This window comes from Sutterella sp. KLE1602 (genome assembly GCF_001578585.1).
Lineage (GTDB): Bacteria > Pseudomonadota > Gammaproteobacteria > Burkholderiales > Burkholderiaceae_F > Sutterella > Sutterella wadsworthensis_A.
In genome coordinates, this window is sequence record NZ_KQ968489.1 from 1 (window position 1) to 55,666 (window position 55,666).

55 protein-coding genes and 1 tRNA gene (1 of these 56 cut by a window edge) are annotated in these 55,666 nt (G+C 61.0%); 17 read left to right on the top strand and 39 right to left on the bottom strand.

From position 1 onward, the window contains the following. Window positions 1-83 precede the first annotated feature (83 nt). From HMPREF3036_RS01140 to HMPREF3036_RS01155, 4 genes are all read left to right on the top strand, one after another. Window positions 84-668 (top strand): hypothetical protein, encoded by a 585-nt coding sequence (locus tag HMPREF3036_RS01140; RefSeq protein WP_062330913.1) that lies wholly within the window; start codon window positions 84-86, stop codon window positions 666-668. Further along, entirely contained in the window at window positions 649-1,305 is a 657-nt protein-coding gene (locus tag HMPREF3036_RS01145; protein WP_062330916.1) for a response regulator, read from the top strand. The genes HMPREF3036_RS01140 and HMPREF3036_RS01145 overlap by 20 nt, the downstream gene beginning before the upstream one ends. Before the next feature lie 3 nt (window positions 1,306-1,308). Next, the gene (locus tag HMPREF3036_RS01150; protein WP_062330919.1) at window positions 1,309-2,655 is read left to right on the top strand and encodes an ATP-binding protein; all 1,347 of its coding nucleotides are present in this window, start codon (window positions 1,309-1,311) and stop codon (window positions 2,653-2,655) included. Between the two features lie 158 nt (window positions 2,656-2,813). Further along, complete coding sequence (locus HMPREF3036_RS01155) at window positions 2,814-4,238, top strand: DegQ family serine endoprotease (RefSeq protein WP_062330922.1); 1,425 nt, start codon at window positions 2,814-2,816, stop codon at window positions 4,236-4,238. 99 nt (window positions 4,239-4,337) lie between these two features. Here the strand turns inward: HMPREF3036_RS01155 and HMPREF3036_RS01160 are convergent, their stop codons facing one another. Further along, window positions 4,338-5,642 carry a dicarboxylate/amino acid:cation symporter gene (locus HMPREF3036_RS01160; protein ID WP_062330925.1) on the bottom strand — a complete coding sequence of 435 codons (1,305 nt, stop codon included), beginning with the start codon at window positions 5,640-5,642 and terminating at the stop codon, window positions 4,338-4,340. A 350-nt stretch (window positions 5,643-5,992) separates the two neighbouring features. Between HMPREF3036_RS01160 and HMPREF3036_RS01165 the strand changes: the two genes are divergently transcribed. Then, window positions 5,993-6,640, top strand: coding sequence for a MarC family NAAT transporter (locus tag HMPREF3036_RS01165; protein WP_005434183.1), 648 nt, complete (start codon window positions 5,993-5,995; stop codon window positions 6,638-6,640). 85 nt (window positions 6,641-6,725) lie between these two features. On the opposite strand, the gene glmS is transcribed toward HMPREF3036_RS01165, so the two are convergent. The 9 genes from glmS to hemE all read right to left on the bottom strand — a co-directional run bounded on the left by glmS (window position 6,726) and on the right by hemE (window position 17,689). Further along, window positions 6,726-8,558: a glutamine--fructose-6-phosphate transaminase (isomerizing) gene (glmS, locus tag HMPREF3036_RS01170; RefSeq protein ID WP_005434179.1), complete on the bottom strand. Its 1,833-nt coding sequence runs from the start codon at window positions 8,556-8,558 to the stop codon at window positions 6,726-6,728. A 57-nt stretch (window positions 8,559-8,615) separates the two neighbouring features. Next, entirely contained in the window at window positions 8,616-9,977 is a 1,362-nt protein-coding gene (gene glmU / locus HMPREF3036_RS01175) for a bifunctional UDP-N-acetylglucosamine diphosphorylase/glucosamine-1-phosphate N-acetyltransferase GlmU (protein ID WP_005434177.1), read from the bottom strand. A gap of 91 nt (window positions 9,978-10,068) precedes the next feature. Next, on the bottom strand, window positions 10,069-11,574 hold the full coding sequence (locus HMPREF3036_RS01180; protein ID WP_005434175.1) for a high affinity choline transporter 1: 1,506 nt from the start codon (window positions 11,572-11,574) through the stop codon (window positions 10,069-10,071). Between the two features lie 229 nt (window positions 11,575-11,803). Beyond that, a complete protein-coding gene (locus tag HMPREF3036_RS01185) occupies window positions 11,804-12,757 on the bottom strand; it encodes a Tim44 domain-containing protein (protein ID WP_005434173.1) in 954 nt (317 codons plus the stop codon). 29 nt (window positions 12,758-12,786) lie between these two features. Then, window positions 12,787-13,563, bottom strand: a complete 777-nt coding sequence (gene ubiE, locus HMPREF3036_RS01190; RefSeq protein ID WP_005434172.1) for a bifunctional demethylmenaquinone methyltransferase/2-methoxy-6-polyprenyl-1,4-benzoquinol methylase UbiE — start codon at window positions 13,561-13,563, stop codon at window positions 12,787-12,789. Window positions 13,564-13,578: 15 nt separating this feature from the next. Then, entirely contained in the window at window positions 13,579-14,001 is a 423-nt protein-coding gene (locus HMPREF3036_RS01195; RefSeq protein ID WP_005434169.1) for a gamma-butyrobetaine hydroxylase family protein, read from the bottom strand. A gap of 240 nt (window positions 14,002-14,241) precedes the next feature. Next, a tRNA-Arg gene (locus HMPREF3036_RS01200) sits at window positions 14,242-14,316 on the bottom strand. A gap of 57 nt (window positions 14,317-14,373) precedes the next feature. Continuing rightward, a complete protein-coding gene (gene priA / locus HMPREF3036_RS01205) occupies window positions 14,374-16,389 on the bottom strand; it encodes a replication restart helicase PriA (protein WP_005434168.1) in 2,016 nt (671 codons plus the stop codon). Window positions 16,390-16,624: 235 nt separating this feature from the next. Further along, window positions 16,625-17,689 carry a uroporphyrinogen decarboxylase gene (gene hemE / locus HMPREF3036_RS01210; RefSeq protein WP_005434166.1) on the bottom strand — a complete coding sequence of 355 codons (1,065 nt, stop codon included), beginning with the start codon at window positions 17,687-17,689 and terminating at the stop codon, window positions 16,625-16,627. 41 nt (window positions 17,690-17,730) lie between these two features. Here hemE and HMPREF3036_RS01215 point away from each other — a divergent pair, with 41 nt between their 5' ends. Then, window positions 17,731-18,069 (top strand): DUF167 domain-containing protein, encoded by a 339-nt coding sequence (locus HMPREF3036_RS01215; RefSeq protein ID WP_005434164.1) that lies wholly within the window; start codon window positions 17,731-17,733, stop codon window positions 18,067-18,069. Here the strand turns inward: HMPREF3036_RS01215 and HMPREF3036_RS01220 are convergent. From HMPREF3036_RS01220 to mnmE, 16 genes are all read right to left on the bottom strand, one after another. Continuing rightward, the gene (locus HMPREF3036_RS01220) at window positions 18,066-18,470 is read right to left on the bottom strand and encodes a universal stress protein (RefSeq protein ID WP_005434162.1); all 405 of its coding nucleotides are present in this window, start codon (window positions 18,468-18,470) and stop codon (window positions 18,066-18,068) included. The genes HMPREF3036_RS01215 and HMPREF3036_RS01220 overlap by 4 nt on opposite strands. A 176-nt stretch (window positions 18,471-18,646) precedes the next feature. After that, window positions 18,647-19,066, bottom strand: a complete 420-nt coding sequence (locus tag HMPREF3036_RS01225) for a F0F1 ATP synthase subunit epsilon (RefSeq protein WP_005434160.1) — start codon at window positions 19,064-19,066, stop codon at window positions 18,647-18,649. A 62-nt stretch (window positions 19,067-19,128) separates the two neighbouring features. After that, window positions 19,129-20,532: a F0F1 ATP synthase subunit beta gene (atpD, locus tag HMPREF3036_RS01230; protein ID WP_005434158.1), complete on the bottom strand. Its 1,404-nt coding sequence runs from the start codon at window positions 20,530-20,532 to the stop codon at window positions 19,129-19,131. Between the two features lie 23 nt (window positions 20,533-20,555). Beyond that, window positions 20,556-21,431, bottom strand: a complete 876-nt coding sequence (gene atpG, locus HMPREF3036_RS01235) for a F0F1 ATP synthase subunit gamma (protein ID WP_005434157.1) — start codon at window positions 21,429-21,431, stop codon at window positions 20,556-20,558. A gap of 31 nt (window positions 21,432-21,462) precedes the next feature. Beyond that, window positions 21,463-23,004 (bottom strand): F0F1 ATP synthase subunit alpha, encoded by a 1,542-nt coding sequence (atpA, locus tag HMPREF3036_RS01240; RefSeq protein WP_005434156.1) that lies wholly within the window; start codon window positions 23,002-23,004, stop codon window positions 21,463-21,465. 19 nt (window positions 23,005-23,023) lie between these two features. Further along, entirely contained in the window at window positions 23,024-23,575 is a 552-nt protein-coding gene (locus HMPREF3036_RS01245) for a F0F1 ATP synthase subunit delta (RefSeq protein ID WP_062330927.1), read from the bottom strand. A 2-nt stretch (window positions 23,576-23,577) separates the two neighbouring features. Then, entirely contained in the window at window positions 23,578-24,048 is a 471-nt protein-coding gene (locus tag HMPREF3036_RS01250) for a F0F1 ATP synthase subunit B (RefSeq protein ID WP_005434154.1), read from the bottom strand. A gap of 105 nt (window positions 24,049-24,153) precedes the next feature. Beyond that, window positions 24,154-24,396: a F0F1 ATP synthase subunit C gene (gene atpE / locus HMPREF3036_RS01255; RefSeq protein WP_005434153.1), complete on the bottom strand. Its 243-nt coding sequence runs from the start codon at window positions 24,394-24,396 to the stop codon at window positions 24,154-24,156. 48 nt (window positions 24,397-24,444) lie between these two features. Continuing rightward, a complete protein-coding gene (gene atpB, locus HMPREF3036_RS01260) occupies window positions 24,445-25,275 on the bottom strand; it encodes a F0F1 ATP synthase subunit A (RefSeq protein WP_005434152.1) in 831 nt (276 codons plus the stop codon). Between the two features lie 12 nt (window positions 25,276-25,287). Beyond that, window positions 25,288-25,650: an ATP synthase subunit I gene (locus tag HMPREF3036_RS01265; protein WP_005434151.1), complete on the bottom strand. Its 363-nt coding sequence runs from the start codon at window positions 25,648-25,650 to the stop codon at window positions 25,288-25,290. Between the two features lie 153 nt (window positions 25,651-25,803). Next, the gene (locus tag HMPREF3036_RS01270; protein ID WP_005434150.1) at window positions 25,804-26,682 is read right to left on the bottom strand and encodes a ParB/RepB/Spo0J family partition protein; all 879 of its coding nucleotides are present in this window, start codon (window positions 26,680-26,682) and stop codon (window positions 25,804-25,806) included. Window positions 26,683-26,698: 16 nt separating this feature from the next. Further along, window positions 26,699-27,475, bottom strand: coding sequence for a ParA family protein (locus tag HMPREF3036_RS01275; RefSeq protein WP_005434148.1), 777 nt, complete (start codon window positions 27,473-27,475; stop codon window positions 26,699-26,701). A gap of 90 nt (window positions 27,476-27,565) precedes the next feature. After that, the gene (locus tag HMPREF3036_RS01280) at window positions 27,566-28,240 is read right to left on the bottom strand and encodes a MarC family protein (protein WP_005434146.1); all 675 of its coding nucleotides are present in this window, start codon (window positions 28,238-28,240) and stop codon (window positions 27,566-27,568) included. A 17-nt stretch (window positions 28,241-28,257) separates the two neighbouring features. Then, on the bottom strand, window positions 28,258-28,896 hold the full coding sequence (rsmG, locus tag HMPREF3036_RS01285) for a 16S rRNA (guanine(527)-N(7))-methyltransferase RsmG (protein WP_005434145.1): 639 nt from the start codon (window positions 28,894-28,896) through the stop codon (window positions 28,258-28,260). After that, complete coding sequence (mnmG, locus tag HMPREF3036_RS01290) at window positions 28,889-30,829, bottom strand: tRNA uridine-5-carboxymethylaminomethyl(34) synthesis enzyme MnmG (RefSeq protein ID WP_005434142.1); 1,941 nt, start codon at window positions 30,827-30,829, stop codon at window positions 28,889-28,891. The genes rsmG and mnmG overlap by 8 nt, the downstream gene beginning before the upstream one ends. Further along, on the bottom strand, window positions 30,830-32,200 hold the full coding sequence (gene mnmE, locus HMPREF3036_RS01295) for a tRNA uridine-5-carboxymethylaminomethyl(34) synthesis GTPase MnmE (RefSeq protein WP_005434140.1): 1,371 nt from the start codon (window positions 32,198-32,200) through the stop codon (window positions 30,830-30,832). 118 nt (window positions 32,201-32,318) lie between these two features. On the opposite strand from mnmE, the gene HMPREF3036_RS01300 reads away from it, so the two are divergent. Then, on the top strand, window positions 32,319-32,630 hold the full coding sequence (locus tag HMPREF3036_RS01300; RefSeq protein ID WP_038006346.1) for a hypothetical protein: 312 nt from the start codon (window positions 32,319-32,321) through the stop codon (window positions 32,628-32,630). Between the two features lie 75 nt (window positions 32,631-32,705). Here HMPREF3036_RS01300 and yidC read toward each other — a convergent pair whose 3' ends face one another. The 4 genes from yidC to rpmH are packed head-to-tail and all read right to left on the bottom strand — an operon-like array spanning window position 32,706 to window position 35,344. Beyond that, a complete protein-coding gene (gene yidC / locus HMPREF3036_RS01305; RefSeq protein WP_062330930.1) occupies window positions 32,706-34,391 on the bottom strand; it encodes a membrane protein insertase YidC in 1,686 nt (561 codons plus the stop codon). A gap of 9 nt (window positions 34,392-34,400) precedes the next feature. Next, a complete protein-coding gene (gene yidD, locus HMPREF3036_RS11440) occupies window positions 34,401-34,685 on the bottom strand; it encodes a membrane protein insertion efficiency factor YidD (RefSeq protein WP_051008992.1) in 285 nt (94 codons plus the stop codon). Window positions 34,686-34,708: 23 nt separating this feature from the next. Further along, window positions 34,709-35,173: a ribonuclease P protein component gene (locus HMPREF3036_RS01310; RefSeq protein WP_062330933.1), complete on the bottom strand. Its 465-nt coding sequence runs from the start codon at window positions 35,171-35,173 to the stop codon at window positions 34,709-34,711. A 30-nt stretch (window positions 35,174-35,203) separates the two neighbouring features. Next, window positions 35,204-35,344, bottom strand: coding sequence for a 50S ribosomal protein L34 (gene rpmH / locus HMPREF3036_RS11445; RefSeq protein WP_081579413.1), 141 nt, complete (start codon window positions 35,342-35,344; stop codon window positions 35,204-35,206). A gap of 567 nt (window positions 35,345-35,911) precedes the next feature. Between rpmH and dnaA the strand changes: the two genes are divergently transcribed. The 7 genes from dnaA (at window position 35,912) to HMPREF3036_RS01345 (ending at window position 46,050) form a co-directional block, all read left to right on the top strand. Further along, window positions 35,912-37,273, top strand: coding sequence for a chromosomal replication initiator protein DnaA (dnaA, locus tag HMPREF3036_RS01315; protein ID WP_062330935.1), 1,362 nt, complete (start codon window positions 35,912-35,914; stop codon window positions 37,271-37,273). Window positions 37,274-37,325: 52 nt separating this feature from the next. Next, window positions 37,326-38,438, top strand: coding sequence for a DNA polymerase III subunit beta (gene dnaN, locus HMPREF3036_RS01320; protein ID WP_005434132.1), 1,113 nt, complete (start codon window positions 37,326-37,328; stop codon window positions 38,436-38,438). Between the two features lie 113 nt (window positions 38,439-38,551). Next, entirely contained in the window at window positions 38,552-41,083 is a 2,532-nt protein-coding gene (locus HMPREF3036_RS01325; protein ID WP_005434131.1) for a DNA gyrase subunit B, read from the top strand. 74 nt (window positions 41,084-41,157) lie between these two features. Continuing rightward, on the top strand, window positions 41,158-42,099 hold the full coding sequence (locus HMPREF3036_RS01330) for a 5'-nucleotidase (RefSeq protein ID WP_005434130.1): 942 nt from the start codon (window positions 41,158-41,160) through the stop codon (window positions 42,097-42,099). Between the two features lie 4 nt (window positions 42,100-42,103). Continuing rightward, on the top strand, window positions 42,104-44,134 hold the full coding sequence (locus HMPREF3036_RS01335) for an oxidoreductase (RefSeq protein ID WP_062330938.1): 2,031 nt from the start codon (window positions 42,104-42,106) through the stop codon (window positions 44,132-44,134). A 574-nt stretch (window positions 44,135-44,708) separates the two neighbouring features. Continuing rightward, the gene (locus HMPREF3036_RS01340) at window positions 44,709-45,419 is read left to right on the top strand and encodes a cyclic nucleotide-binding domain-containing protein (protein ID WP_156469707.1); all 711 of its coding nucleotides are present in this window, start codon (window positions 44,709-44,711) and stop codon (window positions 45,417-45,419) included. Then, on the top strand, window positions 45,406-46,050 hold the full coding sequence (locus tag HMPREF3036_RS01345) for a BON domain-containing protein (protein WP_005434127.1): 645 nt from the start codon (window positions 45,406-45,408) through the stop codon (window positions 46,048-46,050). Before HMPREF3036_RS01340 ends, HMPREF3036_RS01345 begins: the two co-directional genes overlap by 14 nt. A gap of 76 nt (window positions 46,051-46,126) precedes the next feature. Here HMPREF3036_RS01345 and menA read toward each other — a convergent pair whose 3' ends face one another. Genes menA through HMPREF3036_RS01360 form a run of 3 tightly spaced genes read right to left on the bottom strand, consistent with a single transcriptional unit; the run spans window position 46,127 to window position 48,179 of the window. Beyond that, the gene (gene menA / locus HMPREF3036_RS01350; protein WP_005434126.1) at window positions 46,127-47,038 is read right to left on the bottom strand and encodes a 1,4-dihydroxy-2-naphthoate octaprenyltransferase; all 912 of its coding nucleotides are present in this window, start codon (window positions 47,036-47,038) and stop codon (window positions 46,127-46,129) included. Further along, window positions 47,038-47,331, bottom strand: coding sequence for a YbeD family protein (locus HMPREF3036_RS01355; RefSeq protein WP_005434125.1), 294 nt, complete (start codon window positions 47,329-47,331; stop codon window positions 47,038-47,040). Before HMPREF3036_RS01355 ends, menA begins: the two co-directional genes overlap by 1 nt. Continuing rightward, window positions 47,328-48,179, bottom strand: coding sequence for a hypothetical protein (locus tag HMPREF3036_RS01360; RefSeq protein ID WP_062330944.1), 852 nt, complete (start codon window positions 48,177-48,179; stop codon window positions 47,328-47,330). Before HMPREF3036_RS01360 ends, HMPREF3036_RS01355 begins: the two co-directional genes overlap by 4 nt. A gap of 117 nt (window positions 48,180-48,296) precedes the next feature. Here HMPREF3036_RS01360 and HMPREF3036_RS01365 point away from each other — a divergent pair, with 117 nt between their 5' ends. Genes HMPREF3036_RS01365 through HMPREF3036_RS01375 form a run of 3 tightly spaced genes read left to right on the top strand, consistent with a single transcriptional unit; the run spans window position 48,297 to window position 50,567 of the window. Beyond that, window positions 48,297-49,058, top strand: a complete 762-nt coding sequence (locus HMPREF3036_RS01365; RefSeq protein ID WP_005434123.1) for a biotin--[acetyl-CoA-carboxylase] ligase — start codon at window positions 48,297-48,299, stop codon at window positions 49,056-49,058. After that, window positions 49,039-49,833, top strand: a complete 795-nt coding sequence (locus tag HMPREF3036_RS01370) for a type III pantothenate kinase (RefSeq protein WP_005434122.1) — start codon at window positions 49,039-49,041, stop codon at window positions 49,831-49,833. Before HMPREF3036_RS01365 ends, HMPREF3036_RS01370 begins: the two co-directional genes overlap by 20 nt. Next, window positions 49,830-50,567, top strand: a complete 738-nt coding sequence (locus HMPREF3036_RS01375) for a hypothetical protein (protein WP_005434121.1) — start codon at window positions 49,830-49,832, stop codon at window positions 50,565-50,567. Before HMPREF3036_RS01370 ends, HMPREF3036_RS01375 begins: the two co-directional genes overlap by 4 nt. Here HMPREF3036_RS01375 and HMPREF3036_RS01380 read toward each other — a convergent pair whose 3' ends face one another. The 6 genes in view from HMPREF3036_RS01380 to mrdA are tightly spaced (at most 36 nt apart) and all read right to left on the bottom strand, a layout consistent with a single transcriptional unit that may run on beyond the window. After that, window positions 50,568-50,999 carry an HIT family protein gene (locus HMPREF3036_RS01380; protein WP_005434120.1) on the bottom strand — a complete coding sequence of 144 codons (432 nt, stop codon included), beginning with the start codon at window positions 50,997-50,999 and terminating at the stop codon, window positions 50,568-50,570. It abuts the gene before it with no gap. An 11-nt stretch (window positions 51,000-51,010) separates the two neighbouring features. Further along, window positions 51,011-51,226 (bottom strand): hypothetical protein, encoded by a 216-nt coding sequence (locus HMPREF3036_RS01385; protein ID WP_005434119.1) that lies wholly within the window; start codon window positions 51,224-51,226, stop codon window positions 51,011-51,013. Between the two features lie 2 nt (window positions 51,227-51,228). After that, the gene (locus tag HMPREF3036_RS01390) at window positions 51,229-52,641 is read right to left on the bottom strand and encodes a M20/M25/M40 family metallo-hydrolase (protein WP_062330946.1); all 1,413 of its coding nucleotides are present in this window, start codon (window positions 52,639-52,641) and stop codon (window positions 51,229-51,231) included. A gap of 36 nt (window positions 52,642-52,677) precedes the next feature. Next, complete coding sequence (locus tag HMPREF3036_RS01395) at window positions 52,678-53,556, bottom strand: septal ring lytic transglycosylase RlpA family protein (RefSeq protein ID WP_005434117.1); 879 nt, start codon at window positions 53,554-53,556, stop codon at window positions 52,678-52,680. A gap of 29 nt (window positions 53,557-53,585) precedes the next feature. Further along, window positions 53,586-54,698, bottom strand: a complete 1,113-nt coding sequence (gene rodA / locus HMPREF3036_RS01400) for a rod shape-determining protein RodA (RefSeq protein WP_062330949.1) — start codon at window positions 54,696-54,698, stop codon at window positions 53,586-53,588. A gap of 14 nt (window positions 54,699-54,712) precedes the next feature. After that, window positions 54,713-55,666 carry the 3' portion of a penicillin-binding protein 2 gene (mrdA, locus tag HMPREF3036_RS01405; protein WP_062330952.1) on the bottom strand. The gene runs 942 nt beyond the window's last position, so the window shows 954 of its 1,896 coding nt (coding positions 943-1,896); its start codon lies off the right edge, out of view — the gene reads right to left on this strand; it ends in the stop codon at window positions 54,713-54,715.

Below are 55,666 nucleotides of genomic sequence, written 5' to 3' on the forward strand. Positions count from 1 at the left end.
GAAGCCTCCGCCTTTAGGCGGGGGTTATTGACGGTTCTTCCTCTAAAATGTTCATGCCTTGACCTTTCCGCCAACGCATCGCCATGAATTTTATCAGCGACTGGGCGCTCCCCATCCTTTTTCTTCTCGCATTTGCGGACCGAACCGCCGCCATCCTGATGGCGGTACTGTTTGCGACCGCCCGCATCACGGGACCCGCCGAAGCGGCCGGCGCCGTCGCGCTCGGCTCGGCGTGCCTCACGCTCCTGCTGTGGCGGATCGGCCTGCGGCACAAAAAGAGAGAGGAGGTTCCGCCGCCTTCTGCCTGCGACTATACAATAGGGCAGTGGCTCCGGAAACACGGTCCGGCAGGCGCGGCCGCAAGAGTCGTGCCCGTAGCCGGATGGCGCTTCAGCGGCACCGTCGCGCTTGCCTCGCAAAGCGGCGGCAGGCCCGCCGTCTGCCTCTATGCCGTCCTCTTCACCGTGCTCTGGGTCCTCTTCTGGATTCTTGTCCTCATGCCTGCGGCCGAGCGGCTCATGGCTGCGACGACCACGCTCACGCACGTAAGGATGACGCTGCCCGGCCTGATGCTGCTCGCCTTCACGGCGGCCGTCGTGCTGAGGACCGCGCTCTGCCGCCTGCATCAACGATATCAAGAGAAAAAACATGAGAATTCTTGTCGCTGAAGACGATGACATGATCGGTGAAAGCCTCGTTGCCTTCCTTGAAAGCGAGGACTACGCAGTCGACTGGGTCCGTGACGGACAGTCCGCGCTGCTCGCCATGAAGACCACGCCGTTTTCCCTCGTCATCCTCGATCTTGGCCTGCCCGGCAAGGACGGCCTTCAGGTTCTCAAGGAGGTCCGCGCCCGACGCGACCCGACGCCCGTTCTCGTGACGACCGCCCGCGACACCGTCGACGACCGAGTCAAGGGCCTCGACAGCGGTGCCGACGACTATCTGGTCAAGCCCTATGAACTCGACGAGCTCTCCGCCCGCGTGCGCGCCCTGCTGCGCCGCTCCGCAGGCCGTGCGGACCCGATCATCGAGCGCGGCGCCCTGAGGATCTCCCCCGCCACGCGCGAAGTCACCTTCAATGGCGAGCCCGTCATCCTCTCCTCCAAGGAGTACGCTCTGCTCGCAGCCCTCGCCGAACGCCAGGGCGTCGTCTGGAGCCGCTCCCAGCTCGAGGAGAAGCTCTACAACTGGGACAATACCGTGGGCTCGAACGCCATCGAGGTTCACATCCACCATCTGAGAAAGAAGCTCTCCGACAGCGCCATCAAGACCGTGCGCGGCGTCGGCTACCTTCTCGAAACCTAGTCCATGCACTCCATCCGCAGGAAGCTCCTGATCACGCTGATCGGCGCGCTGCTCGCGGCCGGCTTCACGACGGCCGCGGCAACGTTCTTCTCCGCCCAGACGGAGTTCAACAAGTTTCTCGACACGCATCTGAAGGAAACGGCGGAATCGCTTGCGCAGTCCGTCACGCACTCCTTCCCGCTTGCCGATCCCGATCACCTGACCATCATCGGCGACGCGCAGTCCTACCACATCGTGGTCCAGGTCTACGACTCCGCGAACAACACCGTCTGGCAGCGCGAGGATCAGCCGTACCTGCCGCTTCCCGACGCGCCGGGCTTTGCCAGCGCCAAGCTCAACGGCGTCAACTGGCGCACCTACTCGACGCCGGCGGGCCCGCTCATCATCACGGTGGGCCAGGACACGGCCGTGCGAACCGAACTCGCCGCCTCGTCCGCCTTCCGCGTCCTGCAGCCTCTCTGCCTGCTTCTGCCCTTCATCGCGATCGCCGTCTGGATCGTGGTGGGCAGCGGCCTCGCACCGCTCGAAAAGACGGCGCGCTCCGTCGCACGCCGATCTCCCACGTCTCTCGAGCCCATCTCGACGAAGGGACTTCCGCTTGAGCTCGCAGGCCTCGTCAGCGCCATCAACCACCTGTTGGACCGACTGCGCGAAAGCCTCTCAGCACAGCAGCGCTTCGCCTCCGACGCCGCCCACGAACTCCGCACGCCGCTGACGGCCCTCAAGCTTCAGGTTCAGCTCGCACAGCGCGCCAAGACCGACGAGGCGCGCGAGAAGAGCCTCATGCGCCTCAACGAGGGCATCAACAGAGCCACCCGCCTCGTGCAGCAGCTCCTCACGCTTGCGCGTCTCGATCCCGATTCGACGAAGCATCCCGCAAGCACGATCAAGCTCGACAGCCTCGCCCACAGCGTGTGCGAGGACATGACGCCCATTGCCTCCCAGAAGAGCATCACGGTCACGGCCGTCACGGAGCCCGCCTCAACGGAAGGGCTCGAGGACGCCGTGCGGCTGATGATGACGAACCTCACGGACAACGCCGTGCGCTACACGCCTGAGGGCGGGCGCATCGAAATCCGCACCCGAACCGATGCGGACACCGACGGCGCGGTCATCGAGATCTGCGACAACGGTCCGGGCATCGCCCCCGAGGAGCGCGAACGCGTCTTCGACCGCTTCTACCGCGCGCTCGGCACCAAGACCTCGGGTACGGGCCTCGGACTCGCCATCGTCAAGCGCATCGTCGACATCCATCATGGCACGATCGCAATCGACGACGGCCTTGACGGGCGCGGCACGACCTTCCGCATCCGCCTTCCGAAGCTCGGAGCAGCCGCTGCGGCTGTCTGACAGGGACTTCCCCTCTGTTACAAATTTAACCCCTGTTGCACAACCATTACCTGTAGCTGATACCCCGGTCATCCGTTTTGCGATAAAGTTGTTGGATCAATTGGGAAACAATGCGGCCCGGCCGCATCGTTTCCGGGACTCACACTCAGGAAAAAAGCATGTTTGCATCGAAATTCGCCCGCTCCGCGACGCTCTCTCTGGCGGTCGCGGCCGTCATCAGCTCCATCGCCGTTCCGGCCACTGCCGGCGTCACCATCTTCGGCGGCTCTGAAGACAAGCAGCAGGTGCAGCTCCCCGACTTCGTGAAGCTCGTCGAGGACAACGGCCCCGGCGTCGTGAACATCCAGATGATCCGCAACGCCCGCACGGTTGAAAACGCCGGCATTCCGGGCCTTGACCCGCGCGGCGCCGAGATCTTCCGCCGCTTCGGCATTCCCTTCGACTTCGGTCCGCAGGAAATTCCCGAGCAGCGCGGCACGGGCTCCGGCTTCATCGTCTCCTCCGACGGCATCATCATGACGAACGCCCACGTGGTCGAGGGGGCCGATGAACTCATCGTCCGCCTCACCGACAAGCGTGAATTCAAGGGCAAGGTGCTCGGCTCCGACAAGCAGACCGACATCGCCGTCATCAAGATCGAAGCGAAGGACCTGCCCGTGCTCAAGATGGGCGACTCCAGCAAGCTCAAGGTCGGTGAATGGGTGGCCGCCATCGGCAGCCCGTTCGGCCTCGACAACACCGTGACGGCCGGCATCGTCTCCGCGCTCTCGCGCAACCTCCCGAGCGACCAGTATGTGCCGTTCATCCAGACCGACGTGGCCGTCAACCCCGGCAACTCCGGCGGTCCGCTCTTCAACATGCAGGGTGAAGTGGTCGGCATCAACTCCCAGATCTTCTCGACGTCGGGCGGCTTCATGGGCCTCTCCTTCGCCATCCCGATCGATCTGGCCATGCAGATCAAGGACCAGCTCGTCAAGGACGGCAGGGTCACCCGCGGCTATGTCGGCGTCTTCATCCAGGAAATCAATCAGGAGCTCGCCGACAGCCTCGGCCTCAAGACGCCTGAGGGCGCCCTCGTGACGAAGACAGAAAAGGACAGCCCCGCCGAAAAGGCAGGCCTGCGTGAGCGCGACGTCATTCTTGCGCTCAACGGCAAGAAGGTCACCTCCTCCGTCACCCTGCCCTCTCTCGTGAGCACCATCCGTCCGGGCACCGAAGTCACGATGACGGTCTTCCGCGACGGCAAGGAGCAGGAGATCAAGGTGACGGTTGGCTCCAACAAGGCGGCCGAGGAAAAGCAGGCCACGGCAGCCAATGAAACCCGCCTCGGCGTGACGGCCCGCCCGCTTACGAAGGAGGAGGAGAAGAAGGCTGAAACCACCGGTCTTCTCGTCACCCAGACTTCCGGTCCCGCCGCCAAGGCAGGCATCCGTGCGGGCGACATCCTCGTGAGCGCCGACGGCAAGCTCCTCAAGAGCCGAGACGACCTGCTCGAGCAGTGCAAGGACAACAAGGTTCTCCTTCTCGTGCAGCGCAACGGCGGACGCATCTTCATCCCCGTCAAGCTTCAGGCCAAGAAGTAAGATCCGTCACAAACAGGGGTTCCCTCAGGGAGCCCCGAAGCAAAAAGGCTGCCCCTTCGGGCAGCCTTTTTTCATTACCGGTGTTCAGGAACCGTCCCTTCAGGACGCGTCCTCGTTCTCGTGATACTTCTTCTTGCTGTGCATCACAACCTTGAGCTTGTCGTTGTCGACCTCCCTGCACCAGTGGCCGACCACGACGCAGGCGATGCCGTTGCCGATCATGTTGGTGAGGGCGCGGGCCTCGGACATGAAGCGGTCGATGCCGAGAATGAGTGCAAGACCGGCGACAGGCACATGGCCGACGGCGGAGAGCGTGGCGGCAAGCACGATGAAGCCCGAACCCGTCACGCCGGCGGCGCCCTTCGAGGTGAGGAGCAGCACGGCAAGCAGCGTGAGCTGCTGGGTGAGCGTCATGGAGACGTCGCAGGCCTGGGCGATGAAGACCGCGGCCATCGTCAGGTAGATGGCGGTGCCGTCAAGATTGAAGGAGTAGCCCGTCGGAATGACGAGACCCACGACGGAGCGGGACACGCCGGCGAGCTCCATCTTCGTCATCATGCGCGGCAGCACGGACTCGGACGAGGACGTGCCGAGCACGATCAGGAGTTCCTCCTTGATGTAGGAGATGTAGCGCATGATCGAGAAGCCGTGGATGCGGCAGATGGTGCCGAGCACGCCGAAGATGAAGAGAAGGCAGGTCAGGTAGAACGTGCCCATCAGCTTCGCCAGCGGCAGCAGCGAGGCGATGCCGTACTTGCCGATCGTGAAGGCCATGGCGCCGAAGGCGCCGACGGGAGCCACGCGCATGATCATGCCGACGATCTGGAAGAGAACGTGTGCGGACTTCTCGATCACGTCGAAGATCAGCGTGCCGCGGCCGCCGAACTTGTGCAGCGCGAAGCCGAAGAGGATGGAGAAGAAGAGCACCTGCAGGATGTCGCCGTTGGCAAAGGCGCCCACGACGGTGTTCGGGATGACGTTCATCAGGAATTCCGTCGTCGTCTGCATCTTGCCGGGACCCGTATAGGCGGAAACCGCAGCCTGATCGAGCGTGTTCGGATCGACATGCATGCCGACGCCGGGCTGGACCGTGTTGACGATGATGAGACCGATGATGAGTGCGATGGTCGAGACGACCTCAAAGTAGAGAAGCGCAAGACCGCCGGTCTTGCCGACCTTCTTCATGTCCTCCATGCCCGCAATGCCTGTCACGACCGTGCAGAAGATCACGGGCGCGATGATCATTTTGATGAGGCGGATGAAGCCGTCGCCGAAGGGCTTCATCTGAGCACCGATCTCGGGTGCAAGAAAGCCCAGGAGAATGCCGATGACAATGGCGCAGATGACCTGAAAGTACAGCACCTTGTAAATCGGAGTTTTATGGTTTGCAGAAGCCGCGGACATTTATGAGGTCTCCGGGTTGACCGACGGACGAAACCGCCTGCCGTGTAATTTTTTTCTGGATGGAGCCTCTGGGAAGGAGGCAGCGATCGTCATCAGAAACGCCCCCCGAAAAGGGCGTTTTGAAGGACTCCCAATAATAAGGCACTTCTTGCATCCATAGCGGATTTTCTTAATGGTTATTCCTTATTTACCGCGAAGTCCCTAGGGCGTCCACCTAATCCGACGTACAAAAACGCTCGTCTGCATACGACAAACCGCCCATGTCTTGCAAAACACCGCGCAATGTCTTAATGTGACGCATCCCTTTTTCGGCACCCCTTTCCGACTAGGTGCCGGTCGTCAGCTCAATCATGTTGGAAGCCATCCATTTTCAGTATTTTCTCGGCGGTCTGGTGTCGCTGCTCGTGATCACCAATCCGCTCTCGAAGCTCCCGCTCTTCGTCAGCCTGACGCAGGGCATGTCCGAGGAGCGCCGCCGCCAGCAGGCGAACTGGGCCGGCATCTATGCCGGCATCATCATGGCCGTAAGCCTCGTGGGCGGCAACATGCTGCTCGCGTTCTTCGGCATCTCCTACGGCGCCATGCGAATCTCCGGCGGCCTCGTCGTCGCAGCCATCGGCTATCAGATGCTGTTCGGCGGAAGCTCGCCGAACAAGGCGCCCATCGTGCGACGCGACAAGGACGACTACGCCTTCTTCCCGATTGCCATGCCGGGCATCGCCGGCCCCGGTACGATCGCCGTCGTGATCGGCTTCTCCACCGAGATCGCCGAGCTTTCCAACTATGCGGACATCGCCATCGCCTTCGGCTGGACGGTCCTTGCGATCATCTTCACGGCCATGGCCTCCTGGGCCGTCATGCGCTACTCCGACATCCTGACCCGCAGGCTCGGCCCCTCCGGCACGCTCGTGCTGGGCAAGCTCATGGGCTTCCTGCTCATCTGCATCGGCGTGCAGTTCATCGGCTCGGGCATCCGCACGTTCATGGCGGGCGGCTAGTCCGTTTCACACCTCCGAATTGAAAAGGCCGCAGCCCCTGATGGGTTGCGGCCTTTGCTTCTTGCTTCGTCTGCAGGGCGCGGTCTTATTCGACCGTCACGCTCTTGGCGAGGTTGCGGGGCTTGTCCACATCCGTTCCGCGGGCAAGAGCCGTGTGGTACGCAAGGAGCTGCAGCGGCACCACGTGAAGGATCGGCGAAAGACGGCCGTAGTTTTCAGGCATGCGGATGACATGCATGCCCTCGGACGACTCGATGACGGAGTCGCCGTCGGCGCAGACATAGAGTTCGCCGCCACGGGCACGAACCTCCTGCATGTTGCTCTTGAGCTTTTCAAGCAGGCGGTCGTTGGGCGCAACCGTCACGACCGGCATTTCGCGGTCAACCAGTGCAAGCGGACCGTGCTTGAGCTCGCCGGCGGGATAGGCTTCGGCGTGGATGTAGCTGATCTCCTTGAGCTTCAGGGCCCCTTCGAGCGCGATCGGATAGTGCACGCCGCGACCGAGGAAGAGCGCATGCTGCTTGGCGGCAAATCTTTCCGCCCAGGCGATAATCTGAGGCTCGAGCGCGAGCACGGCGCTCATTGCGGCTGGCAGATGGCGCAGGCGCTTGAGCTCCGTCTCCTCATCCTCCTTCGTGAGGCGGCCGTTGAGCTTGGCAAGCGTGCAGGCAAGCAGATAGAGAGCGGTAAGCTGCGTCGTGAAGGCCTTCGTGGATGCAACGCCGATCTCGACGCCAGCGCGCGTGATGTAGGCCAAACGGCTCTCATTCACCATGGCCGACGTCGCCACGTTGCAGATGGTGAGCGTCTGGGACATGCCCAGCTCGTCGCGGGCATGGCGAAGGGCCGCCAACGTATCGGCCGTTTCACCCGACTGGGAGATCGTCACGACAAGCGTCCTCGGATCGGGCACGGAGACGCGGTAGCGGTATTCGCTCGCGATCTCGACGTCGCACGGAATGCCTGCGATCTCCTCGATCCAGTACTTGGCCGTGAGAGCGGAATAGTACGACGTGCCGCAGGCAAGGAAGAGCAGGCGCTGCGTGTTGCGGAAGATGCCTTCGGCTTCGGCGCCGAAGAGCGTGGGGGAGAAGGCCGCCACGCCTTCGAGCGTGTCGCCGACCGCTCGGGGCTGCTCGAAGATCTCCTTCTGCATGAAATGACGGTAGGGCCCGAGCTCGACGGCGCCCGCATAGGCGTGAACCACCTTGACCTCACGGTCGGCGGGAATGAATTCACCCGCCTCCGTGCGCTCGTAGACCTGCCAGGAATCCGGACGAACGTCGACGACGTCGCCCTCGTGAACATAGACGATGCGATCCGTCGTGCCGCCGACCGCCATGGCGTCGGAGGCAATGAAGTTCTCACCGTCGCCGACACCCACGACCATGGGCGAGCCCTGACGGGCGGCGATGACGCGGTCGGGCTCGTCGGCGGCGATCACGGCAATGGCATAGCTGCCGCGCAGGCGCGTGACGGCTGTCATGACGGCCTTGAGCAGATCGCCGTCATCGTTGTCGTTGATGAGATGTGCGACCACTTCCGTGTCGGTCTGGCTCGTGAACTCATAGCCCTTGGCCTGAAGCTCGCGGCGGATCTCCTCGTGATTCTCGATGATGCCGTTGTGCACCAGCGCAATGCGGTTGCGCGAGATATGCGGATGAGCGTTGCAGACCTCGGGAGCGCCGTGGGTGGCCCAGCGCGTGTGCGCAATGCCGACGGTGCCCTTGACGCCGTCTTCGGCCACGCGCTCGACAAGCTCGTGCACGCGGGACACGGTGCGGGCCCTCTTCAGGACGCCCTGATCAAGCGTGGCGACCCCGCAGGAGTCATAGCCACGGTATTCAAGGCGACGAAGGCCTTCCAAAAGCATGGGCACGACATCGCGATGACTCGCGGCGGCGACGATACCACACATTTCTTTCTCTCCAAACGTTCTTCGGGCGGCCCTGCGGCCGCCCGGTTTCTTTCTGTCTTACTGCTTCTTGACCGGACGCGTCCAGCCCTCGATCGTCATCTGACGGGCGCGGGAAAGCGTGAGCTTGCCCGCGGGCGCGTTCCTCGTAAGCGTCGTGCCCGCACCAATCGTGGCGCCTGCACCGACCTCGACGGGCGCGATGAGCTGGGTGTCGGACCCGATGAACGCATCGTCGCCAATGACCGTGCGGAACTTGTTCACGCCGTCATAGTTGCAGGTGATCGTGCCTGCGCCGACATTGACGCGCGCGCCCACGTCGGCGTCGCCGATGTAGGTGAGATGGTTGACCTTCGAATCCTGACCGATGACGGACTTCTTCACCTCGACGAAGTTGCCGATGTGGTTGTTGCCCGTGAGTTCGGCGCCCGGACGAAGCCTCGAGTACGGGCCGATGCAAGAGTCCCTGCCGACCGCGGCGCCTTCAAAGTGACAGAAGGGAAGGATTTCGACGTCATCCTCGACCGTCGTATTGCGAATCACGCTGTAGGCGCCCACGCGAACGCCGTTGCCGAGCACGACGCGGCCCTCGAACACGCAGCCGACGTCGATCTCGACGTCCTGTCCGCAGACAAGCTCGCCGCGAATGTCGATGCGGTCGGGATCAATGAGCGTCACGCCGGCTTCAAGCAGGCGGTCGGCCTGCACGCGCTGCCAGGTACGCTCAAGGGCGGCGAGCTGCACCTTGGAGTTGACGCCCTCGACTTCATAGGCATGGTCAGGATGAACGGCGGAGATGCGCACGCCGTCGGCGGCCGCGAAGCCCACGAGATCCGTGAGGTAGTACTCCTTCTGGGCGTTGTCGTTCTTCAGGGCGTCGAGCCAGGCGTCAAGACGGGCCGTCGGGAGCACCATGATGCCGGTGTTGACCTCCCTGATCAGGCGCTGCTCGTCGGTCGCATCCTTTTCCTCGACGATGGCCGTTACGACGCCCTCGGCGTTTCGCACGATGCGGCCGTAGCCCTTCGGATTGTCCATTTCAATGGTGAGGAGAACGAACTCGCTCTTCTCCGCCTCCTCGAGCATGCGGCGGGCCGTTTCAGCGGACAGAAGCGGCACGTCTCCGAGGCAGACAAGCGTCTGGGGTTCGTTTCGGTCGAGCACGGGCCAGGCCTGCATCAGTGCATGCCCCGTTCCTTGCTGCGGCATCTGAAGCGCGAACTGCAGGTCGGTCCTGCCTTCGTAGTGCTTCTGCACCTCCTCCGCGCAATGACCGACGACAACCGTCTTGACGGCGGCAAAGCCCTCCACGGCATCAAGCACGTGATCGAGCATCGGTCGGCCTGCGAGAGGCTGGAGAACCTTGGGCAGTTTGGAATGCATGCGCTTGCCCATGCCGGCGGCAAGAATGACGATGTTCATGGATATGCGTGGTCCTGGAATGCGTGACTCTGAAACAAGAAGCGGGAGCCCTCATCGAGGGCTCCCGCCTGTGACTGGTAGATGAATTTTATCAGGCCGGCGAGCTGATCGGAACAACGGCCGGCTTGGGCATCAGAGGCTCGTTGACGACATTGTCACGATTCTTTTCGTGCCACCAGGCCAGATACTCGCGGTTGCCACGCGTCGGGGCGAGCGAGCCCGCCACCATGCCGAAGCCTGCAGCCAGGAAGCCGCCGAGGACGTTCGGGAACACGTCGCCGAACGCCGTCGTCGTCAGCACCGTCCAGACGCCGGCGCCGAGAAGCATCGACCACCAGACGCCCTGACGGGTCGTGCGCTTCCAGTAGAGCCCGCAGACGAGCGGCCAGAAGGCGCCGATCACGGGGAACTGGTAGGCCATGGCCACCATGTCGTAGATGGCGGTGCCTTCGACAAAGAGCGAGTACGACAGCACCATGATCGCAAAGCCGAACACCGTCCAGCGCATCGCACGGAGCATGTTCCGGTCGTTGAGGCGGACGAAGTGCGTGAGGATGTTGCTCACAAAGGCAGTCGACGGAGCGAGCATCGTGGCGGACGCAGTCGACATCACGGCCGAGAGCACGGCGCCAAAGAAAAGCACGCGGAGCCAGAGCGGCATGTGGTCACGAACGAGCGTCGGCAACAGGCGCTGCGGATCGGTGGCGAGCATGTCCTGCGCGCTGCCGGGCATTACCAGAATGGCGGCGATGACGATGAACATCGGCACAAACGCAAAGAGGATGTAGACGCAGCCGCCGATGACGGGGCCGGCCACGGCCGTCTGCACGTTTCTGGCGGACATGACGCGCTGGAAGACGTCCTGCTGCGGAATCGAGCCGATCATCATCGTGATGGCGGAGGATATCCAAAAGAGCCACCCGGTCGCCGTCGGCTCAGGAAGCGCATTGAAGAGATCGCGCTCATGAGCGTAGTCGATCACCTTGCCGAAACCGCCCGCGAGATCCGACGCAAAAAAGAGGATCGCAACGAGGCCGAGCACGATGATGATCATCTGCACGAAGTCGGTGACTGCGACGGACCACATGCCGCCGTACATCGTGTAGGCAAGCACAACGACGGTGCCGATCACCATGCCGCCAGACACGGAGATGTAGCCCTCGGTGATCAGGTTGATCACGAGACCGAGCGCAGCGACCTGAGCCCCCACCCACCCGAGGTAGGAGAGGACGATGAAAAGCGTGCAGAGAACCTCGACGCCGCGGCCGTAGCGCTCGCGGTAGTAGTCGCCGATCGTCAGGATGTTGAGCTTGTAGAGCTTCTGTGCGAAGAACATGCCCACAAGAATCAGAGCCATGCCGGAGCCGAACGGCTCTTCGATCACACCTACAATGCCGCTCTCGATGAAGCGGCCGGGAAGACCCAGAATGGTTTCGGAACCAAACCAGGTGGCAAACGTTGCCGTGATGACCATAGGCAGCGGAAGACTGCGCCCTGCAAGGGCAAAATCACTCGTACTGCTCACACGCGTTGCGGCATAGAGGCCGATGGCGATCGTCGCCAGCATGTAGAGCATTACAAAACCAATCAGCGCCATCTCACATATTTCCTCATAAAACGACGTTGAAGGGAAAACCTTGTTTATTCGCGCGAATTGTAGGGCGTATTGCCTCCCACCGTACCCTGCAGAATGTAAAAAATCCGACCTCGGGGACACCAATCGACCATTGTTTCATCGAGATCAAAAAAAACGTGTCCTTTCCCTCAGCCAGAGGGAAAGGACACGTTTTTTATATGACAAAACGATGACAGAAATCGACGGCCCGTCAAGCGTTCTGCTGAATGCCTCCGAGGAGCCAGCCCTCGTCGCCTTCGACGGGCTTTTCGAGGATCCAGGTCTCATCGAACTCCTCGACTTCACCATCGATTTCGATCCTGCCCGTAAAGCGGATGTTGGCGAGGTAGACGCCGTCGGACTCGGTGATGCCGAGCAGCTCGTTCTTGAGCTCCTTGATGTCGGACTTGTAGGCCTGAGCGCCGCGTTCGCGCAGCTGGTGCGTGATGGCAGTGAAGACCTCGGTGGTCGTGAAGTCGGAGATCTCGATCACGTTGCCCGTATCCCAGGCCTTCTGCAGCTTGCGGTACTGTTCGAGCGCCGTCTCGAGGAAGGCCTTGCGGTCAAAGTCGTCGGGCGTGATGTCGCGCACGCCGTCATCCTGAGCGGCACCGCCTGCGAACTGGTCCATCACGCTACCGGTGCGGGCGCCGGAAGCAGCCGCGGGCGCTTCGTACGTACGGGCGGCCTGCTGCGGCTCATCCTTGGGCACGTCGCTGTACTGAATCGGCTCGGCATAGCCGGAAGAGGTCTGGACACGCTTGCGCATCATCATGCCGAGCACCATGCGCAGCACGAAGAAGATCGCCACGGCAGCGAGAATGCCTGTGATGAGGCTCACCAGGCCTGCGCCCTCAATGCCGAGCAGCGATAGAAGCGCGGAAATGCCGAGTGCGGCGGCAAGGCCCGTCAGGACGCTACGCATCATGGACGGACGCTGGGCCTGCTGCGCGGGAGCGGCGTTGGGCTGCTGGCGCTGCTGGCCGGCAGCATTCTGCTGTTGGGGCGCCTTGGGCGCGGCGGACGGCGCCGGAGCCTTCTGGCTGAAAGTCGGTGCGGGACGGCCAAAGGAGCTTCCGCCGCCGAAGCGCTTGGCGGCGTCAGCATCCATGCTGGTCGTCACCATGCTGAAGCAGATCAAAAAAGCAACGAGAAATTTCTTCATGGTCGTTGGTCACTTGGTGGTGGAAAAAATCAGGCGCCGGGCTTGAAGCCGATGTGCATGGCGCAGATGCCGAAGGTCATGTTCTTCCAGGACACGCGTTCAAAGCCCGCATCCGTCATCATGCCTGCAAAAGTCGGCTGGTCGGGGTGCATGCGAATGGACTCCGCAAGATAGCGGTAGGACTCGCGGTCGCCGGCGATGACGCCGCCCGCCCAGGGCATGAAGCGGAAGGAATAGAAGTCGTAGATCGGCTTGAACCAGGGCTGGCACTTGGAGAACTCCAGCACGAGGAGCCTGCCGCCCGGACGCAGCACGCGCAGCATCTCGCGCAGGGCGCGGTCCTTGTGCGTCATGTTGCGGATGCCGAAGGACACGGTCACGACATCAAACGTGTTGTCGGCAAAGGGGAGCATTTCAGCATCGGCCTCGACGACAGGGCACGGGAAGCCCGCCTGAAGAAGGCGCTGGGCGCCGATCGCAAGCATCTCGTGATTGATGTCGGTGGCCACGACGTTGCCAGCGCCGGCACGGCGGGCAAGCGCGATCGCAAGGTCGCAGGTGCCGCTGGCAATGTCGAGCACCTTCTGGCCCTGCTTCGTTTCGGTCGCATTGATGCAGCGGCTCTTCCAGACGCGATGAAGCCCGAGGCTGAGCACGTCGTTGAGAAGGTCGTACTTGGGCGCAACGCTGTCGAAGACCTCTCGAACCTGATCGGCCTTCTTGTCCTCATCGACCATCTGGTAGCCGAAATCGATCTGATGGTGAGCCTCCTGTCTGGAGGCCTCGTCCTTGTTGTTGTTCTGCATTTTTTGCGGTTGTTGTCAGGAATGGGAGCAGTGGTGTGCGGGCTTCAGCTTGGCGGCCTTTTCCTCAAAGGGCTTGTTGGCCGGATCGTTCGGTTCGCGGGAGGCGCCGTTCTTGGCAAGATCGTCGAGATACTGCTGCCAGAGCACGTCCCTCTCGTTGACGAGCTTTTCAAGATAGTCCCAGCTGTAGATGCCGGAGTCGTGGCCGTCGGAGAACGTGAACTGGATCGCATAGTTGCCGACCACCTGCACGCCCGTAATGTCGACGAGGCGCTTGCCAACCTGAAGCACGGCTTCATCAGGCGAATGGCCCTGCACTTCGGCGGACGGAGACAGCACGCGCAGGTATTCGAAGCTCAGACGGACGGGGCCGTCTTCGTAAACGAGTTCGAGTTCGCGGCTCTTCTTGTGAAGAGCAATATCAACGGGTATTTTCATCTTCCATCATCTCCGCCCGTCCTCTTGACGGGCCGTATCTGTCGTTTCGGCGCGGTCCGAAGACCGTTTGAGCAGCCGTTTTTGAAGTCCTGTAATGATAACCGCTTCAGACGGCCACCACAGCGGCGCCCGCACCTCATTACACACCATCCGCCCTGCCGTCAGCCTTAACGACGCCCGCCTTCCGTAATCTTCGGGCAAAGAAAATCCCGCCTCGAAGATCGAGACGGGATCCGAAAATGGTCCCCGCGACAGGAATCGAACCTGTACCGCAGCCTTCGGAGGGCTGCATGATATCCATTTCACCACGCGGAGAAGAAGGTCATTATAACGGAATTCCCTCCGTTCAAAAAACGTCCGGAAGGTGCCCGACTAGATGGATGCCGGGTCGACCTCGATGGTCCAGTCGATGCCCGAGGGCGCATTGAAGGTTGCCTGCCACTGCCAGAGAAAACGGTTCAGGGATGCCCTGCCGTCGGCCTCGACGAGCAACTGGGCGCGTTCGACATCCATCAGGCGCACGAGGGGCATGGGCACGGGATCGAAGACCCTGACGTCCTCGGGAGCCATGCTGAAGCCTGACTTTGCGCAGGCGTTGAGGAAGTAGAGTGCCTCGGCGAGCGTCTTCGCCTGCGCCGTGACCAGTGCCTGATGGACAAAGGGAACGCACCAGTTTTCCTTGCGTTCCTCGACGAGAGACTCCGCAAAGCCCCTGTAGTCCTGCTTTTCCAGAGCGCCGAAAAGGGGGTCCTCGGGAAGCCGCGTCTGAATGACGACGCGCCCCTGATCGCCGTGGCGGCCGGCACGGCCCGCCACCTGCATCAGCGTGGCGAAGAGCCGCTCCTTGGCGCGCGCATCAGGACTCAGGATCTGGGCGTCGGAATTGAGAATGACGACCAGACCGACATTGTAGAAGTCGTGCCCCTTCGCGATCATCTGGGTGCCGACCAGAATGTCCACCTCTCCGCGGTGTACCTTGGCGAAGGCCTTTTCAGCCTCATGCTTGCGGGAGACACTGTCTCGGTCTATGCGAAGCACCTTGCGCTCGGGGAACCTCCGGCCGATCTCCTCCTCAAGACGCTCCGTGCCGATGCCTCGCGGCAGAATGTCGACATTGCCGCAAGAGGGACAGGCTTCAGGCACCTCCGTCTGCCAGCCGCAGTGGTGGCAGACCAGCGATCTGGAAGACTTGTGGAAGACGGAGAAGGTGGAGCAGCGCCTGCACGTGCTCACCCAGCCGCAGGCGGGGCATGACAGCACGGGCGAGTAACCTCGCCTGTTGAGAAACACAAGCACCTGACGGCCGGCTTCCAGACAACGGCTCATGGCTGCGCACGCCTCATCGGAGAGCGCCTCGCCCGAGCCACGCCTCGGCGGCTCGATGAGCTCGATGGCAGGCAGCAGGGCATTCTGCACGGCGCGCTGATGAAGCTCAAGAAGCCTGTAGCCGCCAGACTGTGCCTTGACCCAGCTTTCAATCGAAGGCGTGGCAGAGCCTAGCACGACGGGAATCCCGTTCCTGTGGGCTCGCCAGACGGCAAGGTCTCGGGCCGAGTATCGAAGTCCGTCCCCCGCCTTGAACGACTGGTCATGCTCCTCGTCGACGATGACGAGGGAAAGCTTGCGGAAGCTGGAGAAGACCGACATGCGCGTGCCAACGAGCACGCGGGCGCGCCCCTCGTGTACGGCAAGCCAGGAGCGCGCGCGCTCCATGTCCGCCAGATCTGAGTTGAGCGTCACGACGCTCTCGCCGGGAAAGCGTGATCGCACGCGGCCCTCGAGTTGGGGCGTCAGATTGATTTCCGGTACGAGCAGGAGGACCTGAGCCTCGGGATCACGGGCAAGAACCCGCTCCATGATGTGAAGATAGACTTCGGTCTTGCCCGACCCCGTCACGCCGAACAGAAGGAAGGGGCTGTAGCCGGAAGCCGTCGAGACGGCCTCCACCGCCGCACTCTGTTCGTCGTTGAGCGCGGGCTTCGGCCCTGCCTCGCCTGCGGGCTCCGGCAGCTTCTTCAGCTTTTCGAGCTGGTTCTGATGCCTCACGCCGGGAATGCGGCGGAAGAAGACGGGAAGCGTCGGCACGGCCGCCTCGCCCCATGAGCGGATGTAGTAGCCCGCGGCAAAGCGGGTCAGCGCCAACCACTCCTCGGTCATGGGCGCGGAGTCGCGCAGGACGGCCTTGATCTGCCTGACCCTGTTCTCCGCGAAATCGGCGGCCGCCCGAAGCCCCGCCACGATGCCCACGACGTTCCGCGTGCGCAGGCCCACGACGACGCGGTCCCCCACTGCAACGAGCATGTCCGCCGGCACGGCATAGTCAAGCAGCCCGAGCCCCGGCGTGTCCACCATCACCTTTGCATAAAGATCGCCCGCTTCCTTTGTCATCGCCTCTGGCCCGCCCCTTGAAGAAATGTGGATAATCTTGTGGACAATTTTCCGAGCTTTTTCCTAAAAACCTGTCCAAATCCATTGTTCGCGCCACTATCTGTTCAATAGGCATCCCCTAACGGGACTGTCCTGCAGTCCATTAAAAGACAAAGGCGCCAAGACATCTTTCGTCTTGAGCGCCTTTGCAACGACTCGCACAGTTGAAAAAAGCTGTGCATAACCCTATCGAGAATCAGTGATAGCGTCGGCTATATTCGTGAACTTCGTCGACCAGGATCTGAACGTTTTCAATCGGCGTGAACTGGTTGATGCCGTGTCCGAGATTGAAGACATGGCCGCCATTGCCAATCATACCGAAGCCGTCCATGACCTTGCGTGCCTCGGCGCGGATTGTCTCCTCGGGGCCGAAGAGGGCGAGCGGGTCCATGTTGCCCTGAAGGGCGACCTTGTCCTCAACGACGCGACGTGCACGGGTCATGTTGACCGTCCAGTCGAGGCCGACCGCATTGCAGCCGGAGGCCGCGATTTCGGAGAGCCATTCGCCGCCGCCCTTCGTGAAGACGATGGACGGAACAACCTCGCCCTCGTTTTCGCGAACGAGGCTGTCGAGCACCTGGCGGGTGTAGCGCAGAGAGAAGCGCTGGAAGTCGCCGTCGGCGAGCATGCCGCCCCAGGTGTCGAAAATCTGAACGGCCTGAGCGCCTGCGGCGATCTGGGCGTTCAGATACGTGGCAACGGCCTTGGCGTTGACGTCAAGCACGCGCTCGAGCAGGTCGGGGCGCTGGTACATCATGGTCTTGACCGTACGGAAGTCGCGGCTGCCGCGGCCTTCGATCATGTAGCAGGCAAGCGTGAAGGGAGAGCCGGAGAAGCCGATCAGGGGGACTCGGTTGTTGAGGGCCTTGCGGATCGACGTCACGGCGTCCATGACGTAGCGGAGCTCCTTGTCGGATTCAGGCACGTAGAGCTTGGCAACGGCCTCCTCGCTCTGAACGGGATGGTCGAACACGGGACCCTCGCCGGCCACGAAGTGCAGGCCGAGGCCCATGGCATCGGGAACCGTCAGAATGTCGGAAAAAAGGATGGCCGCGTCGAGACCGTAACGGTCGATCGGCTGCAGCGTCACTTCCGTAGCGTAATCGGGGTTCATGGCGAGGCCCATGAAACTGCCCGCGCGCGCACGGGTTTCGCAATACTCCGGCAGATAGCGGCCGGCCTGACGCATCAGCCACACGGGGGTAAAATCGGTTTTTTCACGCTTGAGCGCACGCAAAAAGCAATCGTTGATCGGTTTCATGGTTCCCACTTAGAAACGGAAGAAATACAAAAGAGCTAGACATGCCCGCCAACCCAGAGTCCCCTTTCACGAACACCAGCTGGCTGACGACCGGCAAGAACAACGCCCCCGTCATCGCAGTGCACGCGCAACCGGGCGCCAAGCGGACTGCCGTCGTCGGCGTTCACGGCGACAGGCTCAAGATCGCCCTGGCCTCTCCTCCTGTGGACGGCAAGGCCAACGCGACGCTGATCAAGTACCTCTCCAAGGGGCTGGGCGTCTCCAAGAGCTCCGTGCGTCTGCTGAGCGGCGACACGAGCCGTGAAAAACGAATAGAAGTCGTCGGCCTTTCGACCGACGACCTTCTGGAAGCCTTGAAGAAGCTCTTGTCCGACGGTTAGCGGACGATGAGGACCGGGCGGTCGACCTGATGCAGGACCTTCTGGGTTTCGCTGCCCAGCAGGAACGAGCCGATGGAGCCGAGACCGCGGCTGGCCATCACGATGAAGGACACGTCGTGGCGGACGGCGCAGGCCAGCACGCCCTTCCAGATGGCGTCTGCATGCTCGGCAACCACTTCGCACGGGACGCCCTTTTCGGCAGCCTTGCGGCTGATGGCGGCCAGCCGGTCGCGGACGGCGGCATCCTCGGCCTCAAAACCACCGGTCGGGGCCTCGCCGACGACCGAAGTCATGCCGATGAGTTCGCCGCCGAGCTGCTTCGTCAGATCGATGGCCGTATCAATCGCCTTGTCACTCAAATTAGACCCGTCTGTAGTTACCAGTACCTTAACGCCAGCCATGCTGACCTCCTGATTGAATCAAATACCTTTGTTCTCAAGCGCTTGGTTACGCATCAGATAATCGTACCTGCATCCAGCAGCCGACTGACCTGCATCCCTGCGCTTTCTTGATTTTGAACATAAAAAAAGGGCGGTATTTGAACAATACCACCCTTTTTGGCAGAAACAACGTTCGCTTAACGCTGCTGACGAATCTTCTTGATTGCCACGATCTGAGCGGCCAGAGCGGCCATCTCGGCTTCGAGGCGGGCAATCTCGATTTCGCCCGTTGCATTCTGACGCTGTGCGCGGGCATCTTCAAGAGCCTTGGCAGCCTTGGCCTCGTCGAGGTCATTGCTGCGGACGGCCGTATCAGCCAGCACAGTCACCAGATCGGGCTGAACTTCAAGCACGCCACCAGCCACAAACACCTGTTCCACTTCCTTCTTGCCCGGCAGATGAATGCGGACAAAACCGGGGCGGATCAGCGTGATGAGGGGCACGTGCCCAGGCAGAATACCCAATTCGCCAGACTTACCGGGCAGCGAAACGAGCTCGGCGTCACCGGAGAAGATGGACTCTTCCGCGCTAACGACGTCGACTTTGATAGTAGCCATGTTAGTTGCTCCGTTGTCGGGCGCTTGACAGGGCCGATCTTGCGACCGGCCTCAGGCAAGCATTACTTCAGGGTCTTCGCCTTTTCAAAGGCTTCGTCGATGGTACCGACCATGTAGAAGGCCTGTTCGGGAAGTTCGTCGCATTCGCCTTCAACAATCATCTTGAAGCCGCGGATCGTTTCCTTGAGCGGAACGTACTTGCCGGGAGCACCGGTAAACACTTCAGCAACGTGGAACGGCTGGGAGAGATAGTTCTGGATCTTGCGAGCGCGCATAACCGTCAGCTTGTCTTCCGGAGCGAGTTCGTCCATACCGAGAATGGCGATGATGTCGCGGAGTTCCTTGTAGCGCTGGAGCGTTTCCTGAACACGACGGCAGATGGAGTAGTGCTCTTCGCCGATGATGTTCGGGTCGACCTGGCGGGACGTGGAGTCAAGCGGGTCAACGGCCGGGTAGATACCAAGGGCAGCGATGTCACGAGACAGCACGACCGTGGCGTCCAAGTGGCCGAAGGTGGTAGCCGGAGACGGGTCGGTCAAGTCGTCAGCAGGCACGTAAACGGCCTGAATGGACGTAATGGAACCGGTCTTCGTGGAAGCAATACGTTCCTGAAGCTTACCCATTTCTTCAGCAAGCGTCGGCTGGTAGCCCACGGCGGACGGCATACGGCCGAGCAGAGCGGACACTTCCGTACCGGCAAGGGTATAACGGTAGATGTTGTCGATGAAGAGCAGGATGTCGCGGCCTTCGTCACGGAAGGCTTCGGCCATCGTAAGGCCCGTCAGAGCAACGCGGAGACGGTTTCCCGGGGGTTCGTTCATCTGACCGAACACCATGGCCACCTTGTCGAGAACGTGGGACTCTTCCATTTCGTGGTAGAAGTCGTTACCTTCACGGGTACGTTCACCGACGCCGGCAAACACGGAGTAACCACCGTACTGCTTGGCGATGTTGTTGATGAGCTCCATCATGTTGACGGTCTTGCCCACACCGGCACCGCCGAAGAGGCCGACCTTGCCGCCCTTGGCGAACGGGCAGATAAGGTCAATAACCTTAATGCCGGTTTCGAGAAGTTCAACGGACGGGGAGAGTTCGTCGAACTTCGGGGCCGGACGATGAATCGGGCGAACTTCTTCAGCGCCGATGTCGCCGCAGTCGTCGATCGGGCGACCGAGCACGTCCATAATGCGGCCCAGGGTCTTGGGACCAACCGGGACGGAGATTTCATGGCCGGTGCTCTTGACCTTCATGCCGCGCTGCAGGCCTTCAGAAGAGCCCATGGCAATGGTACGCACCACGCCGTCGCCCAACTGCTGCTGCACTTCGAAGGTCAGGCCCTCTTCAGCCAGGGGATTGCTTTCATCCTTTTCAAGGACGAGAGCTTCGTAAACCTTAGGCATGGCATCACGGGCGAACTCAATGTCAACCACGGCGCCAATGACCTGAACGATCTGTCCGATACTCATGGGTTTTCCTCAGTTATCGATACTTAAGACACGGCGGCGGCACCACCGACGATTTCGGTGATTTCCTTCGTAATGCCGGCCTGACGGGTCTTGTTATAAACGAGCTGCAGCTCTTCGATGAGCTTCTTGGCGTTGTCCGAAGCGGCCTTCATGGCCACCATGCGGGCGCTCTGTTCAGAAGCCATATTTTCTGCAACTGCTTGGTAAATCAAAGCTTCGACGTAACGCTTCAGAAGCGCGTCGAGAACGGTTTCGGCGTCGGGCTCGTAGAGATAGTCCCACGAGTGATCACGCTTGTCAGCCGCATCAAGATGGCTGTCCGTAAGCGGCAGAATCTGCTCGACCACGGGCACCTGCTTCATGGCGTTAACAAAACGGGAATAGGCCAGATGCACAGAATCCACCTTGCCTTCGACGTAAGCCTGAATCTGGATGCGGATGGCACCGATCAGACGGTCGAGGTTCGGGCGGTCGCCAAGCTGGACGGCCTGGCTAACCACATTGGCCTGAAGGCGCTGGAGGAAGCCTAACCCCTTGTTACCGAGAGCGGTGGCTTCAATGGAGTAGCCTTCCGCGCTCCAGTCCTTGATCTTGTGCAGAACAAGGCGCTGAATGTTGGTATTCAGGGGGCCAGCAAGCCCCTTGTCGGTCGTCACGAGAATGAGACCAATCTTCTTGGTGCCTTCATGCTTAACGAGGAACGGATGCTTGTATTCGCTGTTCGCACGGGCAAGATGCGAGCAGATCACTCGAATCTTGTCACCGTACGGACGGGCCGCAAACATCCGGTCCTGCGCCTTGCGCATCTTCGAGGCCGCAACCATCTCCATCGCCTTGGTGATCTTGCGCGTGTTTTGCACGCTCTTGATCTTTCCGCGAATTTCCTTTGTACTGGGCATGGGATATGGGTCCTCTTGGATTTGTTAACGCTTAGTAAGCACCGCTCTTCTTGAACGACTCGATGGCAGCCTTGAGCTGGGCATCGACGTCCTTGGAGAGTTCCTTCTTGGCTTCGATCGTTTCGATCAGGTCAGCATGGTGCGTCTTGAGGTATTCACGCATGCCGCGTTCGACACGAAGCGCGTCAGCAACAGCCACGTCGTCGTAGGCACCCATGTTCACGGCGTAAAGCACGAGAGCTTCTTCCCAAACCTGAAGCGGCTGGTACTGCGGCTGCTTCATGAGTTCGGTAACGACACGACCGCGTTCGAGCTGCTTGCGGGTAACATCGTCGAGGTCAGAGGCGAACTGAGCAAAGGCAGCGAGTTCACGGTACTGAGCCAGGGCAAGACGGACACCACCGCCGAGCTTCTTGATGATCTTCGTCTGAGCGGCACCACCGACTCGGGACACGGAAATACCCGGGTTGATGGCGGGACGGATACCGGCGTTGAAGAGGTCGGTTTCAAGGAAGATCTGACCGTCGGTAATGGAAATCACGTTGGTCGGAACGAAGGCGGTAACGTCGCCAGCCTGCGTTTCAATGATCGGCAGAGCCGTCATGGAACCGGTCTTGCCCGTAACCTTGCCTTCCGTGAAGCGTTCGACGTAAACCGGGTTCACGCGAGCGGCACGTTCGAGCAGACGGCTGTGCAGGTAGAAGACGTCGCCAGGGTAGGCTTCGCGTCCCGGCGGACGGCGGAGCAGCAGGGAAATCTGACGGTAGGCCCAAGCCTGCTTCGTCAAGTCGTCATAGACGATCAGGGAGTCTTCACCGCGGTCGCGGAAGTATTCACCCATCGTGGCGCCGGCGTACGGAGCGATGTACTGCATGGCGGCGGATTCGGAAGCCGTGGCGGCAACGACGATGGTGTATTCCATGGCGCCGCTTTCTTCGAGCTTGCGAACGACGTTGGCGATCGTGGAGGCCTTCTGGCCGATGGCAACGTACACGCAGGTAAGGTTCTTGCCCTTCTGGTTGATGATCGTGTCGATGGCGACGGCGGTCTTACCACACTGGCGGTCGCCAATGATGAGTTCGCGCTGGCCGCGGCCGATCGGGATCATGGAGTCAACGGACTTCAAGCCCGTCTGAACCGGCTGGGAAACGGACTGGCGGTCGATAACGCCGGGAGCAACCTTTTCGACGACGTCGAAGAGTTCCGTGTTGATCGGACCCTTGCCGTCGATCGGCTGACCGAGAGCGTTCACAACGCGGCCGATAAGTTCCGGACCAACGGGAACGGAAAGAATCTTGCCGGTCGTCTTGACCAGGTCGCCTTCGGAAATGTGTTCGTAGGAACCGAGAATAACGGCACCGACGGAGTCACGTTCGAGGTTGAGGGCGAGGCCATACGTATTGCCGGGGAATTCCAGCATTTCGCCCTGCATCACGTCGCTAAGACCGTGAACACGGCAGATACCGTCGGTCACCGACACGACGGTGCCCTGGGTACGAAGATCTGCGGAAACGCCGAGGCCTTCGATACGCTTCTTCAGCAGATCGCTGATTTCACTGGGATTGAGTTGCATCTTACAGCTCCGAATGTTTTTAAGCGGTGAGCGTCGTCTTCATCTGAGCGAGACGAGCGCGAATCGAACCGTCAAGAAGTTTGTCGCCGACACGAATGCAAACGCCGCCGATCAGTTCGGGATTGATGGAAACGATCGGGTGGAGTTTGAGGCCGGGGAACTTCTTGGCAAGCGACTCAAGCAGGCTGTCGAGCTCAGCGGCGCTAAGCTCAAAGGCCGACTCGATGTAGGCATCGGCAATGCCTTCGGAAGAATTCTTCAGCTCACGAAACTGACGGGCGATCTCCGGGAAAGCTTCCAGACGACCGTTTTCGATGACCACGCGCAGCATGTTCGCGACTTCCTTCGGGAGGTTGTTGCCGCAAAGTTCCGCAATCAGGTCGCAGAGTTGATCGTCAGTCAGCTTCGGATCGCCAACCAGCGTGGCGACTTCAGGATTCTTAGTCAGGGAAGCGAGAGCTTCGATGACTTCAAGATCCTGGGCCACATCTTCAGCGCCGGCATTACGGTCTTTCAAAGCCTTCATCAGGCCTTGTGCGTAGGGGCGCGCAATCGTCGAAAGTTCAGCCATAGTTAGAGCTTCGCCTTCAATTGTTCAAGCATGGCGGCGTGAACGGTCTTGTCGACCTCACGGGCCAGGATCTGCTCAGCACCGGCAACGGCAAGAGCAGCCACTTCGTTACGAAGCGCTTCACGAGCACGCTGCATTTCCTGAGCAGCTTCAGCACGAGCATTCTCGATGATGCGGTCGGCTTCGACCTGAGCCTGAGCTTTGGCTTCATCGACGATACTCTGAGCACGCTTTTCACCGTCAGAAACAATGGTGGTGGCACGGGCGCGGGCGTCGGCTTCGATGGCCTTGCCCTGCTCGGTCGCGATAGCCAGAGCCTTCTCACCCTTGTTAGCGGCAGAGAGACCATCGGCGATCTTCTTCTGACGCTCTTCAATCGCGTGGATCAGCGGCGGCCAGATGTACTTCATGGTGATCCAGGCACCAAGGAAGAACACGACCATCTGTAAAAACAGAGAGGCATTAATGTTCATTATTGAACCCCGTTACGTTGACCGCCCTCTCGCCCTTCTAGCGTTCAAGCAGGGCAGTCAACGGCGTCATTAAAAGAAAAGACGTTTTATTTTCGCGGCACCAAATTAGCCGACGAACGGGTTGGCAAAGGCGAACATCATGGCGATACCGACACCGATAAGGAAGGCAGCGTCGATAAGACCGGCGAGAAGGAACATCTTCGTCTGGAGCGGTTCCATCAGCTCGGGCTGGCGGGCGGCGGATTCGAGGTACTTGGCACCCATGATGGCGATGCCGAGACAGGCACCGATGGCGCCGAGACCGATGATGAGACCGCAAGCGAGAGCGACGAGAGCGACGTTGGTCATTTTAAAAAACTCCTGAATTTAAAAAGAGGGAGTAAAGGAAAAAAGAGATTAGTGGCTGCTGTGGGCCTGACCGATGTAGACGAGCGTCAACATCATGAAGATGAAGGCCTGAAGCAGAACAATCAGGACATGGAAAAGCCACCAGACCAAACCTGCGAAGACTTGACCAATACCAGCACTAACAGTCCCAATGGAACTGAGTTCGAGAGCGAAACCGCCGAGAAGCGCCAGCAGGAAGAACAGCAATTCACCAGCATACATGTTGCCGAAGAGTCGCATGCCGAGCGAGACGAACTTGGCGAGGTACTCAATGATGTTCAACAGGAAGTTGAACGGCCAGAGAGCGGGATGACTGCCGAAAGGCGCAGTAAACAGTTCATGCACGAAGCCGCCGAGGCCCTTGACCTTCACGCCGTAGTAGAAGAGAAGGAGGAGCACGCCCAACGACATGCCGAGCGGGCCGTTGAGGTCAGCAGTCGGCAACGGACGGAGATGATCGAGGCCGATCAGACCAGCAATCGCGGGGAACAGGTCAACCGGAATCAAGTCGATGGAGTTCATCAACGCGACCCAGCAGAACACGGTTAAAGCCAGCGGAGCCACGAAGGTGCGGTCGCCGTGCACGATGTTCTTGGCCTGGTTGTTGACCATTTCCACCAGCATTTCGACTGCACACTGCATCTTTCCGGGGACACCGGAAGTAGCCTTCTTAGCACCGGCTCGCAGAAGGAAGAACATGACAGCCAGCATCAACACGGAGAAGAAGATGGTGTCGTAGTTCACGATAGAAAAATCAACAACGGACCCCTGATGCGCGGAAGCCAGGTGGGCCATGTGATGTTTAATATACTCAGTAGCGGTAAGGGCTTCTGCTGCCATGGATACCGATCCTTAATGTCTCTTGAACAGCACGATGAAGTAACTGTTCGCCACCGCAATTATCGTGAAGATAAAGGCGGGCCAATGAAGGTTTTCGTAGTACCCGACCATCAGCCCCAAAAGAAGCACGACAACCAGGATCTTGACAAACTCCCCTCCGAGCACTGCGACAGCACTTGGGCTGTACGCCGTCAAAAATTTCGGCAGCACCAAAAACAACGCGAGGAGCGTCGTCGGGACCGCGTAAGCGAGCCCCGCCATCAGTGCCGTGTAGGCTGCATCCTGCCCTACGAAAAAAGCAGAAACAACAGTTACAAGAAATACGATGACATACTGCGCAAGGGAAATGCGCATCATATCAGAAATGGCGTACATACTTGCGGTTGTTCGTTGGGTTTTCAGTCGGATCGAATTCTAAGTTTTGTCTTAAATACATACAACTCACCAAACGGGGAACGCTCCTACCTCGTTATGGGTATGCTCTATAGAATTTATCTATTAAGCACGAAGTCGCCTAAGCCCTTCGACTTAATGGCCCTGCTGTTGGATCCGGTGTACGATGCCCTCGAGCTGGTCGAGATTGGTAAATTCAATCACGATCCTGCCCTTGCCCTTCGAGTTGGCGGAGAGCTTCACGACGGCACCGAGCGTTTCGGCGAGCGACTCCTCGAGTCGAATGTCGTCGCGGGTCTTGACCACGAACTTCTGACGAACGGGTTGCTTTTCCTTCATCCGACGGATCAAGTCTTCAGTTTGACGCACCGACAGCGCTTTGGCAACCACTTCTTTCGCGGCCAGCACCTGTTCGGCGGCATCAAGCGCGAGAAGCGCACGCGCATGTCCCATCTCGAGCTTGCGCTCCTTCAGCATGGCCTTCACTTCAGGCGTCAGCGTCAGAAGGCGAAGAAGGTTCGTCGTTGCGGTGCGCGAACGGCCGACGGCTTCGGCCGCCTGTTCATGCGTGTAGTCGCACTCGTCAATGAGGCGCTGGATGCCTGCCGCCTCCTCGAGAGGATTCAGGTCCTCACGCTGCATGTTCTCGATGAGCGCCATGGCGAGTGCCTGGGTCTGATCCACCGTGCGGATGATGACGGGAACCTCTTCGAGGCCCGCCATGCGGGCGGCGCGGAAGCGGCGCTCGCCGGCGATGATTTCGTAGCCCTCGTCCGCAGGACGGACGATGATCGGGCTGATGATGCCCTGCTGGCGAATGGAGTCAGCCAGCTCCTGAAGACCCTCTTCCGTCATGGTGCTGCGCGGCTGAGTGCTGCCAGGGCGCAGCTCGTCAAGCTTCACCGTTTCAAGGCGCTTGTCATCACCGTCCTCTTCGGAGAGGCCGCTCACGTCGAAGTCGTCATAAATGGCGCCCAGACCGCGGCCGAGGCCTCCAAGTTTCTTTGCCGTCACGTTTTCTCCCGTTGAATTACTTGTGCTTCTTTTCCATGCGCTCGATGAGTTCTTCCGCACAGGCCATGTAGGCCTTGGCACCCTTGCTCGAGCGGTCGTAGACGACGCCGGGCAGGCCGTAGCTCGGCGCCTCGGCAAGCCTCACGTTGCGCGGAATGATGGTCTTGAAGACCTTGTCGCCGAAATGCTCCTCAAGCTGCGTGCTCACCTGCTGCTGGAGCGTGATGCGCGTGTCGAACATCACGCGCAGAAGCGCCACGATGCGCAGGTTCTTGTTCTTCTCGGCACGAACGCGCTTGACGCTGCCCACGAGGTCGGTAAGCCCCTCGAGCGCATAGTATTCGCACTGCATCGGAATGATGACGCCGTCAGCCGCGCACAGCGCGTTGAGCGTCAGCATCGACAGGCTCGGCGGACAGTCGATGAGCACATAGTCGTACTTGTCGAGCTCGGGCTCGAGCGCCTTCTTGAGGCGCACGTCTCGATGATCAAGCCCCACGAGCTCCACCTCGGCACCCGCCAGCTCGCGATTGGCAGGCAGAACGTCAAAGCCGCCCTCAGCCGAATGGCAGACAGCCTGCTCGAAGCTCGCGATGCCGAGCAGCACCTCGTAGATCGAACCCTTCAGGTCGCGCTTTTCGATGCCGCAGCCCATCGTGCCGTTGCCCTGGGGGTCAAGGTCGATGAAGAGCACCCTGCGTCCCTTCAAGGCGAGGGCGCCTGCAAGATTGACGGCGGTCGTCGTCTTGCCGACCCCTCCTTTCTGATTAGCGATACAAAAGATTTGCGCCATAAGTTCGTCGTCCAAACGTCGTGCGGTCCGCTGACCTTCGGTTGTCTCAAATGTCTAATAGTAATGCGCGGCCGTCATCCGCAAGAATGCTCACTTGACCGCAGCTGCGGCGGCTGTCGCCTGCGCGCTGAGCTCCAACCAGAGTTCGGAGAAACCCTGCCAGAAAATGGCGACGCCCAGACAGATCAGGATGAAGGCGAAGATTCGCGCCAGCGCGTCTGCGCCCGCCACGCCGACCGCCTTGTTCAGACGGTCGCTGTAACGATAGCAGACCCAGATAACCGCCACCGTTGCAACCGTCGCCACAAACGTGCCGGCGATGTGCCCGAGGTCTCGCGGCAGACTGGTGCTCACGGCCACGGACACGGCAATCGCACCGGGTCCCGTCGTGAGCGGCAGCGTAAAGGGGTAGAAGGCCATGGACTTGAGCTTCGCGCGGGACAGCGCGGGGCGCTCCTCCGTCGTCTCCTCCTGCGTCGGCGCATTCAGGGCAGTCCAGCCTGCGGCGAAAAGCACGCAGCCGCCCGCCATTCGAAGCACGCCGACGGAAATGCCGAAGAAGCTGAGAATCAGGTGTCCGCACGTCAGGCACACCAGCAGAATGATCAGGCAGTACAGGGCGATCCTGTTGGCAACGAACGCACGATCCCTGTCCGACAGGCTGGTTGTCAGCGTACAGAAGAACATTGCTCCGCTGAACGGATTGATGACGGGCAGGAATGTCGAGAATGCGAGTACGAAGGCACTGACGAAAGCGCTGGTCATGACAGTCTCCTAAATCTCTAGTTGACGGGCTTCATCACCACCAGATGGCGAGCCTCTCCAAGCCCGGGAACCTCCATGGGAAGCACCTCTGCGACGGATGCGTCGGCAGGCAGACAACTGATTTCATCCTCGGGCACGGCGCCCTTCATGGCCAGCCAGAGACCGTCCGGCTTGATGAGGTGGCGCGTCAGGTCCACAAAGTCCTGAAGATTCGCAAAGGCCCTGGACGTGATCAGGTCGTACTGGCCCGAAAGACGTTCGATTCGCGCATGGCGGGTCGAATAGTTCCTGAGTCCCAGCTCGATGGCGGCCTGAGTGAGAAAGGCCGTCTTCTTGCTGACGGCATCAACCGCCGTCACGCGAAGATCAGGCCTGAGAATGGCAAGCGGGATCGACGGTAGGCCGCCTCCGCTGCCGACGTCGAGCACGTTCACCGCATCAGGGCCGAGACGCTTCACGAACGGCACGAGCGCCGCCGAGTCCAGAAGATGATGCGTCAGGATCTCGTCATCGCGGCGAATGGCGGTCAGGTTGTAGACCTTGTTCCACTTCTGGAGCAGGCCCGCAAAGCGCATGAGTTGGTCCACCTGGTCGACGGAGGCCTCAAGACCAAGCGTCGCGAGGCCTTCCTCCAGGCGTGGCTGAAAATCAAACATTGCCTTTTTCCTTGGCTTGAGTGCCCTTGTCCTTCACATAGTAGTAGCGACGCTTCAAATGCACCAGCAGCAGCGAGACCGCAGCCGGCGTCACGCCGGAGATGCGGGAGGCCTGCCCGATCGTCTCGGGACTGATCGACTTGAGCTTCTGTCGAACCTCGAAGCTGAGCCCCGGCACGCTGTCGTAGTCGAGCTCGGCGGGAATCTTCAGCGTCTCGTTGGCCAGCGTGCGCTCGATCTCCGCCTTCTGACGAGAGATGTAGCCTGAATACTTTACTTCCGTTTCGGCCTGGAACAGCTCGTCATCCGAGAAGTCCTCCAGAGGCAGGACGGGAGCACCGTCCGTCTTCGTCATGCCCGCAACGGCCTTGAGAGTGACGCCGGGGCGGGTGGCCAGAGCGTGAAGCGAGTATTCGCGCTCCATGTCGGTGCCGAGCACGCGGTTCATCTCCTCGGAAGTGAAGAGCTTCGGATTGACCCACGTGTCCTTCAGGCTCTGCATCAGGCGGGCGACGTTCTCCTGCTTGCGGCAGAAGTAGGCCCAGCGTTCGTCATCGACGAGGCCGAGACGTCGCCCTTCCTCCGTCAGGCGCACGTCGGCGTTGTCCTCACGCAGGCTCAGACGGTATTCGGCGCGGCTGGTAAACATGCGGTAGGGCTCCGTCACGCCGCGAGTCGTCAGATCGTCGACCATCACGCCGAGATAGGCCTGATCGCGGCGGGCCGTCCAGGAGCCTTCGCCGCGCGCGTAGAGCGCGGCATTGAGACCGGCGAGAAGCCCCTGTGCGGCGGCCTCTTCGTAACCCGTCGTGCCGTTGATCTGACCGGCAAAGAAGAGGCCGGGCATGGCCTTCGTCTCCATGCTGGTCTTGAGGCCGCGCGGATCGTAGAAGTCGTATTCAATCGCATAGCCCGGACGCAGCAGATGCGCGTGCTCAAGGCCGGGCATGTTGTGGACGATGTCGAGCTGGACGTCGAAGGGCAGGCTCGTTGAGATGCCGTTCGGATACCACTCGTTGACATGCAGACCTTCGGGCTCAAGGAACACCTGATGGCTGTCCTTGTCGGCGAAGCGCTTCACCTTGTCCTCGATGGACGGACAGTAGCGCGGGCCGATGCCGTGGATGACGCCCGTGTACATGGGCGAGCGGTCGAGGTTGGCCAGAATGATGTCATGAACTTTCTGGTTCGTGCGCGTGATCCAGCAGGGCACCTGCCTCGGATGTTCCGGAGCGGGCTTGAGCAGCGAAAACTGCGGCACGGGATCAAGGTCACCCCACTGCTCCTCGCACTTGCTGAAGTCGATCGTACGGCCGTCGATTCGGGCGGGCGTGCCCGTCTTGAGACGGCCCTGAGGCATTCCGAGCTCCTTGAGGCGCTCCGCCAGACGGACGCTCGCGGGATCGCCGACGCGGCCCGCCTGATAGTGCTCAAGGCCGATGTGCACCATGCCGTTGAGGAAGGTGCCCGCGCAAAGCACGACAGCCTGCGCGCTGAAACAGAAGCCCGTCTGGGTCACGATGCCCGCAACGCGGCCGTTTTCGACGATCAGGTCATCAACGGCCTGCTGGAAGACGCTGAGGTTCTCCTGGCCTTCAATGCGCTCGCGCATGGCGCGGCGGTAAAGCTGACGGTCGATCTGGGCGCGGGTGGCCTGAACGGCGGCACCCTTGGAGCCGTTGAGAATGCGGAACTGAATGCCGGCCTCGTCAGTCACGACGCCCATGGCGCCGCCCATGGCGTCAAGTTCCTTGACGAGATGACCCTTGCCGATGCCGCCGATGGACGGATTGCAGGAGAGTTGGCCGATCGTTTCAACGTTGTGCGTCACGAGCAGCGTGCGGCGGCCCATGCGCGCGGCGGCAAGCGCGGCTTCCGCGCCTGCATGGCCGCAGCCGACCACGATGACCTCAAATTTTTCGGGGTACAGCATTTATTTTCCAATACAGAACTTACTAAAAATCATGCCGAGGATGTCTTCGGTCGTCGTTTCGCCGAGGATCTCTCCAAGCGCGCGGCTCGCGAGGCGAAGCTCTTCCGCCACCAGTTCGGGCATGGGATCGCAGTCGATGAGAAGGAGGGCGCGGGAGACATGCTCCGCCGCCGTCTTCAGGCACTGCAGATGGCGTTCGCGCGCCATGAAGACGCCGTCCGTCGTCGCCGCCATGCCGACCACCTCGAGAAGACGGGCCTTGAGTTCGGACAGGCCGACTCCCTGTTTGGCGGAAATGGCGATCTCGCCGCCGGAGGCAGCCGACTCGCAAAGATCGACCTTGTTGTTCACGGTGATGAGGGGCACGCCGTGGCGGACCTCCTTCAGAACCTTGTCCAAAACCTCCGTGTCGTCCCTGATGAGGCCGGAGGCGTCCTTGAGATGCAACACGACGTCCGCCTTGCGGATCTCGACCAACGTGCGTTCGATGCCCTTGCTTTCGACGACATCGTCCGTCGTGCGAATGCCTGCCGTGTCCACCATCTTGACGGGCACGCCATTGAGCGAAACCCAGTGCTCGATGCGGTCGCGGGTCGTGCCGGGGATGTCGGTGACGATGGCCACCTCCTCTTGGGCAAGCGCATTGAGCAGGCTCGACTTGCCGACATTGGGACTGCCCACGATGGCCACGGTCACGCCTTCACGCAGCACCTGCCCCTGACGAGCGTTCTCCAGAATGGCGCGGATGCCCGTTTCGGCCTGAACAAGGCGCGTGCGGACCTTTTCCGAACCGATGACGTCGATGTCCTCTTCTGGGAAGTCGAGCGTGGCCTCGATGAAGGCGCGAAGCTCCGTGATGTTGCCGTCGACGTCGCGGACGGCATTGGAGAACTCGCCGCTCAAAGAGCGTCCCGCCGCCTGAACGGCGGATTCGCTCACGGCATCAATCAGATCGGCCACAGCCTCCGCCTGAGTCAGGTCCATTCGGCCGTTCATGAATGCGCGGCGGGTGAATTCGCCGGGCTCGGCCATGCGAAGCCCGAGATCACGGCACTTCTCAAGGCAGGTGCGCATGATGAGGCTCAGAAGCACGGGACCGCCGTGCGCCTGAATTTCGAGGACGGACTCGCCCGTGTAGCTGTGGGGAGCGGGAAAGAGCAGCACGATTGCGCGGTCAAGCACCCCGCCGTCCGTTCCGAGAAAGGGCAGGAGATGGGCGTAGCGCGCCTTCAGGGTGCAGTTCTCCCCGAACAGGCGCCCGACGATCTGGGCTTCGAGCGCCTTGCCGAAGGACAGGCGCAGAATGCCGATGCCGCCGCGGCCCGCGGCCGTCGCAACGGCGATGATGGGATCTTTGTCGCTGTGGTGCATAAAGCTCTTTCCGAGGGTTGCCGACGTCAGGATCGGCAGATTGTGGAGATTGTAATGCCCGCCCCGATCTCTTTGGTATACGATGGATGGGTTTGTGTATTCAGGTCCCTTTGAACCCATGTCCCTGCCACGTCCTCCCAACCGCAAGCCCTTTTTCGGACCGACGCTGATCGGCGCCTGCACCGGCATGATTCTGTGCATTCCCCTCGCGGCCTACACCGCCGCCGCGCTCGGGGACGACTACAACACGCGGGCCCTCATCTACTGCGGCTTTCTTCTCTGGTGCATCGTCGGCGCCGTCGTGCTCTTCATGAAGACGTGGCAGTCGGAAAACCAGAAGATCTCGCCTGCGAGATGCCTGCTCTGGTGCGCCTCTCTCTGGCTCTGGCCTCTTCTGTTGCTGCCGGGACTCTTCAGGAAGCGCAGCTGAACCTGCGCTCAAACAAAAAGGGATGCCTTCTAAGGGCACCCCTTTTTTGTTTGTCTTCAAAGAAGCACTAGTGCTTTAGCTCTGCAGACGCTTGGCGCGCTCGGCTGCGATGGTCTTGTTGATCCACCACTGCTGGAGAATCGACAGAACGTTGTTCGTAAGCCAGTAGAGCACGAGACCGGAGGCGAACACGAAGAACATCACCGAGAAGACGATCGGCATGATGTACATCATGCGGGCCTGCGTCGGATCAGTGGGCTTCGGGTTGAGCAGGATCTGCAGGAACATGGTCACGGCCATGATCGCAGGAAGCACGAACCAAGGGTCAGGCATCGCAAGGTCATGGACCCAGAGGACCCACGGAGCACCGCGAAGCTCAACGGAACCCTGAAGCACCCAGTAGAGCGCGAGGAACACGGGAATCTGCAGCATGATCGGGAGGCAGCCGCCGACCGGATTGATCTTTTCCGTGCGGTAGAGCTCCATCATGGCCTGGTTGAGGCGCTGCTTGTCGTCCTTGTAGCGATCCTGCAGCTGCTTCATACGCGGCGTGACTTCCTTCATGCGGGCCATCGAACGATAGCCGGCGGCCGAAACCGGATAGAGAATCGCCTTCACGATGCAGGTCAGAAGCACGATGGCCCAGCCCCAGTTGCCGACGATGCCGTAGAGGAAGGACAGGAGCCAGTAGATCGGCTTGGCAAGGAACGTGAGCCAGCCGTAGTCGACCACGAGCTCAAGGCCCGGAGCGATCTGTTCAAGGCGGTCCTGATCCTGCGGGCCGGAGTAGAGCACGGCCTTGTCGGTCACGGACTTGCCGGACTCGATGGTGCCGAGCTTCACGAGCGTGCCGACGGAGTAGAGGTTCTTGGAGACCTCACGGGCATAGTTCTCGCGCTCCTCACCGTTGGCGGGAACCCAAGCGCTCACGAAGTGGTGCTGGACCATGGCGAGCCAGCCGTTGTTGGTGAACTTCTCGAAGGAGGCGCTGTTGTCGGCGATGTCGCCGAACTCAAGCTTCTGGAACTTCTCTTCGTCGGAGTAGAAGGCGGGACCCGTGTACGTGGAGTACATGGAGCTTTCGCCTTCAGGCTTGCCGCCGTCGCGGGTGAGCTGATAGTAGGCGGACGGCTGAATGGCGACGCCGCTGTTGTTGACGACTTCGGTCGAAACGTCGATGCCGTAGTGGCCGCGGTTGAACGTGTAGGTCTTCTTGACCGTCACGCCGCCCTTGGTGGCTTCAAAGATCACGTCAAGCTTGTCGGCGTCGCCCATGCTGAGCTTTTGGCTGACGAGCTTGTACTGATCCTTGTGATTCGGGAAGTTGCCGCCGACAAGGCCGCTCTGGGCGACGTAGGTGCGGTTCTTCGTGATCTCAAGAAGATCGACGTTGCCGAGGTTCTCGGCTGGCTTGCGGTCGAGGATGAGACCGGCGAGGCCCACTTCGGTCCAGTCGGCCTGACGCGGGATCAGCGTCATCTCGGTGCCGACGATGACGGCGCCCTCGCGGTCGAAGGTGACCTTCATGCGATCGGTTTCAACGACGACAGGATCCTTGACGGCGACAGCGGACGGAACCGTGGCGTCAATGTCCTTGCCAGTCGGGACGCTAGAGGCTGCGTCGGCAACGGCCTGCTGTTCAACGGCCTCCGTATGGAAAAAGGACTTCTCGCCCTTGTAGACCTGATAGTTGTCCCACAGCAGGAAGCAGGAGGTAAAAAGAATCGCCCACAAAAGAGCGCGTTGCATGTCCTTTCCCATTTTTATCCACTACTTCTTTTGGATGTTGAAAAGATCCGTAGATCCCTTGTCTTCTTGTTCTTCCGGCCTGCACTCTCTGCACCAGCAGCGCCAGCGGAACTTCGCCGGCACCGGATCCAGCCCGCGCCCTCCAAGAGGATGACAGCGCAGCAGACGGTAGATGGTCAGATAGGTTCCCTTGACGGCACCGTACTTTTCGAGTGCCTCAATGGCATAGTTTGAACACGTGGGAACGAATCGGCAACTCCTTCCCACCCACGGAGACAGGGTCAGCTGATAGAGCCTGACCAGCATCCGCAGAAACTTCGCCACCACCGTCACTCGCCCCGGGTCTGCGCAAGCTGCTTCGGAAGACGCTTCAGGAGCGCCTCCATGAGCGACCGCGCATCAGTCCTCAGGGACAGCTTCAGGGCGTTGACGCCCTGATCGATGCCGGGGATCTCCTTCAGGGGAACCCTGAGCCTTAAAGAAACGTCAAGCCCCACGCCTTGCTCGCCGAGAAGCGCCGCAAGATTTGGGGCTTGCTTTCTTGCAGCCTCCCTCAAGGTTCTCTTGACCAGTGCACGGTCCACGGAGCGATGGGCGTTGCGCTTTCCGACGGTGATGCCGAAGCGAAGCCTGCCCGGCTCCTCAGGGAATTTCATTGCGTTGATCGAAAAGTACTTCGACGTGAGTCGGAAGGTATTTTCGTTCCGCGTATGCACAAGCACCCCATAGTCCGCGCTCTTGATGATGCGCAAACTACGGGGAAACTTAAGGGGTGCCGCTGTGTAGCTGGACACGGCGATCGTTACCGGCCGTGAACGAGCCGATTAGAGAGCCAGGGTGTGACGGCCCTTAGCGCGACGGCGAGCGAGAACGCGACGACCGCCCTTCGTGCGGCTGCGAACCAGGAAGCCGTGCGTACGAGCACGCTTGACCTTGGAAGGCTGATAGGTACGTTTGGTAGCCATGATTAATCCTCAATAGGCATGAACCTCGGCGCACGTCGGTGCAGCACGAGGAAAAAACAACAGGGGTATGCCAGCCACACAGTCCCATGTCAATCGTTCTGGAAACGGGCTAGCCAAATGAGTCTCCGCAAGCCGGCGCTTTTGTTCTGTACGGTGCCGCCCGCGGTGCCGCCGGCGACCCCGCAATCATCGAGATTGCCGAGTTACGAAAAGTTAGATATTAGAACTCAATGAGGGGGGATTTGTCAAACGAAAACCACAAAAAATCTTGTCCTGTCATGAAGTTCGGTAGGCTTCCCCTCAGGCGAAGGCTCGAAAAACACAACATCTGGGGGTCGGGAGCCGACAAACCACATTGGGTTGTGTAAATCTTTTCTCCACGCTTTTTCAGGAAAGCCCAAGTTGTTGAGAGGCAAGGGAAATCTTATCCACACCGAATTGTGGATAAGTTATCCTCAAGCAAAGTTATCCACGGACAAATCGGCTAAAATAATATATTCGTCTTCCTTGCCCCGCCCTGCCCGGCAGGCCGCCCAGGCAAGCCTTCAATCTACATCTAGGCCCGTCATGAACAACTTCTGGCAAGACTGTCTCGCGCAGATCAAAGCGATGAAGCTTCCTCCGATGATCATCACCAATTGGTTCGAACCGATTGAGCTGGTGCGGTGGGACAGCGAACGCGGCGACATGGTCCTTGAAGCGCCCGCCAGCAAGGTGCAGACGATCCGCGCGACGTATCTGAAGACCATTCAGGACGTGGCCGTGCACCTCTACGGCGGCCAGGTGAAGGTCACCCTGCAGGCCGTCGGCGCACTCGCAGGCGACGTGCAGACTCCTGCTCAGCCCAAGGGACCGTCCCTCGAGGACATTGAGAGGAGACGCGAAGAGACCGGCCTCCTTCCCGGCCTCACCTTTGAAAACTACGTCAACGGCAACGCCAACCAGCTCGCCGTCGCGGCCGCGGAACACGTCGCCACTACGATGGGCATGCAGTACAACCCGCTCTACATCTATGGCGGCGTCGGTCTGGGCAAGACCCATCTGATGCAGGCCATCGGCCACCGCTATCTCGACCTTCATCCGAAGGCACGCGTCCGCTGCATCTCCGCCCAGGACTTCATCAGCGAGTACACGACCGCCACGCGCGACTCCTCGAGCTCCCGCAAGGCGCTTCAGATGTTCGACGAGCGCTACCGCAACCTCGACCTGCTTCTCATCGACGACGTCCAGTCCTTCTCGGGCGCCAAGGGTTCCCAGGCGCAGTTCTACCGTGCCTTCGAAGCGCTCGTGCCGCACAACAAGCAGGTCGTGCTCACGGCCGACACGTACACCCGCAACCTCAAGGACATCGAGCAGCGCCTAATCTCGCGCTTCTCCCAGGGCCTGTCCGTCGCCATCGAGCCGCCCGAGCTTGAAATGCGCATCGCCATTCTGCTCAACAAGGCCAAGGCGCTCGGCGCCGCGCTGCCCGAAGAAGTGGCGATGTTCATCGCCAAGCGCCTCAAGTCCAACGTCCGCGAGCTTGAGGGCGCCCTTCAGCAGGTCATCGCCTACCAGCAGTTCCAACCGTCGGCCGCCAAGGAAATCACAATCGACATCGCCAAGCACGTCCTTCGCGACCAGTTCTCGGTCAACAACAACCTGATCACGATCGAGAGCATCCAGAAGACCGTCGCCGACTACTACAACATCAAGGTCGCGGAAATGCATTCGAAGCGCCGCCCCGCCAACATCGCCAGGCCGCGCCAGATTGCCATGTACCTCACCAAGGAGCTGACCCAGCACAGCCTCCCCGAAATCGGCGCCAACTTCGGCGGCCGAGACCACACGACCGTCATGCACGCCGTGCGAAAGATCACTCAGGAACGCCAGGGCAACGCCGAGCTCAATCACGAGATCCACGTGCTCGAGCAGATGATCAAGGGCTGACAGAAGCACCCGACGGAACCCGATTTTTTGAATTTTTCACCAGGTATTTGTTATGAAGAACATCCAGAGCGTCTGCGAAAACCTGCTCAAACCCGTCAAAATCGTCGAAGGCATTGTTGAAAAGCGCCAGACGCTGCCGATTCTGAGCAACATCCTGATCGAGCAGAACGGCGAGAACGTCAAGTTCTCCGCCACTGACCTCGATATCCAGATCAGCACCGAGGCTCCCGTCGGCGTCGCAGGCGTCGACACCCGCTTCACGGTCGGCGCCTCCAAGCTCGCCAGCATCCTGACGGCTCTTCCCGCCACCAACGAGGTCCAGTTCGATCTCGGCGACCGCGGCCTCACGATCAGCAGCAACAACGGCAAGTTCCAGCTTCAGACGCTCTCCGCCGACGAATACCCCGTCCTCAAGGAAAGCCAGTGGGAGACGACGCTCTTCATCCCGTCCCGCACGCTACGCTACCTGCTCACGATGACGGCCTTCGCTATGGCCAGTCAGGACGTCCGCTACTACCTCAACGGCGTACTCTTCGTCGTCGAGGGCAAGAAGCTTCGCACCGTCGCCACCGACACCCATCGTCTCGCCTGCTGCGAAGTCGACGTTGATGACGAAAACACCCCGATGCAGGCCATCATCCCGCGCAAGACCGTGCGCGAGCTCATTCGCCTGCTCCCCGAGGACGACACGCCCGTCCGCGTCCAGTTCACGGACCTTCAGGTGTGCTTCTCCTTCGGCAACATCACCTTCATGAGCAAGCTCATCGAAGGCCGCTTCCCCGACTACAAGCGCGTGCTTCCCTCTCAGGACACGAACCCGAACGCCCTTGAACTTGAGCGCGAGGCGATCTCCAACGCGCTTCGCCGCGTCGGCATCATGACGAACGAGAAGTTCCACGGCATCCGCTGGATCCTCAACGGCGAGGGCCTGCAAATCCAGAGCACGAACTCCGACCACGAAGAGGCTCTCGAACGCTTCGACGTGCCCTGGACGCACGACGAGCTCGACATGGGCTTCAACATCACCTATCTCCTTGAAGTGCTCGGCATCCTCAAGAACAAGACCGTCCGCTTCAACTTCTCCACCGCCTCCGGCAGCGTGCTGATCACGATGCCCGAATCGCAGGAGCGCTTCCGCTACGTCGTGATGCCGATGCGCATCTGACGCTCCGAGCGCACGAGAGGAAACCGAACTAGAACAAGGCTCGGCAAGCACCGCAGCCTGCATACCGCTTACTGCAGACCGGCTCAGGGCCGGTCTGCCGAAGGATTTATTCAATGACCGAAATGGACACGAACAGCGATCAGCAACCGACCACTGCGTCTACCTACGACGAGCACAGCATCCAGATTCTGGAGGGCCTGGAAGCCGTTCGCAAGCGTCCGGGCATGTACATCGGCGACACCGCCGACGGCTCCGGGCTTCATCATCTGGTTTATGAAGTTGTCGACAACTCCATCGACGAAGCTCTTGCAGGCTACGCCACGAAGATTCAGGTCACCATCCACACGGACAACTCGATTTCCGTCGTGGACGACGGCCGCGGCATTCCCTCGTCCATCAAGTGGGACGACAAGCACAAGCCCAAGCGCAGCGCAGCGGAAATCGCCCTGACCGAACTTCATGCCGGCGGCAAGTTCGACAACAACGGCTACAAGATCTCCGGCGGCCTGCACGGCGTCGGCGTCTCCTGCGTGAACGCGCTTTCGACCTGGCTGCGCCTCATCGTGCGCCGCGACGGCGAAGCCCGTCTCCTCGAATTCGAACGCGGCAAGGTCAAGAACCGCCTCACTGAAACGGCCAAGGATCCCGTCACGGGCGCCGAAGTCCTCATCTCTCCGATGAAGCTTCTCGGTCCGACGAGCCGTCGCGGCACGGAAGTGCACTTCCTGCCCGACACGCAAATCTTCGAGCAGATCACCGAGTTCAACTACGACACCCTGCTCTCGCGCCTGCGCGAGCTTTCGTTCCTCAACTCCGGTGTTCTCATCGAGCTCAAGGACCAGCGCACCGCACACGAAGCCCAGCTTCTGACGGACAAGGGCCTCGTCGCCTACGTCCAGTTCAAGAACCAGAGCCGCACGGTGCTCCACCAGAAGATCTTCCACGCCAAGGAAACGGTCTACGAAAACGGCATCCCCATTGAGGTCGAGATCGCCATGCAGTGGCAGGACGGCTACAGCGAAGTCCTTTCCGCCTATACGAACAACATTCCGCAGCGCGACGGCGGCACGCATGTGACCGGCCTGCGCATGGCCATGACCCGCGTTCTCAAGAACTACATCTCCGCCAACGAAATCGGCAAGAAGAGCGGCAGCAAGAAGGCCGACATCGATCCCGAGGGCGACGACATGCGCGAAGGCCTGACGTGCGTCCTCTCCGTGAAGGTGCCGCAGCCCAAGTTCAGCTCCCAGACGAAGGACAAGCTCGTCTCGAGCGAGGTCCGTCCCGCCGTCGAGGAGGTCGTGTCCCGCGAGCTCGAGCTCTACCTCGAGCAGAATCCCGCCGATGCCAAGATCATCTGCGAGAAGATCGTGGCGGCCGCCCGCGCCCGCGAAGCCGCCCGCAAGGCCCGCGACATCTCCCGCAAGAGCTTCTCCGGCGGCGGCCTGCCGGGCAAGCTCGCCGACTGCCGTGAAAAGAATCCGGCCAACAGCGAACTCTTCCTGGTGGAGGGTGACTCCGCAGGCGGCTCGGCCAAGCAGGGCCGAGACTCCAAGTTCCAGGCCATTCTTCCGCTGCGAGGCAAGGTGCTCAACGTGGAAAAGGCCTCTCAGGACAAGCTCCTCGACTCCGAGCAGATCCGCATGCTGACGCTTGCGCTCGGCACCAACATCGGCAAGGACTTCGACATCTCGCGTCTGCGCTACCACCGCATCATCATCATGACCGATGCTGACGTGGACGGCGCGCACATCCGCACGCTGCTCCTGACGCTCTTCTACCGCCAGATGCCTCAGCTCATCGAGAACGGTCACGTCTACATCGCCCAGCCGCCTCTCTACAAGGTGAAGAAGAACCAGGCCGACAAGGGCGTGTTCCTCAAGGACGAGCGTGAAATGAGCGACTATCTGCTCAAGATCGCCATGGAGGACGCACGCCTCTACCGCAACAAGGACGCCTTCGACGCCGACACGCCGGTGCGCGGCTCCGAGCTCGAGACGCTTGTCAACGAATACCTTCAGTCGAGCGACGTCATCGCCCGCCTTCAGGGCGTGATCGACAAGTCCGTGCTCGTGGCCATCGCCGCAGGCGTCGACATCAACCTTGAAAACGAGTTCACCTCGCACCACACGGCCGAAGTGCTTCAGCAGGAGCTTCGCGATCCGAACGTCAAGGTCGAGGCCGTCTACGACGAGGAGAACGAGAAGCACCTGCTCAAGGTCCACCGTCTCAAGCACGGCAATTACAAGACGACGAACGTCACGCCCGAGTTCACGCTCTCCGCCGACTACAGGAAGCTGCAGGAAAGCGCCGCAATGCTCCGCGGCATCATCGGCACGGGCGCCCGCGTCGCGCGCGGCAAGAACGACCAGGCCGTCAAGAACTTCGGCGAAGCCGTCAACTGGCTGCTGAAGCAGGCTGAAAAGGGCATCATCCGCCAGCGCTACAAGGGACTGGGTGAAATGACGGCCGAGCAGCTCAACCTGACGACCATGGATCCGTCCGTGCGCCGCATGCTGCGCGTCCGAATCGAAGATGCCGCCAGCGCAGACGCCATCTTCTCGATGCTGATGGGCGACGTCGTCGAACCGCGCCGCGACTTCATCGAGACCAACGCGCTCTTTGCCGGCAACATCGACGCCTGATCGCCGAGGGAAACAGGATGGCCGGCGCCGCTGGCCTTCCGCTTTCACCGCCTCAAACCATTGGAGGACGCCGCGTGGATAATCTCAAGGAAAAAGTGGTCATCGCCGTTTCCTCAAGGGCGCTGTTCGATCTTGAGGAGGAGCACGCGCTTTTCGAGGAAAAGGGCTACAAGGCATTCAGGGACCATCAGGTCCGCTACCAGAACACGCCCCTGCGTCCGGGCGTGGCCTTTCCCTTCGTGCGCCGCCTGCTCGCCCTCAACGAGCTCTACGGCGATCTGGCGCCCTTCAGGGTCATTGCGCTCTCGCGCAACTCTCCTGAGACGGCCCAGCGCTTCTTCCATTCGTGCCGCCACTACAGGCTGCCCATTTCGGCGGGCGGCTTTACGTCGGGCCACTCGACCTATCCGTATCTGGCCGCCTTCAACGCCTCTCTCTTTCTGAGCGCCAACCCCGAGAATGTCCGCAATGCCATCGCCGCAGGCCAGCCTGCGGGCCTCGTGATGCCGTCTCCCGTCGGGGACGAGGATGACGACGCCAGTCCGACGCTGCGCATCGCCTTCGACTTCGACGGCGTGATCGCCGACGACGAAAGCGAGCGCGAGTACCAGAAGGAGGGGCTCTCGGGCTTTCATCGACTCGAGCAGGAAAAGGCCTCCACGCCCCATTCGCCGGGGCCCCTGCGCAGGCTCTTCGAGCAGCTGTCGGCCTTTCAGCGCTTCGATTACAACCACAGGGGCGCCGCAGACCCGTACTTCGAGCCCGCCGTCCGCATCTCCATCGTGACGGCTCGAGGCGCGCCCAGCGAGGAGCGCCTGATCACCACACTGAAAAGCTTCGGCATGAGCGCCGCGGAGCTCTTTCTGCTCGACGGTCTCGACAAGCAGCCGTTTCTCAAGGCCATCAGGCCGCACATCTTCTTCGACGACCAGGCGAACAACCTGAAGCCGAGCCTCAACATCGTGCCGTCCGTGCTGGTGCCCTTCGGCATCCATCATCTGGAGAAGCTTCCCTAGCATCATGGCCGCCTATCCGCATCTGTTTCTGCCTCTCAAGGTGGGATCGCACTTCCTGAAGAACAGGATCGTCATGGCCCCCGTTGAGACAGGCCTCGAAAAGCAGGACTACTTCGACCCGCGCGTCGTGGAGTTCTACGAGGAACGCGCGCGTGGCGACGGGCCGGGGCTCTTCATCCTCGGCAACGGCGTCGTGCACGAAACTGGTCTGCGGAATCTCAAGGACCCCGTCCTGACGGCCGGCCTGCTCAACAATGCGGTTCGCCTAACATCCGTCATCCATGAGTCGGGCTCCAAGGTCCTTCTTCAGCTTCAGCACCACGGCGCCGGGGCAGACCACATGTTTGCCGTCTCCGCCTCGCGCTTTCGCAACAGGGACACGGGGCGCACGCTGCACAGGGCTCCGGGGCTCCTGGTGAGCCACTTGATCAGCCAGTACTCCCTCTTTGCCTACCACGCCATCCTGCACGGAGAATTCGACGGCGTGGAGATCTACGGCGGCCGCCTTTCCCTGCCGAACGTCTTTTCGAGTCGCCTCTTCAACCGCCGCCACGACAAGTGGGGCCTGCAGGCCCGCACGCTCTTTGCGGTCGAGCTCGTCCGCCGCATCCGAAGCTTCGTCGGACCGGCGCCGATCATCTCATACCGCCTTTCGCTTCTTGACCTGCACGCGGGCGGCAGCGAATGGCACGACCTCCTTGCCTTTGCCCAGGCCCTTCATTACGAAGGCGTCAATCTCTTCAGTTTCGACATCGGCTTTACGCCCAACAGCGTTCCCGTCAACAGCGACCTGACACCCGCAGGCGTCTGGGTGCCGTTCATGGAGAAGTTCTCCCGGGAGATCAAGGTTCCCGTCATCTTCGGCCACCGCATGCCGGGGCCCGACAGGCTTGACGACATCCTGCAGAACAACATCACGAGTCTCGTCGAGATCGGTCGTCCGCTCATTGCGGACGCACGCTGGGTGGAGCACGTGCACACGGGCAAGCCCGTCAGGCCATGCACACTCTGTCCGCACGGCTGCACGCGCCCCGACAGGCGCGAGGGCAGGGAAATGCTGGCCTGCATTGCAGACCCATACGTCCTCAGACGCTCTCACAAGCATCCTGGCGGCCTCGACATACTCGTCGTAGGGGGAGGCCCTGCCGGCATGGCTGCGGCCCGTGAGGGCGCTCTGAGAGGCCACAAGATCACCCTCGTTGACGAAGGTCCCGAACTTGGCGGCCTTTACAGGCTCTGCGCAAAGATTCAGGGCCGAAGCTCAATCGCGGAGCTTCTCAAGGTGCAGGAGCGCGAGCTCGTCGAGCTCGGCGTCGAAATCATCCGCAACACTCGCGCCACCGCGCAGTGGATTGAGGACAACTACAGCGGAAGCAGGATCCTGCTCGCCACGGGCAAGGAATCCTGCATGCCCGACATTCCCGGCATCGACACGCCCAACGTCCTTTCGCTTGAGGACCTGCTGCAGGGCCGCGTGCCCGTCGGCCACCGTGTCGCCGTCATCGGCAGCGGAAACGTCGCCGTGGACGTCACGCGCCATCTCTGCACCCACGACCTGAAGGCGCACGATGAATGGTGCTGCGCCTGGGGCATCGGCGACCCCGCCGAACACATCGGCGGCACGCTCGGCGTCATCCCCCATCTCAACCCCGCTCCGCGCAAGGTCTACCTCATCAATGAAACGAATGAGACCACCGAGGAGCTCTTTGCACACGAGCGCAGGCTCTACGAAGTCCAGTGGCTGCGCATGCACGGCGTGAACATCTTCGACGAGGCCAACGTCGAACAGATCGACAGCCACTCGGTGCGAGTGAGCTGCGAGGGCGAAGAAGGCTCCACCATCCTTCGCGTCGACCACATCGTCGTGGTCGGAGACCGCGAGGCGAATGCAGAACTCCAGAACGAGCTCACCGAGCTCGGCATTCCCTTTGAAGCGGCGGGCAGCATGAAGTTCAAGGCCCCCTTCGGAACGGCGGGAGAGGCTACTCTGGACGGCATTTACGTCCTTCAGGCACTCGAAAAGCGCAGTCTCTGAGTTTTCGCCTCCAAAACAAAAACTTTTGGAGCACAGTAATAAATGCACCCAATCCACAGGGAATACACAGAATAACCCACAAGTTATCCACAGGTTGGCGATCGGAAATGGGCGCATTTTAAAGCCCTCTTTTGATCTCCAGTCGCCTTCTCCCCGGTTCTTGCGTTTCTACATTTTCCGTTTTTTGTGTAAAGTTGAAGGATCCTCGCAAAGTTCTACTCTATATATTTCTTCTTAAATTCTTTATGTTAGTAGTGGTAAGTAGTAGGTGAGGACGGTTTTTGTGGATAATAGACTTTTGTACCTAAAAAACAATAAGATGCACCTGTGAAAAGCGTGTGGACAAGCCTCTGGATCTCCTGTGGGAAAGACGGGAAAAGCAGGGGACAACTTTGGGCTCCGGAAGGTGCACAAAAAAGTTATCCACAAAATCGAGAATCTTCATCAGAAGTTATCCACAAAGTTGACCACAAATTTTTAAACATTTTTGTTTATGACCCCCGAAGTCATTCCCTGGATGTCCCCCTGCCTTTCGCAGTCGATGAGCTTTGTGCTGGCAGGCATCGGGCATCCCATGAAATTCCGTCGCGGCGACGTGATCTACACCTCTCCCGGTCTGTTCGGCAATCTGATGTACGTGCGTTCAGGATTTGTGGTGAAGGCTCTGCTGGATCCAGTGAGGGACGAGCCCCTGCTTCTGTCGATGGCGGGGCCCGGCGCGCTGTGCGGCAATTATGAGAATCTGTACGTGAGGGACCGCATGCCCAGACGTCACTGGTGTCTGACGTCGACCGAGGTGCTGGTGGTGAACCAGGAGCTGCTTCTGAAGATCGCCGACCAGAATCCCGAGTGGCAGCACGAGCTGTCGGGATACTCCTCCGTCTCGTCGATCTGCGACAGGATGGGTATGTTTCTCAATTATTCCGGCACGGTCGAGGAGCGCCTCGGCGCATTATTATTGTTGATGCTTCACTGCGAGAAGCCGGCGGCCATGGCGAATCTTTTCTCCAAAGGCGTGGAATGGGTGGAGCTGCCCTTCTATCCCGACAAGGGGACGATTGCAAGGCTGCTCGGCTGCAAGTTCGAGACCGTCAGCGACGTGGTCAGGCAGTGGGGCTCGCATGATGACATCCGCAGGCGAAGCCGGAGGATCTGGCTGAGGCGCCGGACGTTTTTGAAGTATTGGGAATGGCTCATGCCGTTCATGCAGCAGAGCCGCGCCGAGGAGCGTGCGGCGGAGGCCTTGAGACAGGCCCGGAGGAGGGAAGAATATGACAGTTTCTAAGGTGTTCGTTCTGGCTGCCGCCGTCGCGACGGTCGGCTTGAGCGGATGTGCGCCGATTCTGATCGGCGGCGCGGCCGTCACGTCGGCAACCGTCATTACGGACCGTCGAACGACCGGCAGCATTGTCGACGACGAAGTGCTCGAGAAGCGCGTTCGCTATGAAATCGGCGAGGTCATCGGACATGAAAAGCACCACGTGGTCGTGACGAGCTACGAGGGCAAGGTGCTTCTGACGGGCGAAGTGCTCACGGCCGCCGACAGGCAGAAGGCCCAGGACACGGCCGTCAAGAGCGTGGGCGTGCATTCCGTGATCAACGAACTCGCCGTGATGACGCCCGCCACCGTGGGTGCCGTCCTTTCCGACTCGATGCTCGCGACCAAGGTCCGCAGTTCGATCATCGGCACCAAGAAGATTTCGCTCAACCAGATGAAGGTCGACGTCCAGCGCGGCATCGTCTATCTGATGGGCATCGTGACGATCGATGAGGCAAGGACCGCCACCAAGGTGGCCGCCGGAGTTTCCGGCGTTCAGCAGGTCGTGACCTGCTTTACGATCGAAAGCGAAGCAGCCATCAAGGAGCGTCTCAAGAATCTCGAGTCGAACAACAGCTCGAAGAGCGCCGAACCGTAAGCCCCGTGCCTTGAAGGATAAAAAACTCTCCGCCCGCCTGCAGCGGGGGAGAGTTTTTTGTTGATGATTCGGCGCCTCAGAGAAGGCAGGCAAGCAGTGCGCCCAGAGAAAAAAGCACCGAATAGGCGAGTTCGTACTTGACGCATCCGAACATCGTGGCGTTGAGCGCCTCGTGCTGCAGCGTGCCGAACTGCTTCCACAGCGGAAGGCACAGCGGCAGGCAGAGCAGTACAAGCAGGCAGGGCCAGAATCCGGGCGCGGCGGCCATGACGAGGCCGAGGGCAAGCGGCAGCGCCGTCATGATTCTGAAGACTGCCGTGAAGGTCTTGTCGCCGAGCACGACCGCAAGCGTTTGGCGGCCGATGCTCTTGTCGTGCACTCTGTCCCTCCAGTTGTTGACGGCGAGCACGGCGGCCGCGATCGAGCCGAGCGAGATGCTCAGGAGGACGGCGTTTGCCGACACCGTGAAGGTCTGCAGGTAGTAGGAGCCGCAGACGGCCGTGAGACCGAAGAATACGAGCACCGTCGCCTCTCCGAACGGCGTGTAGGCAATGGGCTTCGGACCGCCCATGTACGAATAGGCGGCAATGACCGAGGAGATGCCGATCAGCGCGAAGACCCAGCCGCCGAGCCAGATGAGCACGGCGGTGTTGAGCAGTGCCAGCACGATGAGCGTGAGAATGGCCCTTCGGGCGGCAGAAATGGAGATCCAGCCCTGGGTGGTTGCACGGGGAAGCCCCCTGCGGTTGCCTGTTTCCGCCTTCTTCTCCGTATAGCCCAGATCGTTCTTCATGTTGCTGATGATCTGCATGAGCAGAGCGATCGTCATCGTGAAGAACGCGGTCAGGGCATCAAATCTGCCCGTTTCGAACAGGGCGAGGCTTAGCGCGGCAATGACGGGAGCCACGGCCACGCCCCATGTCTTCGGGCGCGTGAAGGCCATCCAGGCCTTCAGGCTGCCGGGCTTGACGTCCTCGACGCCCGTCATCAGAGCGCCACCTTGACCATCGGGTGCGCGGTCAGGGCTCGGTAGAAGTTGTCGAGCTGTTCCTGAGACTGCGCGTTCACCATGATGCTGAGCGCAAGATACTTGCCGGTCTTGGAGAGGGCCGTCGTCATCGTGCCCTTGTCGAAGTCGGCGAAGTGTCCGGAGGCGAGTTCGCTGATCGCGACAGGAAACTCAGGCTGGTTGAGGCCCATGATCTTGATCGGGAAGTTCAGCATGGGAAAGACCATGACCGGAGTCAGGTCGTCGGGCTGGGGCTTGGAATTGTCGTTCATCGGGATTTCTCCGCTTCGTTGATGTCTGTCGTTGTCAGTATGATCGTGTCCCGGACCCTTTGCCACAGGGAGCCTTCCTTGACGGGCTCCTTCGCGTAGACCGGCACGGACCGCAGGCACTTGCCGTTGAGCCAGATGCTCAGCGTGCCCAGCGGCGTTTCGGCGTCCACAGGGGCGATGACGGGCTGCTGACGGGTGAGGTGCATTTTAAATGCTTCCGAGTCCTTGCTCAGCGTCATGGTCTTGGCAATCGTGACGACGACGTTCTCGTGCGTGACGAGCGTCACGTCCTGAGCCTCTCCCTTGAAGACGGGGGTGCGTCCCACGGTCTCTCCGTTGCGGATGACCGTTGCGGTCTTGTAGCGCAGGTGGCCCTCACGAAGAAAGACGCCTGCCGCCCTGTCGAGGGTCTCACGGGTGTCGGATCCGAAGACGACGGCAAGGAGACGGTGTGTCTCCCCGTTGCCGAGCGGATTGACGGACACGTAGATGCCGTCGCAGCCGATGTCCGTGCAGGCCGCGGCGACGGGAGCAAGCCGTCTGGCCGCCTCCTGCTCGTCGTCGGCAGCGGTTTTCGAAAGAAAGGCCTTCCACTGCTCGTCGGAGATCGCGGCCAGACGCGCAACAAAGGCTTCCGTTGCGGTTTCACCAGCCTTGACGGGCTTGTCCGCCATTCCCGGAAAGCCATTGAGCTGTTCCGCCAGAGGCTCGGTGATGAAGAGCAGGTTGCCTTCCAGCTGAAGAATCTGTCTGCTGTCCAGATCCATCAGGGCCATGGCGCCGACGGCAGACTGCGACGCGGCGCAGAGCATGACGGCGGACAGAAGCGGGGATGTTGAGAAGCGCATTGGGAGAGAGGATGATTGGGAACGCGTTGCCAACTCATTGTAATCAACGCCTGAGGATGCCTGTCAAAGCTTTCTCAAAGCCTTCGGGAATTCAACTATGATTGACGGACTTTAGAAATGCTCCCGACGAAGGAGGATAAGTCCGTGGAGTCCTTTGACGTGCGCGTGGTTGAGGAGACAGGCTCGACCAACGACGACATGAAGACGCATGCGCGCAGCTCGCGCGTGAGCCGCCCGCTCGTGCTGGAGGCGAAGCATCAGACGATGGGGCGGGGTACGAGGGGCCGCGGCTGGAAGTCTCCAGAAGGCTGCCTGGCCTTTTCTCTTCTGCTGCCTTTTTCCATGATCAGGGTGCCCGTGTCGCTAGTGGCCATCGCCGTCGGCATGGGCGTGTGCAGCGCGCTGCGCGACGCAGGCCGCTTCGCCTGCATCAAGTGGCCCAACGACGTCTGGTTCGAGGGCGGAAAGTGCGGCGGCATTCTCTGCGAGTCGGTGAAGGACGCCGACGGGAGGAGCGTCCTGATCGCAGGCGTGGGCCTCAACCGTGACGGCGCCGCCGAACGAACGACGAACGGCTGGCCGATAAGCGGTCTCGGCGACGTGCTGGCGTGCTCCGATCACGCTGCGCCCAATCCCATGCTCGGGCCTCTTGTGACGGGAATCCTCGGCATTCTGACCCGCGACAGGGCGGATGTGGCGGCCGCCTGGCCCTTCTACGACGCCTTTGCCGGAAGAACGATCCGTCTCGAGGACGACGGTGGGGCGTGGAAAGGACTTAATATGGGCATTGACAGTCTCGGCCGTCTGCAGCTGAAGACGAATGAGGGCGTGAAGGCCTTTTTTTCTGGAACTTTTTTCAATGACGACGCTGCTTATTGACCTCGGGAACACCGCTCTGAAATGGACGCCCATTGAGGAGCCCGACAACCCGCATACCATCATCCACAAGGGCAGCACGCATTTCAAGGAAGAGCTCTACGACCTGTGGCTCAACATGCGCCCCAAGCGCATCATCGGCTGCACGGTCGCGGCGCCCGTCGTCGCCTTTTCGCTCACCAAGTTCTTCAATGACCACGGCATTCGATGGAACTGGGTGCGTACGCAGCCGTCCTTTCACGGTCGCATGACGCTCAACAACTGCTATGAAAACCCGGGACAGCTCGGCGCAGACCGCTGGTATGCCGCCGTTGGCGCGGCCGACGCCATGCTTGAGGAAAGGCGCTCGCTTCTTGTCGTGCACACAGGCACGGCCACGACCGTCGATTCCATCCTTTACCGCGAGAGCGGCGTCTACGACTTCATGGGCGGGCGCATCACGCTCGGTCCCACGCTGATGAAGACCTTCCTCACGAAGGGCATCCCCTCGCTCACCGATCTCGACGGCGCCTACGACGCGCTGCCGCGCTCCACGCGCGACGCCGTCATGACGGGCATCATCGATGCGCAGGTGGGGCTCATCCTGCGTGCGCGCAGCGTCATGAGGAGACAGGGCTTCGATCCCAAGGTGCTGCTTGCCGGCGGGTCCGCCAAGTTCATCGCACCCTATCTGCAGGAGGAGGTGCCTGATCTCATCGTCAAGCACAATCTAGTGCTGAGGGGACTTTCCGCTCTTGCGGGACAGCAGGCTGAAGGACTCGGGAGGGAGGACGCATGAGATATTTTGCCGTCACGCTTCTGCTGGCAGCGATGGGTGCTGCGGGCTATCTGGCCTGGACCGGCCTTCACCAGACCCCCGAGGTCATTCCGTCGGGCGAGGTCAAGACCGTTCGGGTGGACAACTTCGCCTATGCCTCTCCCGAGCTTGTGAAGCCCGAAAATCTGAAGGTCGAGGCGCCTGCCGTGCGTGACGAGGCCGTTCAGGCGGCGGAGGCGGCGGTCGAGGAGGCCGCGCCCGTTTTGGAGCCCGTTGACGAGGCGAAGCTCGAGGGGCTGACGTGTGTCGTTTTCGGTCCCTTGCAGGAAAAGCGCCTTCCCAAGCACCGCAGGTTCTTTGAAAAAGTCGACTTGATCAGAAAGATGAACATCGTTCCGTACAGCGATACGCGCTACGCCGTCTATGCGGGGCCCTTCACGCAGCAGAAGGCCCGGAAGAACCGCAAGGCGCTTTGCGGGGACGATCTTGAGAGCTGCTCGATCATGGAACTCAAGGCGGGCGGCCATGCCGTCGTGCTGAAGACCTTCTCCGATGAGAAGGCGGCGGAGCTCTGGTCGAAGAAGTTCGCCCTTGACAACGGTCTGACGAATGTCAGGGTGACCCGCTACAACCACGTTGCGGGCAGCCGCGTCGTGCTTGTCTTCAACGGGATTGCGGACCAGCAGGTCAAGGCGCTGCTCAAGCGCTCGAAGGCCGAGGGAATCGGCCTGAGCGTCTGTCCGAAGGGATTGTGATCAGCAGCCGAAGCGCTTTTCGAGCGCTTCGCGCAGCACGGGCTTGAGCGCCTCCGTCATGCGGCGGCGCTCGGCCTGAACGTCTGCGGGAACGTCGCGCTGCACCGGCCCCCAGGGGCATTCGGGGAAGTGGCTGTCGTCCTGCCAGCGCGCGATGACGTGCCAGTGCAGGTGCGGCACCATGTTGCCGAACTGGGCGAGATTCACCTTGTGCGGGCGGAGCGCCTTGATGATCTCCTCCTCAACCACGTTGAGAATGCCCCAGAGCTCCGTTCTTTCCTCGGACGTGAGCGAGGACATTTCGGGTACATGTCGACATGAGACAACCCTCAGGAAGCAGGGGAAGGCGGGATCCTCCGCATCGATGAGGTAGAAGTTTCCGTTGCGCCAGATTTCGGACTTGGCGCGGTCGGTGCAAAGCGGGCAGGTCATGTTGTTCTCCTTCAGTCCACGAGCCTGATGAGGCCGTTGTCGTCCTCGACGATTTCGTAATCCCATTTCTTGTTGCCCTGCATGTCCTCGCGCCAGGCGGCTTTGGGGACGTCGAGCTCGTCGAGCATGGCGTTGATGTACTGCTCGGCCTCAAACGGGGTGGCGAAGTTCTCCCATTCGCCGTTGCCCCAGTCGACGATGATCTGGGTGACGCAGTCTCTTCTCATGATCAGTTCTCCGACGGAATGCCGGCGATGAGCTCGGCGAAGACGCAGGTGAGCTTTTCAGCGTAGGCAAGGTCCAGCCATTCGTTGGGAGCGTGTGCGTTGCACGTGGGGCCGAGTGCGCCCGTGTTGACGAAGGGGCTCGTCGGGAAGGCGGCCTTGAAGGCGGGCAGCGTGCCGATGGAGGCGCCGCAGAAGAGGTAGCCCGTGCTGTTGCCGAAGATCGAGGCGCCTGCGTCCTCGAGCGTCTCGCGCAGCCAGCCGGAAGGCAGCGGCGAAACGAAGCCGGAGGCGGCTTCTGCGCGGCTCACGGTCACCTGTGCGCCGCAGGGCACGTTTTCGGTCAGGGTGCGGATGACGGCTTCGAGTGCGGCCTTCGCGTCAACGAGAGGCGGGGTCCTGAAGGACAGGCGAAGCGAGGTGTTGGATCGGAGCACGTTGCCCGCGTTGTCGCAGGGCGGGAGACCGTCGGCGCCCACGACGCACATGGAGGGCTTCCAAGTATTCGTCAGCAGGGCCTCAAAGGCGGTCTCGGCCTGAGCGTGCGTGTCGCCCGCCCAGTCGAAGCACTCGCGAACGTCGCCTTCCTGAGCAAGCGAGCGAAGGCATTCGAGAATGTCGGGCGGCACTTCGCAGTTGAGCTCGGGGAGCAGAAGCTCGCCCGTGGCGGCATCCTCGATGCGGTCGAGCAGGGCGCGCATGATGCGGAAGGAGCTGGGCACGACGCCGCTGGCCAGACCCGAATGAGACGGCGTGTTGAGCACGCGCACGTCGACCGTGAGCGAGACGGTGCCTCGCAACGACTGGGTGAGCCAGACGCGCTTCATGTCGTTGCAGCCGAGGTCGGCGATGGCGATGAAGGCGGGGTCGCCGATGCGCGGCGCAAGTTCCTGAATGTACCGGGCCAGATCACGGGAGCCGGATTCCTCGTCCGTCTCGAAGAGGCAGAAGATTTCGGGATGGGCTGCGCCGGCTTCTTCCAGAGCCTTCACGGCGGTGAGCGTCAGATAGTAGTTGTAGCCGTCGTCAACGCCTCCGCGGCCGTAGAGGCGGCCGTCGCGCACGACGGGCGTCCAGGGGCCGAGGCCTTCGCTCCAGCCTTCGGTTTCAGGCTGCTTGTCGAGATGGCCGTAGAAGAATGCAGGCTTGCCCTTGTGGCCGCCTGCGGTGGGAATGCGGATGAAGAGCGCGGGCGGAAACCCCGGCTTTTCAATGATTTCGAATTCGGCGCAGGGCAGGAGGCGGCGGCCCCATTCGGCCGAATCCTCAAGCGTACGCTTCAGAATGCCGTCGGACTCCCAGTTGGGATTGAAGGCGCGGGACTTGGCGGGAATGCGGATGAAGTCCTTCAGGCCTTCAAGCGTGTTGCCCATCCACGCACGGTGGATGGATTCGTAGACATTGGACGGGAGAGACATGAAATTTCCTCGACGAATTTTCGAAAACTTGAGCGGTTATTTCTGAACGGCAAAGGCGCCGCTGCCGATGATGTCCTTGACGTTCAGGGCGGCTGCGCGCGCTTCGTTGAGCGACATGCCGTTGCCGAGCACGACGCGGTATCCGCCGTTGTCGCGGACAAGGCGGGCGCTTCGGGCGGACGACGTGGAGGCCAGCACGGCCTCGGCGTGGGCGGCGTAGGCAAGCGCGTTGTCGCGCTCCGTGAAGAAGCCGATCTGCACGCTCCAGCCTGCGGCAGGCGCGGTCACGACGGCGTCGGCGGACGGCGTGGCGGACTGCACGGGCGCCTGAACCTGCGTGGAGTTCGTGACGGGATCAGTGAGGCCGTTGCCCGACTGCCACGTGCCTGCGGCGATTTCCTGATTGGTCAGGCGCTCGACGCGCACGCGCGCGGTGCCCTTGTTGGCGTAGTCAAGCGCCGTGGCGGCCGCGTAGGAAAGATCCATGACGCGGTTGTAGAGGAAGGGACCGCGGTCGTTGACGCGCACGATGACGGAGCGCCCGTTTTCAAGGTTGGTGATGCGGGCGTAGCTCGGTAGCGGCATCGTGGGATGGGCGGCCGACATGGCGTGCATGTTGTACGTTTCGCCTATGGCCGTCTTGTTGCCGTGGAACTGCTTGCCGTACCAGGAGGCGATGCCCGTCTGGTCCATCTTGACGTCGCTCGTGACGGGCACGTAGCGCTGCCCCATGACCGTGTAGGGACGCAGGGAGGCCGGGTAGAAGTGCTCGACGCGCGGCGTCGCGCTCGACGTGTCAAGCTCGGCCGACGAGGACGGAGGACCGTCGTGCTGATAGTACTTGGAACCTGTGGAACAGGCGCTCAACAGAAACGCGGCGGCGGCCGTGGCGGCGGCGAGGCAGATTTTGTTCATTGCGCGAAGCTCTTTTCTGATGCGGCGTGTCAATGCTTGGACTCGGCGGAAACGGAGAGCAGAATGCCCGTGCAGACGCCGAGAATGAGAAGGGCCGTGCCGCCGTAGCTCATGAAGGGCAGCGGCACGCCCACCACGGGCAGGATACCACTGACCATGCCCATGTTGACGAAGGTGTACGTGAAGAAGATGCAGCCGATGGCGCCCGCAAGGAGGCGGGAGAAGCGCGTTTCGGCGAAGGCCGCAATGTAGAAGCTGCGGCCGATGAGCGCAGTGTAGAGCGCAAGCAGGACGAGGTTGCCGACAAAGCCGAATTCCTCGCTGAAAACGGCGAAGAGGAAGTCGCTCGTGCGTTCGGGAATGAAGTCGAGATGGGCCTGCGTGCCTTCCATCCAGCCCTTGCCCGAGAAGCCGCCCGAGCCGATGGCGATGAGGGCCTGCAGAATGTGGAAGCCCTTGCCGAGCGGGTCCGCGGACGGATCGAGAAGCGTCAGCACGCGCTGACGCTGGTAGTCGTGCATCAGGCTCCAGATGACGGGCATCGACAGGATAAGGATGCCCGTGAGGGAAACAAGGATGCGCTTGCTCAGGCCTGCGAAGAAGATGACGGATGCGCCCGCGATGAGCACGAGGATCGAGGTGCCGAGGTCGGGCTGCTTCACGATGAGGCCGACGGGGACGGCCATGATGATGAAGGCCGTCAGATGGTCCCAGTTGCAGACGTTCTCCCCTCTGACGTTGTAGTACCAAGCGAGCATCATGGGGACCGCAAGCTTCATGAGCTCCGAGGGCTGGATGCACACGCCGACGTTGAGCCAGCGGGTGGCGCCCTTGACGGTCACGCCGAAGAAATGCGTCAGAAGCAGCAGCACACAGCCGACGATGAAGATCGGAACGGTCGCCTTCTGGAAGGCCTTCACGGGAATGCAGGACACGACGAGCATGACGACGCCTGCGACGGCGATGTTGCGAATCTGTCCCTCGATGCGCCACGGGAAGCTGTAGCCGGCGGAGAAGAGCGCGATGAAGCCGATCGTCGTCAGCGTGACGACGAGGGCGAGCAGCATCAGGTCGATGCGCAGCAGACGCGTTGCAAGGTACCTCAGGAACGCGTAGCCGGTTCTGGAAATGGTTTCAATCATTTCAAAATCGCTCCTCAGCGGTTGCGTCGCTGGGTGATGAGGGGAACGCCCTTCGGAGGCGGAAGCTCGAGCGAATTCGCGCCCGTGAGCCAGTAGTCGATGAGCTGTCGGGCAACGGGAGCGGCCGCCTGGGCGCCAAAGCCGCCGTTTTCAACAAGAACGGCAAGCGCGATGCGCGGATTGCGTGCAGGCGCGAACGCGATGAAGAGCGCGTGGTCGTGGTGCTTCTTCGCGAGCTTCTTGGCGTCGTACTTGTCGTCCTGGGCGATGGTGACGACCTGGGCGGTGCCCGTCTTGCAGGCGACCGTGTAGGGCACGCCCTTGAAGACGAAGCGGGCCGTGCCTTTGGTCGAGACGTCGGTCATGCCGGCAATCACGGTCTCCACGTTTCTGGACTTGAGCGGAATGACGGCGGCGGGTTCGACGGGAACGTCCTCGGCCTTGTTGGTCGACGGATCCGTGATCCTCTTGACGAGATGGGGCGTCATTACGATGCCCCTGTTGGCCAGCGTGGACGTGGCGTGCGCGAGCTGCAGCAGCGTGAATGCGTTGTAGCCCTGGCCGATGCCGATCGACGGTGTGTCGCCCACCATCCACGGCTGCTTCACGCGCGCCTCCTTCCACTCCCTGCTGGGCAGAACGCCCGTCTGCTCGCCCACGAGGTCGATGCCTGTCTTCTGGCCGAAGCCCCAGGGCACCATGAAGTCATGGATCGTGTCGACGCCCAAGCGGGTGGCGAGCCAGTAGTAGTAGACGTCAGACGAGACGGCGATCGACTTGCGAAGGTCGAGCCTGCCCTTGGACACGCCGCTCATGTCGCGGAACCTGTGCTTGCCGAGCGTGAAGACGCCCGTGTCGTCAAGGACGAAGTCCGCAGTCGTCGCTCCCGTCTCCAGGCCTGCGAGCGCAACGAACGGCTTGTACGTGGAGCCGATCGGATAGAGGCCGCGCATGGCGCGGTTGAGAAG

Bases quoted from the DNA above. Each gene is read 5' to 3' on its own strand.
- HMPREF3036_RS01140 (WP_062330913.1), top strand. From the start codon at position 84: ATGAATTTTATCAGCGACTGGGCGCTCCCCATCCTTTTTCTTCTCGCA.
- HMPREF3036_RS01145 (WP_062330916.1), top strand. From the start codon at position 649: ATGAGAATTCTTGTCGCTGAAGACGATGACATGATCGGTGAAAGCCTC.
- HMPREF3036_RS01150 (WP_062330919.1), top strand. From the start codon at position 1,309: ATGCACTCCATCCGCAGGAAGCTCCTGATCACGCTGATCGGCGCGCTG.
- HMPREF3036_RS01155 (WP_062330922.1), top strand. From the start codon at position 2,814: ATGTTTGCATCGAAATTCGCCCGCTCCGCGACGCTCTCTCTGGCGGTC.
- HMPREF3036_RS01160 (WP_062330925.1), bottom strand. From the start codon at position 5,642: ATGTCCGCGGCTTCTGCAAACCATAAAACTCCGATTTACAAGGTGCTG.
- HMPREF3036_RS01165 (WP_005434183.1), top strand. From the start codon at position 5,993: ATGTTGGAAGCCATCCATTTTCAGTATTTTCTCGGCGGTCTGGTGTCG.
- glmS (WP_005434179.1), bottom strand. From the start codon at position 8,558: ATGTGTGGTATCGTCGCCGCCGCGAGTCATCGCGATGTCGTGCCCATG.
- glmU (WP_005434177.1), bottom strand. From the start codon at position 9,977: ATGAACATCGTCATTCTTGCCGCCGGCATGGGCAAGCGCATGCATTCC.
- HMPREF3036_RS01180 (WP_005434175.1), bottom strand. From the start codon at position 11,574: ATGGCGCTGATTGGTTTTGTAATGCTCTACATGCTGGCGACGATCGCC.
- HMPREF3036_RS01185 (WP_005434173.1), bottom strand. From the start codon at position 12,757: ATGAAGAAATTTCTCGTTGCTTTTTTGATCTGCTTCAGCATGGTGACG.
- ubiE (WP_005434172.1), bottom strand. From the start codon at position 13,563: ATGCAGAACAACAACAAGGACGAGGCCTCCAGACAGGAGGCTCACCAT.
- HMPREF3036_RS01195 (WP_005434169.1), bottom strand. From the start codon at position 14,001: ATGAAAATACCCGTTGATATTGCTCTTCACAAGAAGAGCCGCGAACTC.
- priA (WP_005434168.1), bottom strand. From the start codon at position 16,389: ATGACAAAGGAAGCGGGCGATCTTTATGCAAAGGTGATGGTGGACACG.
- hemE (WP_005434166.1), bottom strand. From the start codon at position 17,689: ATGAAACCGATCAACGATTGCTTTTTGCGTGCGCTCAAGCGTGAAAAA.
- HMPREF3036_RS01215 (WP_005434164.1), top strand. From the start codon at position 17,731: ATGCCCGCCAACCCAGAGTCCCCTTTCACGAACACCAGCTGGCTGACG.
- HMPREF3036_RS01220 (WP_005434162.1), bottom strand. From the start codon at position 18,470: ATGGCTGGCGTTAAGGTACTGGTAACTACAGACGGGTCTAATTTGAGT.
- HMPREF3036_RS01225 (WP_005434160.1), bottom strand. From the start codon at position 19,066: ATGGCTACTATCAAAGTCGACGTCGTTAGCGCGGAAGAGTCCATCTTC.
- atpD (WP_005434158.1), bottom strand. From the start codon at position 20,532: ATGAGTATCGGACAGATCGTTCAGGTCATTGGCGCCGTGGTTGACATT.
- atpG (WP_005434157.1), bottom strand. From the start codon at position 21,431: ATGCCCAGTACAAAGGAAATTCGCGGAAAGATCAAGAGCGTGCAAAAC.
- atpA (WP_005434156.1), bottom strand. From the start codon at position 23,004: ATGCAACTCAATCCCAGTGAAATCAGCGATCTGCTGAAGAAGCGTATC.
- HMPREF3036_RS01245 (WP_062330927.1), bottom strand. From the start codon at position 23,575: ATGGCTGAACTTTCGACGATTGCGCGCCCCTACGCACAAGGCCTGATG.
- HMPREF3036_RS01250 (WP_005434154.1), bottom strand. From the start codon at position 24,048: ATGAACATTAATGCCTCTCTGTTTTTACAGATGGTCGTGTTCTTCCTT.
- atpE (WP_005434153.1), bottom strand. From the start codon at position 24,396: ATGACCAACGTCGCTCTCGTCGCTCTCGCTTGCGGTCTCATCATCGGT.
- atpB (WP_005434152.1), bottom strand. From the start codon at position 25,275: ATGGCAGCAGAAGCCCTTACCGCTACTGAGTATATTAAACATCACATG.
- HMPREF3036_RS01265 (WP_005434151.1), bottom strand. From the start codon at position 25,650: ATGTACGCCATTTCTGATATGATGCGCATTTCCCTTGCGCAGTATGTC.
- HMPREF3036_RS01275 (WP_005434148.1), bottom strand. From the start codon at position 27,475: ATGGCGCAAATCTTTTGTATCGCTAATCAGAAAGGAGGGGTCGGCAAG.
- HMPREF3036_RS01280 (WP_005434146.1), bottom strand. From the start codon at position 28,240: ATGACCAGCGCTTTCGTCAGTGCCTTCGTACTCGCATTCTCGACATTC.
- rsmG (WP_005434145.1), bottom strand. From the start codon at position 28,896: ATGTTTGATTTTCAGCCACGCCTGGAGGAAGGCCTCGCGACGCTTGGT.
- mnmG (WP_005434142.1), bottom strand. From the start codon at position 30,829: ATGCTGTACCCCGAAAAATTTGAGGTCATCGTGGTCGGCTGCGGCCAT.
- mnmE (WP_005434140.1), bottom strand. From the start codon at position 32,200: ATGCACCACAGCGACAAAGATCCCATCATCGCCGTTGCGACGGCCGCG.
- HMPREF3036_RS01300 (WP_038006346.1), top strand. From the start codon at position 32,319: ATGTCCCTGCCACGTCCTCCCAACCGCAAGCCCTTTTTCGGACCGACG.
- yidC (WP_062330930.1), bottom strand. From the start codon at position 34,391: ATGGGAAAGGACATGCAACGCGCTCTTTTGTGGGCGATTCTTTTTACC.
- yidD (WP_051008992.1), bottom strand. From the start codon at position 34,685: ATGCTGGTCAGGCTCTATCAGCTGACCCTGTCTCCGTGGGTGGGAAGG.
- rpmH (WP_081579413.1), bottom strand. From the start codon at position 35,344: ATGGCTACCAAACGTACCTATCAGCCTTCCAAGGTCAAGCGTGCTCGT.
- dnaA (WP_062330935.1), top strand. From the start codon at position 35,912: ATGAACAACTTCTGGCAAGACTGTCTCGCGCAGATCAAAGCGATGAAG.
- dnaN (WP_005434132.1), top strand. From the start codon at position 37,326: ATGAAGAACATCCAGAGCGTCTGCGAAAACCTGCTCAAACCCGTCAAA.
- HMPREF3036_RS01325 (WP_005434131.1), top strand. From the start codon at position 38,552: ATGACCGAAATGGACACGAACAGCGATCAGCAACCGACCACTGCGTCT.
- HMPREF3036_RS01335 (WP_062330938.1), top strand. From the start codon at position 42,104: ATGGCCGCCTATCCGCATCTGTTTCTGCCTCTCAAGGTGGGATCGCAC.
- HMPREF3036_RS01340 (WP_156469707.1), top strand. From the start codon at position 44,709: ATGAAATTCCGTCGCGGCGACGTGATCTACACCTCTCCCGGTCTGTTC.
- HMPREF3036_RS01345 (WP_005434127.1), top strand. From the start codon at position 45,406: ATGACAGTTTCTAAGGTGTTCGTTCTGGCTGCCGCCGTCGCGACGGTC.
- menA (WP_005434126.1), bottom strand. From the start codon at position 47,038: ATGACGGGCGTCGAGGACGTCAAGCCCGGCAGCCTGAAGGCCTGGATG.
- HMPREF3036_RS01355 (WP_005434125.1), bottom strand. From the start codon at position 47,331: ATGAACGACAATTCCAAGCCCCAGCCCGACGACCTGACTCCGGTCATG.
- HMPREF3036_RS01360 (WP_062330944.1), bottom strand. From the start codon at position 48,179: ATGCGCTTCTCAACATCCCCGCTTCTGTCCGCCGTCATGCTCTGCGCC.
- HMPREF3036_RS01365 (WP_005434123.1), top strand. From the start codon at position 48,297: ATGCTCCCGACGAAGGAGGATAAGTCCGTGGAGTCCTTTGACGTGCGC.
- HMPREF3036_RS01370 (WP_005434122.1), top strand. From the start codon at position 49,039: ATGACGACGCTGCTTATTGACCTCGGGAACACCGCTCTGAAATGGACG.
- HMPREF3036_RS01375 (WP_005434121.1), top strand. From the start codon at position 49,830: ATGAGATATTTTGCCGTCACGCTTCTGCTGGCAGCGATGGGTGCTGCG.
- HMPREF3036_RS01380 (WP_005434120.1), bottom strand. From the start codon at position 50,999: ATGACCTGCCCGCTTTGCACCGACCGCGCCAAGTCCGAAATCTGGCGC.
- HMPREF3036_RS01385 (WP_005434119.1), bottom strand. From the start codon at position 51,226: ATGAGAAGAGACTGCGTCACCCAGATCATCGTCGACTGGGGCAACGGC.
- HMPREF3036_RS01390 (WP_062330946.1), bottom strand. From the start codon at position 52,641: ATGTCTCTCCCGTCCAATGTCTACGAATCCATCCACCGTGCGTGGATG.
- HMPREF3036_RS01395 (WP_005434117.1), bottom strand. From the start codon at position 53,556: ATGAACAAAATCTGCCTCGCCGCCGCCACGGCCGCCGCCGCGTTTCTG.
- rodA (WP_062330949.1), bottom strand. From the start codon at position 54,698: ATGATTGAAACCATTTCCAGAACCGGCTACGCGTTCCTGAGGTACCTT.